Annotated in this window: 54 protein-coding genes (2 of these 54 cut by a window edge); 34 read left to right on the forward strand and 20 right to left on the reverse strand. The window is 63.0% G+C overall.

All coding sequences use genetic code 11. The features are described from left to right. On the reverse strand, positions 1–7 hold the 5' end (the start) of the coding sequence (locus tag V5735_RS03040) for a MaoC/PaaZ C-terminal domain-containing protein (protein WP_007978987.1). The gene continues 455 nt to the left of window position 1, outside the view; the window shows 7 of its 462 coding nt (coding positions 1–7); it begins with the start codon at positions 5–7; its stop codon lies off the left edge, out of view. Between the two features lie 51 nt (positions 8–58). On the opposite strand from V5735_RS03040, the gene V5735_RS03045 reads away from it, so the two are divergent. Next, positions 59–553 (forward strand): hotdog fold thioesterase, encoded by a 495-nt coding sequence (locus tag V5735_RS03045; RefSeq protein ID WP_423745022.1) that lies wholly within the window; start codon positions 59–61, stop codon positions 551–553. 275 nt (positions 554–828) lie between these two features. Then, positions 829–1,734, forward strand: a complete 906-nt coding sequence (locus V5735_RS03050) for a universal stress protein (RefSeq protein ID WP_423745023.1) — start codon at positions 829–831, stop codon at positions 1,732–1,734. Between the two features lie 24 nt (positions 1,735–1,758). Here V5735_RS03050 and paaK read toward each other — a convergent pair whose 3' ends face one another. Continuing rightward, positions 1,759–3,045, reverse strand: a complete 1,287-nt coding sequence (gene paaK, locus V5735_RS03055; RefSeq protein ID WP_423745024.1) for a phenylacetate--CoA ligase PaaK — start codon at positions 3,043–3,045, stop codon at positions 1,759–1,761. A gap of 106 nt (positions 3,046–3,151) precedes the next feature. On the opposite strand from paaK, the gene V5735_RS03060 reads away from it, so the two are divergent. Together V5735_RS03060 and V5735_RS03065 are read left to right on the forward strand one after the other, a co-directional pair. Then, positions 3,152–3,565, forward strand: coding sequence for a hypothetical protein (locus V5735_RS03060; protein ID WP_423745025.1), 414 nt, complete (start codon positions 3,152–3,154; stop codon positions 3,563–3,565). 127 nt (positions 3,566–3,692) lie between these two features. Further along, on the forward strand, positions 3,693–5,321 hold the full coding sequence (locus tag V5735_RS03065) for an acyl-CoA synthetase (protein ID WP_423746050.1): 1,629 nt from the start codon (positions 3,693–3,695) through the stop codon (positions 5,319–5,321). 12 nt (positions 5,322–5,333) lie between these two features. Here the strand turns inward: V5735_RS03065 and yciH are convergent, their stop codons facing one another. Together yciH and V5735_RS03075 are read right to left on the reverse strand one after the other, a co-directional pair. After that, positions 5,334–5,639, reverse strand: coding sequence for a stress response translation initiation inhibitor YciH (gene yciH, locus V5735_RS03070; RefSeq protein ID WP_423745026.1), 306 nt, complete (start codon positions 5,637–5,639; stop codon positions 5,334–5,336). Positions 5,640–5,720: 81 nt separating this feature from the next. After that, on the reverse strand, positions 5,721–6,107 hold the full coding sequence (locus V5735_RS03075; RefSeq protein WP_423745027.1) for a hypothetical protein: 387 nt from the start codon (positions 6,105–6,107) through the stop codon (positions 5,721–5,723). Positions 6,108–6,191: 84 nt separating this feature from the next. On the opposite strand from V5735_RS03075, the gene V5735_RS03080 reads away from it, so the two are divergent. Together V5735_RS03080 and V5735_RS03085 are read left to right on the forward strand one after the other, a co-directional pair. Next, entirely contained in the window at positions 6,192–7,343 is a 1,152-nt protein-coding gene (locus tag V5735_RS03080; RefSeq protein WP_423745028.1) for a thiolase C-terminal domain-containing protein, read from the forward strand. Then, positions 7,340–7,717, forward strand: a complete 378-nt coding sequence (locus tag V5735_RS03085; protein WP_423745029.1) for a Zn-ribbon domain-containing OB-fold protein — start codon at positions 7,340–7,342, stop codon at positions 7,715–7,717. The genes V5735_RS03080 and V5735_RS03085 overlap by 4 nt, the downstream gene beginning before the upstream one ends. Before the next feature lie 235 nt (positions 7,718–7,952). Here the strand turns inward: V5735_RS03085 and V5735_RS03090 are convergent, their stop codons facing one another. Continuing rightward, positions 7,953–8,675, reverse strand: a complete 723-nt coding sequence (locus tag V5735_RS03090; RefSeq protein ID WP_423745030.1) for a DUF7547 family protein — start codon at positions 8,673–8,675, stop codon at positions 7,953–7,955. Positions 8,676–8,781: 106 nt separating this feature from the next. After that, positions 8,782–9,960 carry a GNAT family N-acetyltransferase gene (locus V5735_RS03095; protein ID WP_423745031.1) on the reverse strand — a complete coding sequence of 393 codons (1,179 nt, stop codon included), beginning with the start codon at positions 9,958–9,960 and terminating at the stop codon, positions 8,782–8,784. A 161-nt stretch (positions 9,961–10,121) separates the two neighbouring features. Here V5735_RS03095 and V5735_RS03100 point away from each other — a divergent pair, with 161 nt between their 5' ends. Next, positions 10,122–10,889, forward strand: a complete 768-nt coding sequence (locus tag V5735_RS03100) for an MOSC domain-containing protein (protein ID WP_423745032.1) — start codon at positions 10,122–10,124, stop codon at positions 10,887–10,889. Positions 10,890–11,009: 120 nt separating this feature from the next. Here the strand turns inward: V5735_RS03100 and V5735_RS03105 are convergent, their stop codons facing one another. The 6 genes from V5735_RS03105 to V5735_RS03130 all read right to left on the reverse strand — a co-directional run bounded on the left by V5735_RS03105 (position 11,010) and on the right by V5735_RS03130 (position 17,288). Next, positions 11,010–13,649, reverse strand: coding sequence for an efflux RND transporter permease subunit (locus V5735_RS03105; RefSeq protein WP_423745033.1), 2,640 nt, complete (start codon positions 13,647–13,649; stop codon positions 11,010–11,012). A gap of 185 nt (positions 13,650–13,834) precedes the next feature. Beyond that, positions 13,835–14,113 (reverse strand): DUF7521 family protein, encoded by a 279-nt coding sequence (locus V5735_RS03110; RefSeq protein ID WP_069450431.1) that lies wholly within the window; start codon positions 14,111–14,113, stop codon positions 13,835–13,837. Beyond that, on the reverse strand, positions 14,110–14,565 hold the full coding sequence (locus V5735_RS03115; protein WP_423745034.1) for a helix-turn-helix domain-containing protein: 456 nt from the start codon (positions 14,563–14,565) through the stop codon (positions 14,110–14,112). Before V5735_RS03115 ends, V5735_RS03110 begins: the two co-directional genes overlap by 4 nt. 249 nt (positions 14,566–14,814) lie before the next feature. Continuing rightward, complete coding sequence (locus tag V5735_RS03120; protein ID WP_423745035.1) at positions 14,815–15,549, reverse strand: amino acid ABC transporter ATP-binding protein; 735 nt, start codon at positions 15,547–15,549, stop codon at positions 14,815–14,817. Continuing rightward, positions 15,546–16,364, reverse strand: coding sequence for an amino acid ABC transporter permease (locus V5735_RS03125; protein WP_007979025.1), 819 nt, complete (start codon positions 16,362–16,364; stop codon positions 15,546–15,548). Before V5735_RS03125 ends, V5735_RS03120 begins: the two co-directional genes overlap by 4 nt. A gap of 45 nt (positions 16,365–16,409) precedes the next feature. Next, positions 16,410–17,288: a transporter substrate-binding domain-containing protein gene (locus V5735_RS03130; protein WP_423745036.1), complete on the reverse strand. Its 879-nt coding sequence runs from the start codon at positions 17,286–17,288 to the stop codon at positions 16,410–16,412. Positions 17,289–17,582: 294 nt separating this feature from the next. Between V5735_RS03130 and V5735_RS03135 the strand changes: the two genes are divergently transcribed. Next, positions 17,583–18,809, forward strand: coding sequence for a cytochrome P450 (locus V5735_RS03135; protein WP_423745037.1), 1,227 nt, complete (start codon positions 17,583–17,585; stop codon positions 18,807–18,809). A gap of 45 nt (positions 18,810–18,854) precedes the next feature. Then, a complete protein-coding gene (locus tag V5735_RS03140; protein ID WP_423745038.1) occupies positions 18,855–19,358 on the forward strand; it encodes a hypothetical protein in 504 nt (167 codons plus the stop codon). 100 nt (positions 19,359–19,458) lie between these two features. Here V5735_RS03140 and V5735_RS03145 read toward each other — a convergent pair whose 3' ends face one another. Beyond that, on the reverse strand, positions 19,459–20,058 hold the full coding sequence (locus V5735_RS03145) for a nitroreductase/quinone reductase family protein (RefSeq protein ID WP_423745039.1): 600 nt from the start codon (positions 20,056–20,058) through the stop codon (positions 19,459–19,461). A gap of 191 nt (positions 20,059–20,249) precedes the next feature. After that, complete coding sequence (locus V5735_RS03150) at positions 20,250–21,341, reverse strand: NADH:flavin oxidoreductase/NADH oxidase (RefSeq protein ID WP_423745040.1); 1,092 nt, start codon at positions 21,339–21,341, stop codon at positions 20,250–20,252. A gap of 113 nt (positions 21,342–21,454) precedes the next feature. Here V5735_RS03150 and V5735_RS03155 point away from each other — a divergent pair, with 113 nt between their 5' ends. From V5735_RS03155 to V5735_RS03165, 3 genes are all read left to right on the forward strand, one after another. Then, positions 21,455–22,153 (forward strand): DUF7504 family protein, encoded by a 699-nt coding sequence (locus V5735_RS03155; protein WP_423745041.1) that lies wholly within the window; start codon positions 21,455–21,457, stop codon positions 22,151–22,153. A 234-nt stretch (positions 22,154–22,387) separates the two neighbouring features. After that, positions 22,388–23,818 (forward strand): aldehyde dehydrogenase family protein, encoded by a 1,431-nt coding sequence (locus tag V5735_RS03160; RefSeq protein ID WP_423745042.1) that lies wholly within the window; start codon positions 22,388–22,390, stop codon positions 23,816–23,818. A gap of 1,881 nt (positions 23,819–25,699) precedes the next feature. Next, positions 25,700–26,914, forward strand: coding sequence for a Cdc6/Cdc18 family protein (locus tag V5735_RS03165; RefSeq protein WP_007979040.1), 1,215 nt, complete (start codon positions 25,700–25,702; stop codon positions 26,912–26,914). Between the two features lie 87 nt (positions 26,915–27,001). Here V5735_RS03165 and V5735_RS03170 read toward each other — a convergent pair whose 3' ends face one another. Further along, entirely contained in the window at positions 27,002–28,330 is a 1,329-nt protein-coding gene (locus V5735_RS03170) for an APC family permease (protein WP_423745043.1), read from the reverse strand. A 216-nt stretch (positions 28,331–28,546) separates the two neighbouring features. Between V5735_RS03170 and V5735_RS03175 the strand changes: the two genes are divergently transcribed. From V5735_RS03175 to V5735_RS03195, 5 genes are all read left to right on the forward strand, one after another. Continuing rightward, on the forward strand, positions 28,547–29,302 hold the full coding sequence (locus V5735_RS03175; protein WP_423745044.1) for a hypothetical protein: 756 nt from the start codon (positions 28,547–28,549) through the stop codon (positions 29,300–29,302). An 86-nt stretch (positions 29,303–29,388) separates the two neighbouring features. Next, entirely contained in the window at positions 29,389–30,159 is a 771-nt protein-coding gene (locus tag V5735_RS03180) for a sugar phosphate isomerase/epimerase family protein (RefSeq protein ID WP_423745045.1), read from the forward strand. Positions 30,160–30,380: 221 nt separating this feature from the next. Then, the gene (locus V5735_RS03185) at positions 30,381–31,346 is read left to right on the forward strand and encodes a carbohydrate kinase family protein (RefSeq protein ID WP_423745046.1); all 966 of its coding nucleotides are present in this window, start codon (positions 30,381–30,383) and stop codon (positions 31,344–31,346) included. A 66-nt stretch (positions 31,347–31,412) separates the two neighbouring features. After that, complete coding sequence (locus tag V5735_RS03190; protein WP_423745047.1) at positions 31,413–32,972, forward strand: uracil-xanthine permease family protein; 1,560 nt, start codon at positions 31,413–31,415, stop codon at positions 32,970–32,972. Between the two features lie 86 nt (positions 32,973–33,058). Next, entirely contained in the window at positions 33,059–33,334 is a 276-nt protein-coding gene (locus V5735_RS03195) for a hypothetical protein (RefSeq protein WP_423745048.1), read from the forward strand. Here the strand turns inward: V5735_RS03195 and V5735_RS03200 are convergent. Then, positions 33,327–33,701, reverse strand: coding sequence for a secondary thiamine-phosphate synthase enzyme YjbQ (locus tag V5735_RS03200; protein WP_423745049.1), 375 nt, complete (start codon positions 33,699–33,701; stop codon positions 33,327–33,329). The two genes, V5735_RS03195 and V5735_RS03200, sit on opposite strands and share 8 nt — an antisense overlap. Positions 33,702–33,992: 291 nt before the next feature. Between V5735_RS03200 and V5735_RS03205 the strand changes: the two genes are divergently transcribed. From V5735_RS03205 to V5735_RS03250, 10 genes are all read left to right on the forward strand, one after another. Next, positions 33,993–35,120 (forward strand): ABC transporter substrate-binding protein, encoded by a 1,128-nt coding sequence (locus tag V5735_RS03205; RefSeq protein WP_423745050.1) that lies wholly within the window; start codon positions 33,993–33,995, stop codon positions 35,118–35,120. Beyond that, complete coding sequence (locus V5735_RS03210) at positions 35,120–37,552, forward strand: methyl-accepting chemotaxis protein (protein ID WP_423745051.1); 2,433 nt, start codon at positions 35,120–35,122, stop codon at positions 37,550–37,552. The genes V5735_RS03205 and V5735_RS03210 overlap by 1 nt, the downstream gene beginning before the upstream one ends. A 69-nt stretch (positions 37,553–37,621) precedes the next feature. Further along, positions 37,622–38,098, forward strand: a complete 477-nt coding sequence (locus V5735_RS03215; protein WP_423745052.1) for a YbaK/EbsC family protein — start codon at positions 37,622–37,624, stop codon at positions 38,096–38,098. 110 nt (positions 38,099–38,208) lie between these two features. Next, the gene (locus tag V5735_RS03220; RefSeq protein WP_423745053.1) at positions 38,209–38,637 is read left to right on the forward strand and encodes a DUF4149 domain-containing protein; all 429 of its coding nucleotides are present in this window, start codon (positions 38,209–38,211) and stop codon (positions 38,635–38,637) included. Positions 38,638–38,713: 76 nt separating this feature from the next. Further along, positions 38,714–38,977: a bacteriophage holin gene (locus V5735_RS03225; RefSeq protein ID WP_423745054.1), complete on the forward strand. Its 264-nt coding sequence runs from the start codon at positions 38,714–38,716 to the stop codon at positions 38,975–38,977. Between the two features lie 26 nt (positions 38,978–39,003). Beyond that, the gene (locus V5735_RS03230; protein WP_423745055.1) at positions 39,004–39,423 is read left to right on the forward strand and encodes a DUF4149 domain-containing protein; all 420 of its coding nucleotides are present in this window, start codon (positions 39,004–39,006) and stop codon (positions 39,421–39,423) included. A 3-nt stretch (positions 39,424–39,426) separates the two neighbouring features. Next, entirely contained in the window at positions 39,427–39,867 is a 441-nt protein-coding gene (locus V5735_RS03235; RefSeq protein WP_423745056.1) for a GIY-YIG nuclease family protein, read from the forward strand. A 33-nt stretch (positions 39,868–39,900) separates the two neighbouring features. After that, positions 39,901–42,003 carry an acetate--CoA ligase family protein gene (locus tag V5735_RS03240; RefSeq protein ID WP_423745057.1) on the forward strand — a complete coding sequence of 701 codons (2,103 nt, stop codon included), beginning with the start codon at positions 39,901–39,903 and terminating at the stop codon, positions 42,001–42,003. After that, entirely contained in the window at positions 42,000–43,112 is a 1,113-nt protein-coding gene (locus V5735_RS03245; protein WP_423745058.1) for a phosphotransacetylase family protein, read from the forward strand. The genes V5735_RS03240 and V5735_RS03245 overlap by 4 nt, the downstream gene beginning before the upstream one ends. A gap of 12 nt (positions 43,113–43,124) precedes the next feature. Continuing rightward, positions 43,125–44,396: an FAD-dependent monooxygenase gene (locus tag V5735_RS03250; protein ID WP_423745059.1), complete on the forward strand. Its 1,272-nt coding sequence runs from the start codon at positions 43,125–43,127 to the stop codon at positions 44,394–44,396. A gap of 108 nt (positions 44,397–44,504) precedes the next feature. On the opposite strand, the gene V5735_RS03255 is transcribed toward V5735_RS03250, so the two are convergent. Together V5735_RS03255 and V5735_RS03260 are read right to left on the reverse strand one after the other, a co-directional pair. Next, entirely contained in the window at positions 44,505–44,810 is a 306-nt protein-coding gene (locus tag V5735_RS03255) for a hypothetical protein (protein WP_423745060.1), read from the reverse strand. A 229-nt stretch (positions 44,811–45,039) separates the two neighbouring features. Beyond that, on the reverse strand, positions 45,040–46,074 hold the full coding sequence (locus V5735_RS03260; protein ID WP_423745061.1) for an NAD(P)-dependent alcohol dehydrogenase: 1,035 nt from the start codon (positions 46,072–46,074) through the stop codon (positions 45,040–45,042). A gap of 87 nt (positions 46,075–46,161) precedes the next feature. On the opposite strand from V5735_RS03260, the gene thiC reads away from it, so the two are divergent. Next, positions 46,162–47,601, forward strand: coding sequence for a phosphomethylpyrimidine synthase ThiC (gene thiC / locus V5735_RS03265; protein ID WP_423745062.1), 1,440 nt, complete (start codon positions 46,162–46,164; stop codon positions 47,599–47,601). Between the two features lie 23 nt (positions 47,602–47,624). Here thiC and V5735_RS03270 read toward each other — a convergent pair whose 3' ends face one another. Next, on the reverse strand, positions 47,625–48,575 hold the full coding sequence (locus tag V5735_RS03270) for a phytoene/squalene synthase family protein (RefSeq protein WP_423745063.1): 951 nt from the start codon (positions 48,573–48,575) through the stop codon (positions 47,625–47,627). Between the two features lie 272 nt (positions 48,576–48,847). Here V5735_RS03270 and V5735_RS03275 point away from each other — a divergent pair, with 272 nt between their 5' ends. After that, positions 48,848–49,540, forward strand: coding sequence for a rhodanese-like domain-containing protein (locus tag V5735_RS03275; RefSeq protein ID WP_423745064.1), 693 nt, complete (start codon positions 48,848–48,850; stop codon positions 49,538–49,540). Positions 49,541–49,612: 72 nt separating this feature from the next. Continuing rightward, complete coding sequence (locus V5735_RS03280) at positions 49,613–49,822, forward strand: hypothetical protein (protein WP_423745065.1); 210 nt, start codon at positions 49,613–49,615, stop codon at positions 49,820–49,822. A gap of 12 nt (positions 49,823–49,834) precedes the next feature. Here the strand turns inward: V5735_RS03280 and V5735_RS03285 are convergent, their stop codons facing one another. Continuing rightward, a complete protein-coding gene (locus V5735_RS03285) occupies positions 49,835–50,923 on the reverse strand; it encodes a CNNM domain-containing protein (protein WP_423745066.1) in 1,089 nt (362 codons plus the stop codon). A 344-nt stretch (positions 50,924–51,267) separates the two neighbouring features. Between V5735_RS03285 and V5735_RS03290 the strand changes: the two genes are divergently transcribed. The 4 genes in view from V5735_RS03290 to V5735_RS03305 are tightly spaced (at most 38 nt apart) and all read left to right on the forward strand, a layout consistent with a single transcriptional unit that may run on beyond the window. Next, the gene (locus V5735_RS03290) at positions 51,268–54,312 is read left to right on the forward strand and encodes an MMPL family transporter (protein WP_423745067.1); all 3,045 of its coding nucleotides are present in this window, start codon (positions 51,268–51,270) and stop codon (positions 54,310–54,312) included. A gap of 1 nt (position 54,313) precedes the next feature. Next, entirely contained in the window at positions 54,314–55,051 is a 738-nt protein-coding gene (locus V5735_RS03295) for a TrmB family transcriptional regulator (RefSeq protein WP_423745068.1), read from the forward strand. A 38-nt stretch (positions 55,052–55,089) separates the two neighbouring features. After that, positions 55,090–55,500 (forward strand): hypothetical protein, encoded by a 411-nt coding sequence (locus V5735_RS03300; protein ID WP_423745069.1) that lies wholly within the window; start codon positions 55,090–55,092, stop codon positions 55,498–55,500. A gap of 30 nt (positions 55,501–55,530) precedes the next feature. Continuing rightward, positions 55,531–56,540 carry the 5' portion of a DUF7544 domain-containing protein gene (locus V5735_RS03305; protein ID WP_423745070.1) on the forward strand. 16 nt of this gene lie beyond the right edge of the window, so 1,010 of the gene's 1,026 nt are visible here — the first part of the coding sequence; its start codon is at positions 55,531–55,533; its stop codon lies off the right edge, out of view.

Raw genomic sequence — 56,540 nt, forward strand, 5'->3', positions numbered from 1 at the left:
AAGCCATGTCGAATCCCACTCGGGAAGAATATAAGTAACTACTGTGCGGAACCGACCCATGGTGACTATCCCGGACGAGCGATACGACGAAATCGCAAACGACCCCTTCTGTGCGACCCTCGGAATCGAACTCACGGCCCTCGAATCGGGCGGGGCGCGGACGGAACTCACGGTCCGAGAGGAGTTGCTGAACTTCCACGGGACGCCCCACGGCGGCGTCGTCTACTCGCTCGCGGACGCGGCGTTCGCGGCGGCGTCGAACGCCGACGGCGACACCGCGCTCGCGCTGGAGACGAACATCTCCTACCTCTCGGCCGCGGACGTGGGCGACAGGCTCGTCGCGGTCGCCGAGCGCGAGGACGAGACGCGACGCACCGGCACCTATCGGGTTGACGTGGCCGTCGAGGCGGTGGGTGAGGAAGACGAGGAGGAAACTGAAACGGGAGACGGGAGCGAGAGGACTGAAACCGCGAGAGAAGGTAGCGAAGGAACGGAAGAAGTAATCGACCGCGAGGAAATCGCCATCTTCCGCGGTCGGGTGTATAAACCCTGATAGCCGGACCGAGACCGACCGCCGAAGCACTCGACGGCACACCCCAAACACCCCCGACCACCCGTCGAACTCGGCCTCGATTCCTTCCCACTTCGGTCGTGATATCCCGAATCAATTTTAATCCCCGTGATAATTGCCTCGAGAACTGCACGCGGTAACCACGTTCGAAACGCTCGCCGAAAAGAAATGAGAATTTTATCGGCACGAGGGGCTTAAATTCCAAATTTGATTGGATAATGGTGTGATTTATACCGTTTCAGTAAATGTCGTGAGGTATGAACACGAGTCCCATGCCGTTGCCTCCCTCGCTGCTGTACGCAACGGCCGGTGGGCGATCACCGCGGCAGAACGTCGTCGTCCTGTCCGACGGGGGTGACGCCGAACGGACGGTTTCGTTCGCGGCGACGCTCGCCGACGCACGGGGTGGCGAGTTGATACTCGTCAATGCGGCCGTCAGGTCGTCGGGAACGCCGCTCAATCTCGCCGGAAACGTGCTAAACGAACGGCAAGCGGCAGCCCGACGGACTCTTCGGACCACCGTCGATTCCGCGTTCGACGTTCGAACCCGCGCGGCGGCCCGAGTCGGACGGAACTATCTCACCATCGCGCGGACCGCGAGCGAGGAGTTCTCGGCCGGTGTAGTCGTGGTGGACGAATCGGAGTCGATGACGTCGACGGCGTTCGGTCGAAGCGTCTCGACGCGCGTCGGTGGCCACGTCGATTGTGACGTGATCTCCGTGGGCGGAAATCACCTCTCGACCGACGTGACCTCGATTCTCGTTCCGGTAGCCGGTGGCCCGCACTCCGGGCTGGCCGTCGATATGGCACGATACCTCGCCGAGAAACACGGCGCGTGGCTCGAACTCCTCCACGTCGTCTCGAGTTCCGCGGACGAACGCGCCCACACCGACGCGGAGCAGTACATCGCCGCGGCCAACGAGCGCCTCGGCGACTTCAGCGCCGTCGACGAGTGGATTCTCGAAGCGGACGACGCCACCGACGCCATCGTCGAACAGTCTCAGTACTACGACGTGACGGTGCTCGGCGCGCCGCAAAAGAACAGGCTTCGGGAGTTCGTCTTCGGGTCTACGACGGCGGATGTTCGTTCCTCGGCGTACAGCACCGTCGTCAGCGTCGAACGCCCGGACGGGCGCGACTCGCTGCTCGGTCCGTGGCTCTGAGTCGAGGGACGCGAAGCGCCGCCCTCAGCGGTGGTCGTACACCCGCTTTACCTTCCCGACCTCGGTTCGTTCGAGGGCACCGGGTTCGACCACTTCCAGCGTGTCCGGTTTGACTTCCAGAATCTCGCGCAAACGCTCCTGGATTCGCTCGCGGAGTTCGTGCGGCGAATCCTCGAAGTCCTCGTGGTATTCGACGGTTATCTCCATCCTGTCGAGTTGGCCGTCCCGCCGCAAGTCGATGCGGTAGTGCGGGGCAACGGCGTCCAGGTCGACCATAACTTCCTCGATTTGGCTCGGGTAGACGTTCACGCCGCGAACGATGAGCAGGTCGTCGGCGCGGCCCGTGACGTTGCCCATTCGAACCATCGTCCGGCCACAGTCACACCGCCCGTAGTTCAGCGTCGTCATGTCGCCGGTTCGGTAGCGCAGGACGGGCAGGGCTTCCTTGGTCAGACTCGTGATGACGAGTTCCCCCTCCTCGCCCTCGGGGAGCGGTTCGCCCGTCTCCGGGTCCACGACTTCGGGGTAGAAGTGGTCCTCCCAAACGTGGAGGCCGTCCTGTGCGTCCGCACACTCGATGGAGACGCCCGGCCCGATGATTTCCGAGAGGCCGTACACGTCTACCGCGGTCACGTCGAGCGCCTCCTCTATCTCCTCGCGCATCGGGTCTGTGAACGGTTCCGCGCCGATGATGACCGTCGAGAGCGGGAGGTCTTTCGGGTCAAGGCCGCGCTCTTCCATCGCTTCCGCGAGGTACAGACAGTAGGAGGGCGTACAGGAGAGCACATCGCTCTCCAAGTCTTGGAGCATGTCTATCTGCCGGGCGGTGTTGCCGCCGCCGACCGGGATGACGCACGCGCCGAGTTCCTCGACGCCGTCGTGGAACCCGAGACCGCCGGTGAACAATCCGTAGCCGTAGGCGTTCTGGACGACGTGTTCGGGTTCGACGCCCGCGGCGGAGAGCGACCGGGCCATCACCTCGCGCCAGACGCCGAGGTCGGACCCGGTGTAGCCGACGATTTTCGGCTTTCCGGTCGTCCCCGACGAGGCGTGAATCCGCTGTAGTTCCGCGCGCGGGACGGCGAACATTCCGTCCGGGTAGTTGTCGCGGAAGTTCTCTTTCGTCGTGAAGGGGAGTTTCGAGACGTCCTCGACGCTCTCGATGTCGTCCGGCGAGACGCCAGCCTCGTCGAGTGCGTCTCGGTAGAAGGGGACGTTTTCGTAGGCGTGTGCGACCGTTTCGGCGAGTCGGTCGTCCTGAAGCGCACGCAGTTCCTCCCGAGATGCACTCTCGGTGTCACTGTATGTCATGCTTATTCATGATTCGAAGGCGGACGGGAAAACTGTTTCTCGATTCCGGCCGAAATATCGCAGCTCGACTGAACGTTTATTTTCCTCGCCGTTGCACGCGGAGTGGATGGCAACTGTCTCGGAACTGTGGGGGCGGTCGAGCGCGAGCAAACGACACTGGCGAGTCTTCGTCGGCGGATACGCCGCGGTCGTCTTCGCGCTCCTCGTCGTTGTGACGCTCGCCGGGGGGTCGGTTTTCGCCGACTCGTTTCTACTTTCCGCGGCGCTGTTTTACGCGCCGCCGTTCGTCTCCGCGGCGAGCGCCTTTCGCGGCGGTGGCGCGCCCGCCAGCCTCGCCGTCGGTCTCGCACCCGGCGTTTTGTTCGCGCTCGTCGTCGGGAGCCGCGCTCTCGTCGGCCACCCCGTTCAGGGTGAAGCCCCGCTCTGGGCGCTGACCGTTGGGTTCTCACTCCTCGGCGTGGTCGGGGCGCTGCTCGGATACGGACTCGGAAGGGGGGTGCTCCGATTCGTGGAACGGTAGCTGATTCGGATGGCGCGAAAGGGGGGACGGGAAGTGGCATCGGGCGCTGAGCTCCGGCGGACGCTTCTGTCCGATGCGTGATACCAGACGACACAATCAAATAATCGACCACCGCAGTTCGGGACAGATGCAAATCGACTACCAGCGCGAACTCGCGGAATTCGAGTGGGACATCCCGGAGGGGTACAATCTTCCGGCGGTCATCGAGTCCCACGCGGAGGCGTTCGGCGACCGACTCGCCGTGCGGTTCCGGGACGACGATGGGAACGAGGCACGGCGGCGGTTCGCCGACCTGCGCGACGACATGAATCGGTTCGCCAACGCGCTCGAATCGCTCGGCGTGGGCGAGGGCGACCGGGTGATGCACCTCCTGCCGCGCCATCCCGACGTGTTCGCCATTCAACTCGGGGCGCTGAAGCGCGGGGCGATTCTGGTGCCCTGCTCGGCCATGCTGAAGCCCAAGGACATCCAGTTCCGGGCGAACGACTGCGAGGCGACGACGATAGTGTGCCACGACGAACTGACCGATATGGTGGAAGCCGTCGCCGACGAGACGCCGCTCGACACGATGGTCGTGCTGGGCGGGTCGCGGATGGGCGAGTGGAAGTCTTTCGGCGCGCTCATCGACGGGGAATCGACCGAACACGACGGGCCGGACATCGGTCCACAGTCGCCGATGTCTATCAACTACACGAGCGGGACGACGGGACAGCCGAAACCCGTGCTCCACCGTCACCGCTGGATGCACTGTTTCGAACGCGTCAACGGGCGCTACTGGTGGGGCGTCGAGGAGGGGATGGACTTCGAGGACGAACTGCTCTGGGCGACGACGGGAACCGGGTGGGCCAAGTGGTTCTGGAGTCCGGTCGGGGTGGCGCTGACGACGGGCGCACCGCAGTTCGTCTACCGGGGGGACTTCGACCCGGAGACGTTCCTCTCGCTGCTCGAATCGGAGGGCGTCACGCGCCTCTGTGCGGTGCCGACGCAGTACCGGATGTTCACCCAAGTGGACGACATGGCCGACTACGACCTCTCGCTGAAGCAAACGCTGTCGGCGGGCGAACCGCTGAACCGCGAACCGATTCAGGCGTTCGAGGAGGCCTTCGACGTGACGCCCCGCGACGGCTACGGGCAGACCGAAACCGTCGCCTTGGTGACGAACTACCCCGGTATCGACGTGAAGCCCGGAAGCATGGGCAAGCCGACGCCCGGCCTCGGAACCACCATCATCGACACGGTGGACGAGGAAGAAGTCGAGCGGGGAGAAATCGGCGAAGTCGCGGTTCCCGTCGATAGTCCCGCCATCTTCGACGGCTACTTCGAAAAGCCGGAATTGGACGAGCAGACCTTCTCGGGGTCGTACTACCGAACCGGCGACTTGGCGAGCGAGGATGAAGACGGCTACTTCTTCTTCGAGGGCCGCGCCGACGACATCATCATCTCCTCGGGCTACCGCATCGGACCGTTCGAGGTGGAGGATGCGCTCGTCGGCCATCCGGCGGTCGCGGAGGCCGCCGCCGTCGGCAGTCCGCACGACGAGCGCGGAAACGTGGTCAAAGCGTACGTCATCCTCGCGCAGGGCTACGACGGGGGCGACGAACTCGTCGAGGAGCTACAGGAGTATATGAAAGAGGAGACGGCACCGTACAAGTACCCCCGACGTATCGAGTTCGTGGACGAACTGCCGAAGACGTCGAGCGGAAAAATCCGACGTATCGAACTCCGAGACAGGGAAGTGTCGAAGTTCGGAGACTGACCCTCGCCGCTTTTAGTCGACCGCGAAACCCTTGTCCTGTAGTACCTCCGTGACCCGCTCACGGTGGTCGCCCTGTAGTTCGATAGCCCCCTCGTGAACCGTCCCCCCGGTCGCCATCTTTCGCTTGAGTTCGGACGCGAGGTCCTTTACGTCCACCTCGCCGGTGTCGAACCCCTCGACGATGGTGACCGGCTTGTCGTAGCGCCGTTTCTCGGTTCGGATGACGAGGCGCGTCTCGGTTCGCCCCAGGTCTTCGTCGATGCCGAGTTCTTCCGGCAGTCCCGTGATGGAACTGAAGTCGTCTTTGTCGTTTGCCACGGCACACGAACTATGCCACCCAGTACCTTGGTTCTGTCTCATCTCAGAGATTAGACATCCGGGCACGGGTCCCACGACCGTTCATCGGCACCGCGGACCGTCGTTGTGAGAGAAGATACCCACGTTGCCGGACCGATAGTCGAGTATCACGTCGTGACAACCGCGTTTCGTAAAGGTGGCGTGAGTGTGAGCCGACCCGACGCTCAGGCTGAGCGTGTACCGACCCGGTGTCGTTCCCCACGTTCGGTCGGCGGCGCGGATAGCGATGGGGTCATCGTGCTCCACCCGCCGAGAGAATCGATGGACGGTACTTCCGTCGCGTTCGATTCGAACGCGAAAGACGTGCGGTTCGTCGTCGTAGTTCATCACGTCGAAGTGACCGAGCGTCGCCTCGAGGGCGTCGAAAATCCCGACGCACCCGGCGGTTACACCCGTAGAGAGGGAGACGAGGAGGGCTCTCCGTTGCATGTCTGACACGAGACCGAATCGTGGCAAGTGTTTTTCGTTGTCGAAATCTCAAGCTTCTAAACCCGTCCCCCCGTCGTGGTGACCATGGAACGAGTCGCAATCATCGGCGCGTCGATGACCCAGTTCGGGCAGCGCGACGCATGGATACGCGAACTGTTGGCGGAGGCCGGGGAGGCCTGCCTCGACGACGCAGGCGTCTCGCCGTTGGACCTCGACCACCTCTACGTCTCGAACATGGCGAGCGGCGAGTTCGAGGGTCAGACCGGCGTGCCGAACGCGCTGGCACACGACCTCGGCGCGCTCCCGGCGTACACGCAACGCATCGACCAGACGAGTTCGAGTGGCGGCGCGGGAATCTACGCCGCGTGGCAGTCGGTCGCCTCGGGAGCGAGCGACCTGACCCTCCTCGTCGGCGGGGAGAAGATGACCCACGAGACGACCGCCGAGGCGACGGACGTCATCGCCTCGCTGACCCACCCAGTCGAGTACAAACACGGACTCACCCTGCCGAGTTTCGCGGGACTCACCGCTCGGCGCTATCTCCACGAGTACGACGCGCCGCGCGAGAGTCTGGCGAAGGTGGCCGTCAAGAACCACGAGAACGGTGTTGACAACCCGCACGCGCAGTTCCGCAAGGAGGTGGATGTGGAGACGGTGATGGAGTCGCCCATCGTCGCCGACCCGCTCCGCCTCTACGACTTCTGTCCCATCACGGACGGGAGCGCCGCGCTGTTGTTCTGCCCGGAATCGGAGGCCAAGCAGTACACCGACGAGTACACCGTCGTCTCCGGAATCGGCGGCGCGACCGACACCCACGTCGTCCACGAGCGCGACGACCCGACGGTGATGGGTGCGGCCGTGGAGAGCAGCGAACTCGCCTACAACATGGCCGAGCGAGGACCGGAGGACATCGACGTGGCCGAACTCCACGACATGTTCACCATCCTCGAATTCCTCCAGAGCGAGGCCGTCGGCTTCTTCGAGCAGGGTGAGGGCTGGAAAGCCGTCGAGGAGGGTGTCACCGACCGCGACGGCGACCTCCCTATCAACACCTCCGGCGGCCTGAAATCCAAGGGCCACCCGCTCGGCGCGAGCGGCGTCGCACAGGCGTACGAACTCCACCAGCAGTTGCTCGGCAACGCCGGAAAACGGCAGGTCGATGCGGAGGTCGCACTGGCCTGCAACGTCGGCGGGTTCGGTAACTGCGTCATCACCACAATCATGGAGGAAGCATGAGCGAAAATTCGAAATTCGAAGCGCACCGCTGTCCCAACGGCCACCTCTCGTATCCGGGGCACCCGCGGTGCCCGGAGTGCGCCGAACCGCAAGACGAAACCGTCGATTTGACAGATAGGACCGCCGAGGTCGTCACGTGGACGACCAGCACCGCGACCCCGCCCGGCGTCCGGCAACCGAACTCCATCGCCATCGTCGAGTTCGACGTGGACGGCGACTCGGTGCGGGCCATCGGACAGTTGACGACGGACGGCGTGGAAATCGGCGACGAAGTGCGGCCCGTCTACGCCGACGAACTCCGCGACCCGGACGCCGGAATCCGAGAGAAGGCGAGTCAGGAGTGGGACGGCTACCGGTTCGAACCCGTCGAGTGAGCGCACGAAGGGTCGTCGTTTTTCCATCCGGTTCGAAACCCCGTCGATAGTTCGAGTGGGGACGCCGAAACAGAACGAAGAACGAGAGAAGAGGGGGAGAACAGAGAGAGAAGAACGGGGAAGAGAGGGAGAAGAACAGAGAGAGAAGAACGGGGAAGAGAGGGAGAAGAACAGAGAGAGAAGAACGGGGAAGAGAGGGAGAAGAACAGAGAGAGAAGAGAGGAGGAGAGACGGCTCACGCGTCGGGCTCGTCGTCGGGACCGGATTCGTCATCGTCGGGACCGGATTCGTCATCGTCGGAATCGGATTCGTTATCGTCGTCCTCGTCGTCGCCGCTGCCGTTACCGCGAACGCCCAGTTCATCGCGGATGGAGCGGAGTTCGGCGTCCACGTCGACTTCGGGTTGGTCGACCCCCTCTTCCAGTTCCGCTTCTTCGGCGTCGGCGTTGTCCGCGAGTTCGCGCCCCGCGTCGGCCTGTTCACTCCCGGTCGAAACTTCCTCGCGGATGTCGTCGCTGAGTCGGCGGGCGTCTTCGAGGATGCGTCGGGCGCGCGGTTCCTCCGGGAGACCGCCCTCCGAGAGGGCGGTTTCGACGTCGTTCAGCGTGTCCTGCAGGCGGTCAAGGGTGGCGCGACTCGCCCGTCCGGCGCGGGCGCTGAGGTCGGAGCGCGCTCGTTCCGTCGGGTCGTACTCGGGATCCACGAGGCGGATGATCTGCTGGAGCGCCTTCAGCGCGCGGACGTTCGCTTCCAGCATGGTGATGAGCGTCGGAATGGCGTACTCGCCGGTGAACGAGAGGACTTCGCGGGGCGTTGGCGGGCGCGGCAGTCCCATCGGGCCGCGCGGCGGTTGCCGAAGTTCGGTCTGGAGGCCGCGCAAGGTGGTTTCCAACTCCTCGATTCGCTCTTCGAGGTCCTCTCGGTCGTCCCGGTCGGGGTCGTCCCGGTCGTTCGACATAGGTGACCGTTGGCACCGCAGAACAAAAGTATTGGTCGGTCGAAATGTGCGAGTCGGTCGAATGAGCGGGTGGGTTGGAATACTAGGATCGGTCGGCGGTCGGGACTCAGAACCCTTCCGTGAGGAATACGTCCCGCTCGGGGAACAGTTCGGCGAGGGTCGCACGCGCGTCGCCGGTTTCGACGGTGAGGTTTCCGAACCGTTCGGCGTCTTCGACGGCGTGATAGCCCACGACCAACTGCGAGAGCGTGTTCACGTCGATCGTCACGTCGGGGTCGGCGTCGGTGCGCTCACAGCGAACGACGTCGTCGGTGTCGAGTTCGAACGTCCCCTCGTTCCACGCCGCCAGCGGGTCGGTGACGCGGAGGACGACGGTAGCGTCCGCATCGTACGCGATGCTTTCGAGGGCGCGCGGGACGTCCACGAGGCGGAACATCGGACCGGCGTTGATTTCACAGTCCACGTCACGGGGATTCGCCACGATGTCGAGGAGGTCGGTGGATTCGGGGACGTAGGTCAGTTCGACGGTTTCGACTTGCGAGTCGTGATACTGCACGAACCGCAGGAGATGGCGGTATGCCTCGTCGTCCATGGCCGTCAGTTCCCACACTTTGAACCGTTTACCGTCGCCCTCGTCGTGGACGGTGTAGACGATGAATCCGCGCGCCTCGTCCTCCCGCATCCACGCGTACACGTAGGGGTCCCGCTTCCAGCTCTTGAAGATGCGCTCTCGCCACCAGTCTTCGGTTCGGTCGGTGCTGAGGGCGTATCCCTCGGTCATCGCGTCGAACGCGGGAACGAGCAGTTCCCAGTCGTCGGCGTCGAGCGGCCGAAACTCGCCCGCGGGTTCGATGTCCAAATCGAGCGCGTCCGGGGTCGTCTCGTACTTCGTGTGCTTGTTCGCCGTCGCCCAGCCGTACTTCCGATAGAACTCGTAGGAGAAGGGCCAGAGGGCCGAGAAGTACACCTCGTTCTCGCGGTACTCGGCGAGCGATTCGGCGAGCATGTCTCGGACCAGTCCGCGGCGGCGGCTCTCGGGCGGCGACGCGACGGCGGACAGCCCCGCCATCTCGTGCCAGTCGCCGCGGATTCGCGCGGTGAACCAGTAGTGTTTGCACACGCAGCGCAGGTCGTCGCCGTCGAACACCCCGCGGCGGTCGCCGAGTTCCGATTCGTCGTCGTCATCCTCGTCGGCTTGGAGGCCGTTTTCCGGTTCGAACGCGTATCGCAAAAACCGCCGATACTCGTCTTCGTATATGGCCGGTATCGGCCGATAGTCGGGCATGATTGGGGATTGATGGGAAGCGAGAAATATGTTCGTGTCGGCCACATGTATCGTATATCGATATATGAAATCAAGGGTTCGAACAGGGGTATCGTTCGTCAGAAAATCGGCGAGCCGACCTGAAAGTCAACTATATGGTCGTCGCGGAGCCATAGCCAACGATGAAACTCGGACGGATACGGGTGTATCCAATAAAAGGGCTCGACGGCATCGAAGTCGATGCGACCGACATCGTACCGGGAGGTACGGTGGCCTACGATAGGGAATTTGCGCTCTTCGACGCCGCGGGCAACGCCGTCAACGGGAAGCAAACGGATATGTTTCAACGGCTGTCGACGGATTTCGACCCCGCTTCGGGTGAACTGACGATAGAAACGCCGGACGGAGGGACACGTCTCTTCGACCTTCCCGAGCAACGCGAACGGGCCGAACGGTGGTTCAGCGAAATCTTCGAGATGGACCTGACGCTGCGTCGGGACACGGAGAACGGGTTCGTCGACCGGCGAAAGCGGGGACCGTCGGTTATCAGCACGGCCTCGTTACGTGCCATCGCGTCGTGGTTCGACGGGATGACGGTCGAAAGCGCGCGGAGACGACTCCGCGCCAACGTCGAAATCGAAGGCGTTCCCCCGTTTTGGGAGGACCGATTCATCGGTGACGGGTCTCCCGCCTTCGAAGTCGGCGGTGTCCGATTCGAGGGCGTCGAGGCGTGCAATCGGTGCGTCATCCCACAGCGCGACCCGGACACGGGCGAAGCCCTCCCAGAATTCCGCACGCGATTCATCCGAAAACGACGGGAGACGCTCCCGGAATGGGTTGACGAGAGCGCGCTCGACCACCACTACGCGGCGATGCTCATCGCCCAGATACCCGAGTCGGACCGCAATCAAACCCTCCGCGTCGGCGATACCGTCGAAGTAGTCGAATAGGCCCGGAAGGATTCGACGGCACGGAGCCACCGATTTTCGAACCACGACGGCACGGGAAACGATGTATGGTTGGAGTAGAAGGGTTGTCCAACGTGGAATACCGTGAAGGGAGCGGCGTTTTCAGTTCGCCGCTTCCCCGGATTCGACGTTCGTCCGCCGTCCCAGAAGTCGCTCGCGGAGTACGAGGAGGCACGGAAGCACCGTGACGCACGCGACGAGGGCGTACACGATGCTCAATCCCGTCACCGTCCCGAATCGCCGGAGCGGGGGCGAGAGAGCCAAGGCGAGCACGCCGAACCCGGCGGCCGTCGTCACCGCACTCCCGAGGAGTGCGCCGCCGGTCCCGACGACGGCGGCCGAGAGCGCCTCTCCGAGCGTGTCGTGGCGAGCGCGTTCGTCCACGACGCGTTCGCCGAGGTGGATGCTGTAGTCCACGCCGAGTCCGATGGCCAGACTGGTGATGATGACGGTTTCGCTGTTGAACGGAATGTCGAGCAACGCCATCGTTCCGAGCAGCCACGCGAGCGCGATGAGGACGGGAACGAGGAGCACCACGCCGAGTTCGGGTGCACGGTATCGCCACCAGTACAATCCGACGAGGAACACGAGGATGACGCCGAGCGTGATGGAGAATCCCTCGACGAGCGTCTCGAACAGCGCGCTCTGGACGACGGCGGTAACGACCGGCTGGCCGGTCGCAATCGCCGTGACGGGGGCACCTCGTTCGACCGCGGTGGCGACGGCGCGGGCATCGCTCGCGCTCGACTGCGCCGAGGCGTCGCCCGCGATTCCGACGATAACGCGTGCGGACGCGTACGACCCGTTCGCGTCCCGGTAGAGGACCGTCGTTGCACGTTCGGGGGCCGCGTCGTACAACCGGTCGTAGACCGCCGCGACGTCTTCGTCCGGGAGTCCGTCGCCGTCACGGTCGCGGTCGTCGATTGCCGCGGCCACCGTCTCGTTCGTGGCGGCCACGTCGCGCAGGACCGACGCGGGGCTTTCGACGGCGGCCGACCCGTCCGGCCGCAAGACGACGGTGCCGTTCTGCCCGCCGCGTTCCGCCGCGGTCGTCGTCGCCGCATCGAGCGCCGCGAGCGATTTCGGGTCGGTGACGTTCCCACGGACGAGTATCTGCGCCTCCGACCCTTCACCGCGCTGCCGGAAGTTATCGCTCAGGTACGCGAGGTTCGCGCTGACATCGTACTGGTCGGGCGCGAACGGTTCGGGGAGCGAGTGCATCCACGCGGGGGCGTCCTGCGGGATGAAATCGGCTTGATTGAACTCCGTATCGATGCCCGTCGCGCCGTAGACGCCGGACGACGCGAGGAGGACGGCGACGACGAGGACGACGACGGGTGCCCGTCGGGCGAGATTCGCGGTACCCGAGAGCGCGCGCCGAATCGGCCCGTCGCCGACGCCGAACGCCGAACGCAAGCGGGGACGACCGCGGCGGTCGAAGAAGCGTTCGACTTCGAGTTTGACCGCCGGGACGAGCGCGGCGAAAACGACCAGCATAGCGATGATGCCAGTGCCGCTCAGGAGCGCGAAGTCGCGGATGGACGCCAGCGGACTGACGTAGTTCGAGAAGAATCCGATGGCGGTCGTAAACGCCGCGATGGCCAGCGCGAGGATGACCCCGGAGAGTCCCGACCGCATCGCCATCGCCGGAGACCGCCGGTCGGTATCCGAATCGTCAGTATCGAGGGCACCGGTCCGCGCCTCGCGGTACCGCATGACGACGTGCAGCGAGTAGTCGAGGCTCAACCCGATGAGGAGGAACGGAACCGCGATGAGGAGCGAACTCGACGGAATCCCGAGCCACGCCTGCGCGCCGCTGAGCCACACCATCACGACGCCGACGCCGAAGACGCTGATGAGCACGTCCACGAGGTCGCGGTAGGCGAGGGTGAGCGCGATGAGCAACAGGACGAGGGCGACCGGCGTGATGATGATGAAACTGTCGCCGATGGCCCGCGACGAGGCGTCATCGACGATTCCCTGCCCGAAGACGAACGCGTCGTCGAAGCGCGAATCGACCAGCGACTCGATGGCCACCTGCGCGTCGTACGCGGCTTGAGTCGCGGCTTCCGAGTCGTCCGTTCCTCGCTGGAAGACGAACGTAATCCGTGCGTCGACGCTCGTCGTCCCCGGTTCGTAGTTCGAGGAGAGGAACTCCGTCGGGTCGGTTCCCGGAGCGGCCGCGTCGGAATCGAGCACCGTTCCGACGAGGGACCGGACGTCGGCGGGAGAGCGCGTTTCGAGCGCGCGTATCTGCTGGTCCAACGTCGGCGACGGTGGACGGGTCGGCGGAGCACCGGCGTTCGTCCCGGACCCGTTCTTCGACAAGTTGGCCCGTTGCCGTCGCACGTCCTCGGCGTACGCGGCGGTCGCGACGACGTTCTCGATGCCGACGAGTCCGCGGTCGGCGCGGAGCGTCCCGTTGATGGAGTCGTCGTTACGCACCTCGCGTTGGAGACGGAGACTTCGTAGCAAGGACTCGCGGGAGAGGACGTTTCCGTCCTCGTTTCTCACGACGACTTGGCTTACTATCGCGTCGTTCGTCCCGTACGTCGCCCCGATTTCGTCGAGAGCTTTCTGTTCCTGCGACGTGGTTCCGGCTTGGCCGATGGGCGCGTCGCCCGTTTCACCGATGATCGCGCCCGCACCCACGACCACCGAGACGAGGAGCAAGAGCGCGATGACGAGCCGACTCCGCTCGACGATGGTGTCCGCGAACCGTTCCGCTACCGTCCGCTTCATCGGTCACCACGCGGTCCCGAAGCGGGTCGTCGGTGCGGCACGTCGAACGTGAGGGTACCTTCAGTCGTGACTCTCATTACGATAGTCTCCACAGGCATCGAACAAGAACCGATGGTGGGGTCCCACAACGTGGGACAACCTCGAAACGAGGAGGGAAACCGGCGTGTGAGCGGACGAAAACGCCGCTATTGTCCGTACAGTCCGACGACCATGACGCCGAATCCGACGCAGATGATGGAGCTTTCGAGGAGCATCCCCATCGTGAGTTGGACGTGGAGGAAGTGGTGGAAGACGCCGACTAGTACCGTCCCGACGGTGATGATGAACAACCCGATGGCGAAGTAGCGAAGCCCAGCGAACTGCGTGCGCTCGTAGGCGCGGTAGGCGAGTAGAGTGACGACCCCGCCGAGTCCGAGCGCGGCGAACTTCACGATGACGAGGAGCCACGTTATCGCGTCCATCATGATTCTTTTTTCATCTCCGTCCAGAAAGTCGCCATCCGGTCCGTGGCGTCCCGGTCCGGCCGTTCGATTGAAACCGTAAACTCGTCGTTCTCGTCGATACTGATGGAGATATCCGTGAAATCGCGCTCGTAGAGGGTGGCGTTCGGTCCGTCGCGTCGAACCTCGGTGTACTCCCGCACGAGTCCGGCCTCGCCAAGTCGTTCGAGTTTCCGATACACGGTCGATCGGGGCATGTCGCACTCGGTGCGGAGCGCGGTCGCGGACGTGGGTTCGCGTAACGCCGTGAGGAGCGTTCGACACTTGTCGTCTTCGAGCGAGCGCAGGACCACCGACGGCGGCGGGGACGTCCGGTCGTCCGACGATTCTCGGTTCATGTCTGTAGACGGCTCGGTCGTCTCCGTCTGCTCGGGAACCAGTAACAACCGGCTCCAATCGACGTTGTGTTCGCTCATTCGGGTCGCCGGGACCGCTCGATGCGACGTGCGGAATCGGTCCCGTATCTACCCGTCATTTCCGGGCAGGTGTAAAAGAGACATCGACTCGTCCCAGAAGCTTGGAATTGGGTTCCGTCTCACGGAAACGAGGGGGAGTACAGGATAGTCGGGAGAAATGCAGGTCGGTCGAGAGAAATTCGACGGGGCAGTCTGAAAGAATTCGACGGGACAGTCGAGACGGGCGTTACGGGAGCGTTGCCAAAACCGCTACAGCACCATCGAGAGGAACTGCTTCGCACGGTCCGTCCGCGGGTTCTCGAAGAACTCCTCGGGCGGCGCGGTCTCGATGACGCGCCCGTCGGCCATGAGGACGATTCGGTCGCCGACTTCGCGGGCGAAGCCCATCTCGTGGGTAACGACCATCATCGTCATGCCGCCCTCGGCGAGTTCGCGCATGACGCCCAGCACTTCGCCGACGAGTTCGGGGTCGAGCGCGCTCGTCACCTCGTCGAACAGCATGACGTGCGGGTCCATCGCCAACGCGCGGGCGATGGCCACGCGCTGTTGTTGCCCGCCCGAAAGCTGGTTCGGGTAGGAGTCGGCTTGGTCCTCAAGGCCCACGTCGGTGAGGAGTTGCTGGCTCCGTTCGTCCGCCTCCGCACGCGACAGTCCTTTTACGTCTATCGGCGCGATAGAGACGTTCTCCAGCGCGGTCTTGTGCGGGAAGAGGTTGAAGCTCTGGAACACCATCCCGATACGCTGGCGGAGGAAGTTGATGTCCACCGTCGGGTTGGTGATGGACTGGCCCTCGATGCGGATATCCCCGCCCTGAATCTCCTCCAAGCGGTTCGTACACCGCAAGAGCGTCGATTTCCCGCTGCCACTCGGACCGACGACGACGACCACTTCGCCGTCGTCGATTTCGAGGTCGACATCCTTCAGGACGTGTGCTTCGCCGAAGTACTTGTCAACGCCGTCGAACTCGATTTTCGGGGTACTCATCGCTGTTCACCCCATGCAGCGCGCTCTTCCAGCATACGCACGAGTTTGCCAAGTGGGAGCGTGATGGCGAGGTACGCTATCGCCACGAGGACGAGCGGCGTCCACGCGTCGAATTGGTTGCTGTTGACGTTCCGGAAGAGGCTGATGAGTTCGCTGACGGCGATAACCGACAGCAACGACGTGTCCTTGACCAGGATGATCTGGTCGTTCCCGACCGCGGCGAGGGAGTTTCGGAACGCCTGCGGGAGAATGATTTTCCGCATCGCACTGATGTAGGACATGCCGAGCGACCGCGCGGCCTCCATCTGACCGTCCGGAATGGAGTTGATACCGCCCTTGATCGCCTCGCCGGAGTACGCCGCGTGATTCAGCGAGAGGCCGATGATACCGGCGTACCAACCCCACCGGGAGAAGTTTCCGATGCCGAACCTCGGGAGTCCGATGTACAGGACGAACAGTTGGAAGAGGAGCGGCGTTCCGCGGAAGAACTCGACGTAACACGTGGCGACTGCGCGAGTGAACTTCGTTTTCGACACGCGACCCAAGCCGATGAAGACACCGCCGATGAGCGAGAGGACGCTCGAAACGACGACGATTACGAGAACGTCGATGTACGTGCTGATGAATCGCGGGAAAATGGTCACCAACAGATCGTAATCGACGAAGTCCGTGAGGATACGGAAGATGACGTACGCGATGAGAAGCGAGAATCCTCCAGCGACGGCGATTCCGAACCATTTGAGTCGGGTGTCGGTCAGTAGGCCGTCGCCTGCGCGGTGTTCGGCGGCAGCGTCTTCGTGATATGTCTCTGCCATAATGTATCAAGTTATAGTTGTTTGGTGAAGGCGACGTCCGTGGAATCAGCCCTCGAAATACTTGCCGTATATCTCGTCGTACGTGCCGTCGTCTTTGATGGCCTTGATGGCCTCGTTCACCTGCTTCCGGAGGTCATCGTCGTCCTTGCGGAACGCGATACCGTACTCCTCGATTGTCAGCGTGAGATAGTCGGGTGCGTTCTTCCCCTGCTTCGCGGCTTCTCCTTCGCCCTCGAGGAAGACGACGCCGTCCATCTTGTTCACGAACTCCGCGTTGACGGTGTTGTCGTTGATGACCGCGACCGCCTGCTGGTTCCGCAGCGCGTTGAACGCACCCGCAATCTGGTCGTAGCTGTGAATCGTGAGGCTGCCACCGAAGTCCTCCTTCACTTTCTCCGCCGCACTTTCGCCGGTCGTCCCCTTCTGGACGGCGACGGTCTTGCCTTTCAAGTCGTCGAGCTTCTCGATGCCACCACCCTTGCGAATCGCAACGGTCTGGTACGCCGTGAAGTACGGGTCGGAGAAATCGACCTTCTCGGCGCGCTTGTCGGTGATGGTCATCGCGCTCATGATCAGGCGGAAGTTCTTGTTTTTCAGACTGTCGATGATGGTGTCGAAACCGGCCTTCTTGAACTCGTACTCCCGGTCGAGCTGTCCCTTGAAGATGGCTTCCGCGATACCGGGGTCGAACCCCTCGAGCGACCCGTCCGCCGTCCGGTACTCGAACGGCTTGTACGGAATGTCGGAGCCGATGAGTATCTTGCCGGTGTCGGAATCGTCCTTGCCGTCCGAACTGGTCTTCTCGCCGTCACCGTTGTCGCCGTTGTCGCCGCTACCGCTGCCACCAGAATCGCCCAAACAACCCGCGAGCGCCAGCGTAGCAACCGCTCCGGAACTCGCCTTGAGGTAGGTTCGTCTATCCATGCTATGAAAACATATACCACAATTATATTAGCCTTCCGTCTCGGTTCCGTTCGAATTGAAAGTTAGGCAAAGTAACGGGCATTCGCCGTGAATACTGTTCATCATCGTTCGCAATATTATCCTATTATTCGCTAATTAGTCGTTATCGGGACAGAATTGTCATAAAAGAATTCTGGAAATAGCATCGAGGAGGACCCTACTTCACTCGAAGTCGATTTCGGCGTTATCTCAAAGCGTTCGAACGTCGATACGAGAAGGGAAATCCTGATACGCCGCGCCCCTGTATTATCGGGGATGAGTTCCTCCGACCCACAGGGTTTGCAGGCGTTCCCCGACGAACTATCCGAGCGAGAAGCGTGGCTCGAACCGTTCGACTGGTATCGGGAGATGCGCGAGCGGGCGCCGGTTCGGTACGACCCGACGCGGAAGGTGTGGGACGTGTTCCGATACGACGACGTAAAGGAGATGCTCGACGACGACGAGCGATTCTCCGTGAGCCCGCGGAACGCGAGCGGATTTCAGGAACCGGAGGGCGAGGAGGCGGGCGTCATGCTCGATACGATGCTCCTACAGGACCCGCCGCGACACGACGAACTCCGCGGCGTCGTGGACGAGGAGTTCAGTCCCCGGACGATTCGGGAACTGGAGCCGCGTATCCGCGAGTTGACGACGGAGTTGCTGGACGATATCCTCGATAACGGGAACGAAATCGACCTCGTGGAGGAGTTCGCCTACCCGCTTCCCGTCATCGTTATCGCCGAACTGTTGGGCGTTCCGCCGGAGGACCGCGAGCAGTTCAAAACGTGGTCGGACGCCATCGTCTCGGCCGCGAGCGAGGACGAGAGCGGCGCGGAGTTCGTCGAACGCCAAGAGGAGATGCGCCAAGAGATGGCGTTCTACTTCATCCAACTCATGGAAGACCGGCGCGAGAATCCGCGAGACGACCTCATCTCGACGCTCGTCACCGCCGAAATCGACGGCGAACCGCTCACGCATCGGGAAATCCTCGGGACGTGTATTCTGTTGCTCGTCGCCGGGAACATCACGACGACGAACCTCATCACGAACGCGATGCGGTGTTTCGACGAGGTGGACGCCGTGGACGAACTGGCGGGCGACGACCGCGCGCTCACCACGGCCATCGAGGAGGTGCTTCGATACCGGTCGCCCGTGCAGGCGATGACACGCGTGGCGATGGAGGACGTGACGATGCACGACGAAACCATCGAGGAAGGCGACCAACTCGTCGTCTGGCTCGGTTCCGGAAACCGCGACGAGCGGCAGTTCGACGACGCGGACGAGTTTCGGCCCGACCGCACACCGAACCAACACTTCGGGTTCGGCTACGGTACCCACTACTGTCTGGGTGCGCCGCTCGCCCGGCTCGAAGCGAAGGTTGCGCTCTCGGAACTGCTGTCTCGCGTGTCGAACGTCACGATACCCGAGACGACGCTCGAACCGACGCGGAGTTCGTTCATCTACGGCGTCGAGTCGCTCCCGATTCGCTTCGACCGCGAGTGAGGCGGGGCGGCAGAGCTTATCGACGTGGGAAGCGTCTCTACCGACATGAGTCTCGACGTCACGACACCCGCCGCGCCGACCATCTACGAGCTAACGCGGGACGACCAGTACGAGTCCGACGTCCACAAACGAGCCGACCTCCAGACGTATCTGGACGGCGAGGAGAACGCGTGGCACGAGGGATTCTCCGCGTGGGCGGCGGAGACGGCGCTCTCGGTAGACGCGTATCACATCGCGCTCGACCTCGGGTGTATCGCGGCGTTCGACTTCTACTGGGACCCGGAACTGGACGAAGTGGCGTACGAAGCGCCCGAAATCCCGGACGATTGGGAGAACCGGAGTCGCTACGCGGACATCGATTCGTGGTCCACCGTCTCGGCCATCAACGAGGAGATGGACGCCCTCGGCGAGACGGTGGCGGGCGTGCTCACCGAGTACTACGTCGATTGGGAGTCCGAACGGGACATCGTGGAGACCTTCGGCGACCAGTACAACGGTCGGGACGACGCGATGCCGGAGCACATCCGGGAGGACAGTCGCTACGAGTGAGAGAAGGGTGCGTAGTGAAGTTCAGGGAAAATCACGTGAGGAAGTGAGGAGAAGGGTAGGTGAGGAAGTGCGACGGAATTACGGCGGAAGTGTGACGGCATTATGACGGCACTTCGGTCCCGAATCTGTTCGAGAACTCCTCTTCCCGGATGTGAAGCGTCTGGAAGACCGGTTCGAGGTCGTCGATGGAGAAGCGAACGACGACGAGTTCCGGCGCGACCGCTTCGAGCTCCTCGACCGTGGGCAGTTCGTCGCCCTCGATTTTTAGCCCGAGCCAGCGCGCTCGTTCGATGCCGTAGCGAACGAGCGCGCTCCGGACGAACTCCGCGATTTCCCGCGTGTCGGTCGTGGCGAGTCCCGTCGTTTTCCGGCGGGTGCCGCGGAGCCAGACGGTCGCCGGGTGCTCCTCGCGAAAGTTCTTCCACCAGTTGCTGTGGTGGCGGAGGGTGGTGGCGACGAGGGTATCCTCGCGCCGGTCGTAGGCGACGGGCGTGGTGTATCGCGTGCCCGACCGTCGTCCGACATAGGAGAGGAGCATGAGTCGGTTGCTCACGAGCCAGTGGGCCTTCGAGCGGAGGAGCCGCCGGAGGACGGGATTGGCGACGTACCGCTCGAGGAGAAAAAACGGTGTCGGTGGAGCCCTGATTTCGACCGTCCGTCCACCGCCGCCGTCCCCGCGGGTCGCGTCGTCAGTCGGCATGGACGTTCCTCCGTCCTCTTCGGACGTGGTTTCCACGACTGAGCGCCAGCACCATACCGATAGATGGAGAAGAAACGGCTTAAATGGACCGTCAGACGGAGGAGGGACCGTCAGACAGGGGTGTGGCGTGTCGTCGCCCCGTCACCGTTCGGTTTCGTTTTCTCGCCACCGTTCGGGGGCGTTCCCTCGCGTCACTGCACGGCGCGTCGATACTGTATCGGCCACTCGACGCTATCTTCGGCGTCGAGTTCCTCGGCGGCGTGCAACGTGAAGTAGGGGTCGCGGAGGTGTTCACGCCCGATAATCGCGAGGTCGGCGCGCCCGTTCCGGATGAGGGCGTCGGCCTGTGCGGGTTCCGTGATGCCGCCGACCGCGCCGACGTGAACGTCCGTGTCCTCGCGGATTCGCTCCGCGAACGGGACTTGGTAGTTCGGTCCCGGATTCGGAATCCGCTGGTCGGGATGGAGTCCACCGGCGCTCACGTCGATGAGGTCGGCACCGATGTTGTCGAGTCGGTCGGCGAGGTGGACGGAATCCTCTATCGTCCACGACTCGCGCTCGGGGAGCCAGTCGGTCGCCGAGATGCGGACGAAGACGGGTTTGTCGTCGGGCCACACGTCGCGGACCGCTTCCGTCACCTCTCGAACGATGCGGGTTCGGTTCTCCAGACTGCCGCCGTACTCGTCCTCGCGGTCGTTCGTAACGGGAGAGAGGAACTCGTGGAGGAGATAGCCGTGTGCGGCGTGGACTTCCGCGATTTCGAACCCGGCGTCGAGCGAGCGCTCGGCCGCCGCCGCGAAATCGTCCACCAGCGTGGCGATGTCGTCCGTCGTCATCTCGCGGAGTTGCGGCGGCGTATCCTCGTAGGGCCACGGGTCCGCACTCGGGGCGATGGCTTCCCAGCCGCGTTCGTCGGGTTGGAGCGGTCGGTTTCCGTCCCACGGACTGGTCTTGCTAGCCTTCCGACCCGCGTGGGCGAGTTGAATCGCCGGGAGCGCACCGCGCTCCCGGATGAACTCGGTTATCGGGGCGAGCGCCTCGGCGTGGTCGTCGCTCCAGATGCCGAGGTCGTCCGGCGAGATTCGACCGCGCGGTTCGACGGCCGTCGCTTCGGTCATCACGATACCGGCGCTGCCGGTGGCGCGGCTTCCGAGGTGGACGCGATGCCAGTCGGTTGCCAGTCCATCGCCGTCACAGGAGTACTGGCACATCGGCGAGACCATCACGCGGTTTCGCGCCGTGGACTCTCGAAACGAGATACTACTGAACAGGTCGTCGGTCATCGTTCCCCGTACGGATTCGACGCTTAAGATAGCTACAAACACAGTCGGATTTGCCGACTTTCGTCGGTGACGACCCGAAGACTTATACTACATTGACATGCACGTCGGAAACAATGGAGAAATGTGGCGAAAACAGTTCCGAGGCCCGAGAAACGGCCGAGATTTTCACCCGGGAACTGGCGGAACTCAAGCGCCGAGGAAGTGGCCTCTTGGTGGTGGGAGCGGAACCACCCATGCAACGAGCGTGCGAGCGGTTCCTCGGCGACGCCACGGCAACGCCGCGCCGTCGGGTTTTCGTTCGAACCGACGGTAATTTCGTTCGGCCCGACGGTGAGTGCCACCACACGCACGCGGGGACGCACGAGGATGCGAAAGTCATCAAGCAGGCGGCGGATACTCGGAGCACAGCGGCCGCTTCGAACGTCAGCAATCGAGCAAACACGACCGTCCTCCGGACTCAAAACCTCGCTCCGCTCGGCATCGAGATTTCCGGCGCGATAGACGAGTTCGAACGGGAGTGCGGTCCGTTAGCACCCGGAGAACTTCGGGTCTGTTTCGACTCGCTGACTCCCATCATCGAGGAACACGACCGCGAATCGGTGTTCCGGTTTCTACACGTCCTGATCGGTCGTATCAAGACCGTCAATGGCATGGGCCACTTCCACCTTCCGGCGGAGATGGATTCCACTATCGTCCGAACGCTGTTGCCCGTCTTCGACGCCGCGGTCGAGATTCGGATGAACGGCGGTAACGCGGAACAGCGGTGGCATCTGGTCGAACGGGACGTGACGACCGAGTGGCTATCGCTTTGAATTGACGAATCGACGTTTTCGGGAAGACGGTATGTGAATCGGCACTACCGTTGCGAACCGGCCAGTACCCACCGCTGCCAGTCATCAGTACCGACGGCGCGAATCTGCGCGTTTCGGCGCACGAATAACTGCAGTCCAGCGGTAGTGTTCGACACATTGCGAGATAAAAGCAATCATGTGTCATTAATCCGGTTGTGAGTAAATAATTTACCTACCGAGTCCTAAGGTGTAACCATGTCACAGAAACCGATCCATCGACGGGAGCAACTCTACATCGATGGCGAGTGGCTAGACGCCGACGGCACGCTCGACGTAACCGACCTCGCGGACGGGGGCGTCTTCGCCGAAGTCGCCGCCGCCGATGCCGAACAAGCCGACAACGCGCTCGCTGCAGCGGAGCGGGCGGAAGCGGTCATGCGCGAAACGACGATTCCGCAACGGGCGGGATGGATGGAGGACATCGCGGACGGTCTCCTCGAACGGAAGGAGGAACTGGCCGAAGTCATCGTCCGAGAGGCAGGGAAACCGATTTCGAGCGCGAGCGGCGAGGTCGAAAGCGCGGCCGAACGGTTCCGCCGCGCGGCGGAGGAGGCCCACGACCTGCAAGGCGAGTTCCGCCAGGGAACCACGAGCGGCCACGAAGGGTGGGAAGCAATCCTCAAGCCGGAACCCATCGGCACGATTCTGGCGATTACGCCGTACAACTACCCCCTCGCCACGACCGCGCTGGAGGTCGCCCCGGCGCTCGCGGCGGGTAACTGCGTCATCCTCAAGCCCGCCAGCAAGACGCCGGTGAGCGCGGCGATTCTCGCCGACGTAATCGCGGACGTCGGACTACCGAAGGGCGCGTTCAACTTCACGCCGGGCCGTGGAAGCGATATCGGCGACCTGCTCGTCGGTGACAACCGCATCAACATGATCACGATGACCGGCAGCAGCGCGGCCGGGAAGCACGTCGCGCGCAAGAGCGGGATGGTCAATTTGCACATGGAACTGGGCGGCAACGCGCCCGCCGTCATCTTCCCCGACGCCGACCTCTCCGAGGTTGCCGGTGCCTGCACGAAAGGGTCGTTCAAGTACGCCGGACAGCGTTGTTCCGCCGTCAGCAGGGTGCTCGCCCACGAAAGCGTCCACGACGAAGTGGTCGACCGGATAGACGCGGCGATGGACGAGTGGGTCGTCGGCGACCTCTTCGACGAGGACACCCAGATGGGACCGCTCATCAGCGAGAGCCAAGCCGAGTGGGTCGAGGAACTCGTCGAGGACGCGGCGGAGAAAGGCGCCGACCTGGTTCGCGGCGGCGACCGCGACGGGCAGTTCTTCGAACCGACGCTGCTGGCGAACGTGCCGCACGACGCGCGAATTATCCACGAGGAACAGTTCGGTCCCGTCGCGGCCGTCACGACCTTCGAAACCGAGGAGGAAGCCCTCGAAATCTCGAACGGTGGCGACCTCGCGCTCGACGCCGCCGTGTTCACGGACGATTACGACCGCGCACGCCGGATGGCCGATAAACTCGACGCCGGAGCCGTGCGCATCAACGGGGCACCGAGCCACGGACTCGGCGACATCCCGTTCGGCGGGAACAAAGGATCTGGTATCGGTCGGCAGGGACTCCACCTGACCATCGAGGAGATGGTCCGACAGAAGAGCATCATCCTCTGAAGCGAGTCGTTCGTTTTCGTTTCGGTGACGGAACAGCACGTGGAGTGTGATTACCGTCGGTGGGGCGTCTTTATACCGCGGCGAGGTTCACGGTCGGATTCACGTCGTGCCGTGTACCGCTTGGAGTTACATCGTTCCGTGTACTCTCTCGATTCTCGGTACACCCAGTTCTCCTGTCACACGTGAACACACCAACGAACCCCGTCGTTCCGCTGTGTCTGACGGGTAGAACGGACGGAGCGGTTTCATCGTTTCTCTATCGTTGTATAAACGAGATCTGGTTTTTTACGGCTCGATTCGCCACTTTGTACGACTTTCGATGTTCCGGTCGGTCGAAGCTCCCACGGGACGAACCCCGTCGTTCCGCTGTTTTTTGGCCCGTCGAACCCACGTCGTGACCCCCCCACCGCCGTTCCGTTGTTTGTTCTACTTTTTTAGAAATAATCGACATTTGTGATGGGACGTTAAGTTATGGGGTCGTGTGCAGTCGAACGCGGGTGACGGCCCGTAGTCGAGTCTATCGCCGTAGTCGGCGTGCTGCCGGATATCTCGAAGGTCGGACCCTTGAACCCTCGTCGCTCGACGTTCGCCTACCGGAACGGCATAGAAGTGATGTTTCGAACGCCGTCGGTCCGTCGAACCCCATCGTTCCGCTGTTTTCGCTTCTATCGTCCCACCGTTCTCGCCTTCCGCCGTTCCACCGTTCTCCGCGATCCGTCACTCTCGGCTACTCGTCCTCCCAATTGAGAGTCGTCCACCCGCCCCTCACGACCCGCGAGGAGAGGTCGCCGCCGGAGGGATAGGGGGTAATCACGAGGGTTGGACACCACCAAGAACAGATTATCACCGAGAGCTGAGAATCACCGAAGGCTGGACACCACCGAACGTCGTCGTTGGATACCCCACCGTTCCGCTGTTTTTTCGTGAATTCGGTCGGCAAACGAGCAAGAAGGCAACTTTGCACCCGCATCAGATTTGTTTCACCACCCCATCGTTCCGCTGTAATTATGCTCGCCGTCGATACGTCCGGCCGGACGAACCGCGGCAAAACGAATCGTCATCTGCAGTCGATAGTTCCCACCCCACCGGTCCGTCCAATCGATTAGCACTATCACGATTCGCTGGTGGTCACGGTCACTGGTGATCGCGGTCGCTGTCTCGGTTGGTTCTCTCTGCTTCGACTCACCGTCGCTACCCCTGACCGAGATGGTCGGTTGGTTCATATCTACGGGACTGTTTGACACAGGCCATACACCGTCGTTCCGCTGTCTTTGGACCGGGGCTGTTTGCTAGTTCCGGTCGTTACCCACTCGAACAGTGGTTCTTATCCACCCCATCGTTCCGTTGTTCTCTATAGTCGTGCAGAGTTCGTGGTAGGACCGTGGCGACCGTTGTTTCCGGTGTCATGTTTGATTTATAATGACCCCCACCCCTCTGTTCCGCTGAATTCGCGCTCGAAGGTGGGGCGGGGGAATCGCGGAGCGTTTGAAAGAGAACAGAGGGGAACGAAGAGAGAATAATTCAACGACTATTTCGTCGAAATAGTCTTTTTCGTCTAGTTTACGGATACTGTTGTGATGGTCATGACTTGAACGTTTCCGTTCTAGAAAGACTTCCCTCATCCCCTCCCACTCTTCCCGACCAACTCAGCGGAATCGAGGGGTGGGGGTGGTTTTTAAACAAACAGGACAGAAGAAACAACGGAATCATAGGAACGGCCGGTTCGGCGGTCGGTTAGTATCGGTCGAATCCACGGCTACGGCGTGAAATCCACTGCTTCGAGCACTCTCCCCCGAAGTCGGGTGATACAGATGAAACTCAGGAATCACAGGAACGGGTGGTTCGGAAGCGTTATAGTACTCCTCCGTTTGCGAAAATACAATGGGTTCATTCGAGTTCGTTCGCGAACATTCTCCGTACAAAAATCGTGAAGCATTACTGGACGATTATACGCCCGACACGCTGGTGGGCCGTGATTCCGAATTGGAGGAGTACCACGGGGCGCTACAACCCGCAATCTATGGCGAACAGCCGGACAACATCTTTCTCTACGGTAAGGCCGGTGTGGGAAAAACCGCTGCGACGCGATTTCTGCTCGACAAGCTCGAAAACAACGCGGACGACTACGACGACCTCGATATCTTCACCGAACTGGTCAACTGCGACGGGCTCAACTCCAGTTATCGCGTGGCGAGCCATCTGGTGAACACGCTTCGTGACCCCGCGAACCGAATCAGCGAAACCGGCTACTCCCGGTCGCAGGTGTACGAGTTGATGTGGGACGAACTCGACACTCACGGCGGCATCATCCTGCTCGTACTGGACGAAATCGACCATCTCAAGGACGACAGCATTCTCTATCAGCTTTCTCGCGCACGCGAAAACGGGAACCTGACCGAGGCCCGAATCGGCCTCATCGGTATCAGCAACGACCTCACGTTCCGCGACGGCCTCTCGCCGAAGGTTCGCTCCTCGCTGTGTGAACGCTCCATCTCCTTTTCGACCTACGACGCCAACGAACTTCGGGCCGTTCTCGACCAACGTCGGGAGGTCGCGTTCAAGGACGACGTGCTGACCGAGGACGTGATTCCGCTGTGCGCGGCGTTCGGCGCACAGGAGTCGGGCGACGCGCGAAAAGCGCTCGACTTGCTGCTCAAGGCGGGCGACCTCGCGCGCGAGGAGAACGCGGAACGGGTGTCCGAGGAACACGTCCGGCGGGGCCGCGACCTGCTCGAACGCGAGCAGGTCGCTCGCGGCATCGCCGATCTGAACGACCACGAGCGACTGGTCGTCTACGCCCTCGCAACGTTGGAGGCGGAAGGCGAAACGCCCGCCCGGTCGCGCGAAATCTACTCCCGGTACAAGGCGCTCTCGGTGACGGCCCAGCGCGAGGCCCTCACCGCCCGCTGGCTTCGAGAACATCTGGACGACCTCGCCATGCTCGGCATTCTTTCTGTGTCCGAAATCAACGAAGGGTCGGCCGGTGGAAAGTATCGAGAATACGCGCTCCAGCAGGACCTCGCCGTCGTGCTGGACGCGCTCGAAGAAACCCTCGAAGCGATGGGGGTTCACACGAGCGTCAAAGGGTACGTCTGACTCATCCGCCGGACCCATCGGACTCATCCGCCGAACCCATTGGATACAGCAGACCCCCGATATCAGACGCTCGCGATTTTACACCGGTCACACGATATCTTCGAGTTCCGACTCCACCGATGAGACGCCGTTCTCTATCGATTTTCGTTCGAAGTAGAGCAACTCGATGGCGACGACGACGACCGCGATGGTCGCGACCGTCCAGAACACCGAGTTCTCGCTCGTGTAGAGGTGCCAAAGCAGTGCGGCGATGGTCGCGACCGCTCCGGCGGCACCGATTGCGGGCACGACGCTCGTTTTCAGGTCTCCGCCGCTCCGATTTCTGAACGCGAGATAGCTCGCGGCCCCGAAGATGGTGATGAACGCGAGCGACGCAAAGGACGAAATCCCGTCCAAACTTCCGAGGGCGGTGAACGCCATCGTCAGCGTTCCCAGAATCACCAGCGCCCGAACCGGTTCCCCGTCGCCGTTGCCGCCGACTTGTGCGGGGAGGTAGTCTTGGGACACCATCTTGTTGAGAAGTCGGGAGGAACTGAACAGCGTCGCGTTGATGGCGCTTCCCGTGGAAAACAGCGCCGCAATCGAGATGAGGACGAATCCGGCTTGACCGAGGAACGGCCTCGCGGCCACCGCCAGCGCTGTCTCGGCGTTCTGTTTGATGACGCGCGGCGGAACGAGGTTCGTCGTCACGACGGCGACGATGATGTACAGGGCGGTCACGCCGACGATGGAGATGTATATCGCCTTTCGTATCGTCTCCGCCGGATTCCTGATACTGTCGCGGTCGAACAACAGGAGTTCCCAGCCTTCGAACGCGACGAACGAGAGCGCGGCCGCGATGACTGGGCCGACGCCGAACTGTGACAGGCCGGAGCTGAGCTTTCCGTTTTTGAATCCGTAGTAGACGCCGCCCAACCCGAAGAGGAGCAGTATCGTCACCTTCAATCCGACCAGCACGTCCTCGGTCCGTCCCGACGCGTGCGCGCCGAGGACGTTGAGGCCGACGAACAGGACGATGACGGCCGCGGAGACGAACGGCCGCGCCGGTAGCCCGGCGATCGTCCTGATACCCACGAGTTCGGTGAAGTAGCCGCCGAACGCGTAGGCGTACATCGCCATCGTGCCGATGTAGCCGACGACGAACGTCCACCCGGTCATTCCGGCCAGTTTCGTACTCCCGGTGAACCGCTCGATGTAGGTCAGCGGACCGTCGTCGTCTTCCTTCGAGAGTTTCCCGAGTCGAACGAACGAGTAGCCCGCGGCCAGCGCGATAACCCCCGCGACGATGAACGCGAGCCACGCGAGCGTGCCCGCGGCTGACGCCACGACGCCGAGAACGGCGAAAATACCGCCGCCAACCATCCCACCGACCGCCATCGAAACCGACGCGGGTAACCCGATCTTTTCGGACGCCATATATGACCAACCGTGTTCCAGTATATCAATAGTATCGACCATCTATCAGCATAAGGTCAGAAACGGTGCCGGACGAGGGAAACCGACGACGAGGGTGGAGAGGGTGTCATTGAAGGGAAACACCGGCGGGGAACTGCGAGTCACCGCGACGTTCGTTCCCTTCTCGCGCGAACGATGACCATCGTTTATTGAGTTCCTCGGCGTATCTCTCGCGGCATGAGAAACGACCGACTGACACACGGCTATTCACGACGACGATTTCTCGCCGTCACCGGTGGGACGCTGGTCGGGGTGACCGCCATCGGAAGTGCCCAGCGGACTGACGATTCACACGCCGAAGCGTTCCGATTCGGCGGTCGCGTCCAAGGATGGCGAGGGAGGGAACCGAACGCCATCGAGGGGCAAGCGAACCCCACACTTCGATTGCACACCGGGGAGGTGTATCGGGTAACGTGGACGAATCTGGACGGGCAACCGCACAATTTCGCCCTCCGGAACTCGGACGGACGGAACCTGAAAGTCATCTTCCCGAACGTGCGGACGAACACGAACGGCGGGAACATGGGCGACGGAACGATGGATGAGGGGAACATGGGCGGCGGAAACGGTGGCAACGTGACGCCACCGAACGACGCCATCAGACAGACGGAAATCGTCCGAACGAAGGGGTCGACGCAGACGTTCCGGTTCGTCGCCACGGCGGACATCGACCGGTACACCTGCACCGTCCACCCGACGACGATGCAGGGGAGCGTGGAGACGAGCAGCGATGGAGAGTCGAACCACGGCGGCGAAAGCGGTGACCACGGTAGAAACGGCGGGCACGAAGGCGGGAAGGGTGACCACATGGATGGAGACGGCACTCACGATGGGGATGGCGACCACATGGGAGAGAATGGCGGTCACATGAACGGGGATGACCACGGAGGCGACCACGTGGGTTCGAACACCGAGCACGGTCGTGACGATTGAAACGGCGCCAACGGCGCGTAACGGACCTCCGTTTTCGACTCGTGGCTGGCAACTAGAACTAACCGACCGGCGGTCGATTTCGACGTATGAACCCCGAAACCGGATTCGTCACGCAGGTCGGCATGGAGTACGAGGAGGCGTTCGAGGTCGCGGGCAATCTCGGCTTCGACTACGTGGAAGTGATGATGGACGGCGCGAACGAGCGCACCCGCATCGACCCCGAGTCGGTGCGGTCGCGGGCGGACGACTGCGACGTCGGCCTCGCGGTACACCTGCCGTTCTCGTTGGACATCGGGTCCCCGTTCGAGCACGTCCGCGAGGGAGCGGTTCGGGAACTGCAAGCCGCAATCGAGACGGCGCGAGAGTTCGGAGCGACGAAGGGAGTCGTTCACGCGAGTTCGAGCGCGTGGAAACCGGCGTGGGACGCGGAGGAAATCGGGTCGAACGTCGTCGAATCGGTGAACACGCTCGACGAGTTCGCCCGCGAACGCGACTTCGAACTGTGCGTCGAGAACATCCCGTGCGGGTGGTTCTCCGTTCACGATTTCGACGGACTGTTCGCGGAGACGGACGCGTCGATGACGCTGGATACGGGCCACGCGAGAATGGACGGTTTGGATTCCGGCGACATCGCCGCCTTCGTCGGACGCCACGGCGGCCGAATCTCGCACTTTCACTTGAACGACACGCGCCGCGCGAGGGACGAACACCTCCCGTTCGGCGCGGGGACGCTCGATTTTCGCGCCATCTTCGACGCCCTGCCCGACGACTGGGAGGGGACGCTCTCGCTCGAAGTGTTCACCCTCGATTACGGCTACATCGAGACCAGCAAAGCGTATCTGGACGAACTGCTGTGAATCCTGAATCCTGAATCTTGAATCCTAAATCGACGGCGAAACCGCCGAAAACGGGGCTACTGGTTCCCCGGTTTTTCCTACTGCATAGTCACTCTTTGTACTGAATGTCACTTATTTATCCTATTATTAACTAAATTATACTGATTCCTACTAAAGCAACGGGTGCAGCACCCGAAATCGCGGAGGCAAATCCTTTCTCCTTCGCCCTCTCACGGAACAGCATGACGCTATCGACGCCGCGAATCCTCGTCTCGGGCGAGACGCTGATCGATTTCCTGCCGGAACGTCCCGGACCGCTTTCGGAGGTGCCGACGTTCGAACGGCGTCCCGGCGGCGCGCCCGCGAACGTCGCCGTGGCGCTCTCCCGGTTGGACGAGACGCCGTGGTTCTGGACGCGAATCGCCCGCGACCCGTTCGGCGACTTCCTCTCCGAGACGCTCGACGCCGAGTTGCCCGACCGGTTCGTCGAACGCGACCCGGACGCGAAGACCACGCTGGCGTTCGTGACCCACGACGAGGCGAACGACCGGGCGTTCACGTTCTACCGGGACGGGACGGCGGACACGCGACTGCAACCCGGCGGGGTCCCGGACGACGCGCTCGCCGAACTCGATTGGGTGTACGTCGGCGGCGTGATGCTGGCGAGCGACCCGGCGCGAACCGCGACGCTCGACCTCGCGGAGCGCGCTCGCGCGGCGGACTGTTCCGTCGTCTTCGACCCGAACGCGCGGCCGGAACTCTGGCCCGAGGGCGGATTCGCCGAAGCGGTGGACGAGATGCTGTCGCTCGCCGACGTGGTGAAGGCGACGCCCGAGGACCTCGCCATGGCCGGGTTCGAGGCGGACGACGCGGACCGACTCGCCGCGAGCGTCTGCGAGGCCGGGCCGCACACCTGCCTGCTGACGCTCGGTGGGGAGGGCGCGTACGCGCACGCGACCGACGACGCGCCGTGGGAGTCGGGGGCGGCGACGCACGCGGGCTACGACGTGTCCGTCGTGGACACCACCGGTGCGGGTGACGCCTTCACCGCGGGAGCGTTGGCGGCGCTGGCCGACGGAAAGTCCCTCGACTCGGTTCTCGGCTTCGCCAACGCGGTGGCCGCGCTGACGACGACCGAACCGGGCGCGATGACGGCCCTCCCCGACCGCGATGCCGTCGGCCGATTACGAGAATCGCAATCGAACTAGCGGAATTCGTAACGTCACTTTTAAGTCTCTCATCGGAAATCGAAGAACGAGTACCACTGAGAACGCATGAGTGACAGCACAGGTGACACGGACGGGGACGCGGCGCTCGAGGAGGCGTCGTTCGTGGAGTACGGTATCGAAGACAAACCACCGCTGGGGGAGTCGGTTCTGTTGGGCTTCCAGCACTACCTGACGATGATCGGCGCGAACATCGCGGTGCCGCTGGCGCTGGCCGGTGCGATGAAGATGCCACCGGCCCAGACGGCCGAGTTCATCGGGACGTTCTTCGTCGTTTCGGGAATCGCGACGCTGGCCCAGACGACGTTCGGAAACCGGTACCCCATCGTGCAGGGCGCGACGTTTTCGATGCTCGCACCGGCGCTGGCCATCATCGGCGTCATCGGCGCGGGGTGGCGCGTGACCCTGCTCGAACTGCAAGGCGCGGTCATCGCGGCCAGCGCCGTCGAAGTGCTGGTCGGCTATCTGGGATTGATGGGTCGGCTGAAAAAACACCTCTCGCCGGTCGTCATCGCGCCGACCATCGCACTCATCGGGCTTTCGCTGTTCAGCGTTCCACAGATTACGGCCGCGAACCAGAACTGGTGGCTCGTCGGACTCACGCTCGGCCTCATCGTTCTCTTCTCGCAGTATCTCGATAATCACCGCGCGTTCCGCCTCTTTCCGGTCCTCCTCGGCGTCGTCACGGCGTGGGCCATCGCGTTCGTGCTCTCCTACACGGGATTCTACACGCCAGCGAATCCCGGCTACGTGGATTACATGAGCGTCGTCAACGCGAACCTCTTCCAACCGGTCATGCCCCTCCAGTGGGGAATGCCCCGGTTCACGCTCCCGTACGTCATCGGCATGTTCGCGGGCGTCGTCGCCTCGATGATAGAGAGCTTCGGCGACTATCACGCCGTTGCGCGCCTCTCGGGCGTGGGCGCACCGAGCAAGAAACGCATCGACCACGGCATCGGGATGGAGGGCATCGCCAGCGTCTTCGCCGGACTCATGGGCACCGGCAACGGCTCAACCTCCTACTCCGAGAACATCGGTGCCATCGGCTTGACGGGCGTCGCCTCGCGCTACGTCGTTCAAATCGGCGCGGTGGTCATGCTCGTCGTCGGGTTCGTCGGCTACTTCGGTCAGCTCGTGGCGACGATTCCGAGCCCCATCGTCGGCGGCCTGTTCATCGCCATGTTCGGACAGATATCCGCCGTCGGGCTGTCGAACCTGAAGTACGTTGACTTGGACTCCTCGCGCAACCTGTTCATCGTCGGCCTCGCCACCTTCGCGGGGCTCGCCATTCCGGCGTACATCGGAAACCTCGGTACCGGTGTGGAGCAGAGCGGTGCCGAACTGTTCCAGCAGGGGATGCACAGCGTGGCCGTCATCGGTCCCGTCCTCGGCACCGACATCGTTTCGAACACGCTGTACGTCGTCCTCGGCACCGGGATGGCGGTCGGCGGTCTCGTCGCGTTCGTTCTCGACAACACCATCGAGGGAACCCGCGAGGAACGCGGCCTCGAAGCGTGGGAGACGATCACGGAGGACGAGAGCGACTTCCAGAGCGCCTTCGAACGCTTCGGGTCGGAGAGCCGTCCGGACCCGACGAAAGCGGACTGACGAGAACCCACACGAAAAACCGCCCACAACCTTTTGTTCCCCGCCGTCGTGTAGAACGATAGCACATCGCATGTGTTGATTCCCCCATGACGACGAATGAATCGGAGCCCACGACGGAATCGTCCCCTCACGAAGCGGTCCCTCGTTCGGAAGTCGAAGCGCTCCGTGAGGAACTCGAAGCGACGAAGGAACGACTACGCATCGCCGAGAAGAACCTCAAGTGGATGGCCCAGCATCAGGCCGTCGAGACCGGAAAGAGCGTCTGTCCCACCTGCAACTCGAACGGGTCGTTAGGCGTCGAACGGACCGCGACCGGGAAGAAGAAGGTCGAGTGTACCAACTGTGGTGAGCGCCTCATTTGACGACGATTCGGCGGGTTCGCGGCCCGTCACAGTCCACGAACAGGATGGACTGCCACGTCCCGAGCGCTAGTTCGCCGTCCTCGACGGGGACGGTAACGTGTTCCCCGAGTAACACCGAACGGAGGTGCGCGTCGGCGTTGCCGTCCAGTTGGTCGTGTGCGTAGTCGTCACCGCGGGGAACGAGCCGCGACAGAAGGGTTTTGAAATCCGAACGTAACCGCCGTTCGTCCTCGTTGACGATGACACCGGCGGTCGTGTGCGGGACGAAGACGGTACACGTGTCGGCGGCCTCGGGGGCGTGCTCGGCCACTCGGTCGGTGATGTCCACGATGTCTACGCGCTTCGACGTTGTGACTTCGAACTCCATATCGTCGCTTCGACGGTCATCGACAAAACCTCTTGTAAAATCGGGGAGACACTATCAGAACGACAAGAATATTTCACCGTTAAATTTTACTATTAATTAGCAATATTTTCCGTTGGTTCTCAGATTTGGTATCTGGACCGAAAATCCTTTGCGTCTTTTGACTATCCTCAACTATATATGAATGATTACCTATCTAGGAGAGGATATTTACGTCTAACCGGCGGTTCCCTCTCCGTTAGCAGTGCCCTCGCTGGGTGTCTCGGTGGGAAACTCGATACGAAACCGGTCCAGGTGGGTGCCCTCCTTCCGCTCTCGGCATCGGGGTTTCTCGAAACGGTTGCGAAACACCACCGACGCGCCATCGAACAAGCCGTCGCGGACATCAACGACGCCGGGGGTCCGCTCGGGCGCGAACTGGAACTCACGGTCGAAGATACCGAACTCGACCCGGAAACGGCGAAAACGGCGTTCGCCTCGCTCGTCGATTCGGGCGTCGTCGGACTCGTCGGACCCGTCGTCACCGATATCTCGATGGCGCTGGCCGACAGTTTCGCCGAGGAGGAAGTCATCGCGGTGAGTCCGTCGAGCACGCATCCGGCGCTCGCGTCGGCGGCGGTCACGGACGCGACCAAGTATTTCGCCCGCACCGCCGCCAACGACATTCAGCAGGCGCTCGTGATGGCGAAAATACTCAACAGCGACCGATTCGTCGGCGCCGATACCGCCGCTATCGTCCACGTGGACAACAGTTTCGGGGAGGGGTTGGCGTCGGTCATCGACGAGAAAATAACGGGGAAAACGGTCGAAACGGTGGCGTTTCCGCCCGGTCGAGAGACGTACTCCGGTCGCGTGAGTCGGGTGGTGCGGTCCGGCGCGGATGCGGTCGCGTTCGTGGCCGAACCGGGGAACGTCACGATTCTTCAGCGGCTCGCGCGGAGTTCCTTCGACGGCGAGTTCGTGCTGAGCGAGGGCGTCATCCCGGGCGACGTTCCGTCGTACATGGACGGAATGTACAGCGCGTCGGTGGCGGCCGAGCAGACGACGGGTTCCATCAAACTTCGGCAGGAACTCGATGATATCACGCCGCTCGCGCCCTACACGCAACACGCCTACGACGCCACGTTCCTGTTGGGGACCGCGATACAGCAGGCCGGAACCGCGACGGGGACCGCCATCAGCAACAACCTCGTCTCCGTTTCGGGCGGCACGGGGCAGACGGTTTCCGTCGATGAGTTCGGGCGGGCGGTGACGCTCATCGACGCGGACCGCACGGTGAACTATCAAGGGGCGTCGAGTTCGGTCGACTTGAACGAGAACCTCGAACCCCTCAACGCGTACATCATCGAGCGCGTCGATGATGACGGGATGGACGAACTGGAACTGCTTCGAGCGTCCTTCTTCCAAGGGAGGACGGCGTGATGTCCGACTCATCGCTCTCGTTGCGACGACGGGCCAGTGCGCGCCTCGCTCGGTACATCCCGAGCAGGATACGGCGGAGCTACGCCGCGAAGTTCGGCGCGGTACTGTTCGCCATCCTCATCCTCATCGCCGCAATCGGCTTTTTCATCCATCTCGACACGAAGCAACTCGTGACGGGGACGACGAACGACGAACTACAGAGCGCCGCGAAGATGGAGGCCGAATCCCTCCACGAATGGGTGGGCCAGAAGCGCTCCACGACGCGGTACCTCTCCTCGTCGCTCGACGGAAACGAATCGAACGCCGAGCGCCAGACGTACCTCGAAGGGCAGTTGATAAACATGCCGAACGACGTGCAGGCAATCCACTACGTCGACCGGCAGAGCGGCATCGTGCTCGCCAGCACGACCGACGAGATGGTCGGGACGACGGCGGACGGCGCGGCGTGGCAGAACGACTCTTTGTCGTTCGCGGCCGACTCCGTTACCATTTCGTCGCCGTACGAAGTGAACGGCGAACCCGTCGCCGCGTTCGTCACCCCGACCGAGGACGCGAACCATCTGGTCGTCGTTACGGCGTCCCTCGCGGAGCACTCCCACGTGTTGTCGTCGCCGACGGCGACCGGTGATGTGACCGTTATCGACAAGCAGGGAACCGTCGTCCTCGACAACCGCAACGTCGGGTTGCTACGCACCTACTCGAACGGAGTGGATTCGACCATCCGACGGGCACTGACCGGCGAGAGCGACGTGACCCAGGTGTCCGGGACGGACGGGTCGTCGGTGATGGCCTACACCCCAATCGTCGGAACGGACTGGGTGTTGCTGTACAACGTCCCCCGCAAGACCGCGTTCGCCCTGCAGACGAACGTCACGAAGAACATCGGCATTCTCGTGCTGATGGCGGTGCTCTCGCTCGCGGTCGTCGGTCTGACCATCGGTCGCGGCACCGCGAAGTCCCTCTCGTCGGTCTCCGGGACGGCCGACCAGATAGCGGCCGGGCAACTCGACACCGAACTGCCCGAGACGACCCGAGAGGACGAGATGGGCGAACTGTACGGTTCGTTCGAATCCATGCACGGCTACCTGAACACGGTCGCCGACCAAGCGGACGCCCTCGCACAGCAGAACTTCGACGCGCCGGTCTTCGACGAGACGGTTCCGGGCACGTTCGGCGAGACGCTGGAGCAGATGCGCGACGACCTTCGCGCGATGGTTGCTGATATAGAGCAGGCCCGCGCCGAAGCGGAGGTCGCGCAAGCGGACGCCGAGGCGGCGCAAGCCGAGGCGGAAGCGGCACAGGCCGAAGCGGAGGAACTCAACGCGGCGCTGGAGCGGAAGGCCGCGGAGTTCAGCGTCGTGATGGAGGAAGCGGCGGACGGCGACCTCACCCAGCGGATGGCGACCGACAGTCCGACCGAATCCATGACGGAAATCGCACACGGGTTCAACGAGATGATCGCCGAACTCGAAGCCACGATACGCGACGTGAGCGAGTTCGCCGAAGACGTCGCCGCCGCGAGTCAGGAGGTCACCGCGAGCACCGCCGAAATCGAGCGGGCGAGCGAGCAGGTGACGGAATCGACGCAAGTGATGTCGTCGGGGACGGTCGAACAGTCCGAACGGCTCGAAGAGACCGCAGGGGAGATGAGCGAACTCTCGGCGACCATCGAGGAAGTCGCCGCCTCCGCGGACCAAGTGGCACAGACGGCCCAGAGTACCGAGGCGCTCGGGCAGGACGGACGGGAAGCGGCCTCGAACGCCATCGACAAGATGGACGCCATCGAGACGGGGACGGACGAGACGGTCGAGCAGATGGAGGACTTGGCCGACGAAATCGGCCGCATCGGCGATGTCGTCGAACTCATCCGCTCCATCGCGGACCAGACGAACATGCTCGCGCTGAACGCCAACATCGAGGCGGCGAGCGCGGACGGCGACACGGAAGGGTTCGAGGTGGTCGCAAACGAGGTGAAGGAACTGGCGAACGAGACGAAGGAAGCGGTCGTGGACATCGAACAGCGCATCGACACCGTGAAAGAGCAGGCGGACGTGACCGTCACCGACGTCCGGGAGACGCACAAAGCGGTCACCGAAGGGGCGGAGACGGTGCGCGACGCACAGGAATCGCTCCAAGCCATCATCTCGAACGTCGAGGAGACCACCGGCGGCATCGAGGAGATAAACGACGTGACTGCCGAACAGGCATCGACGACCGAGGAGGTCGTCGCCGCGGTGGACGAGGTGACTCGCATCAGCGACGAAACGGCCGACGAAGCCGAAGACGTGGCCGCGGCGGCGGAAGAACAGACCGCTTCGGTCAGCGAAGTCGCCCGGAGCGCGGATTCGCTCGCCAAACAGGCCGAATCGCTCGCCGCCACCGTGGACGACTTCACGGTTACCCATCGGAGCGATTCGTCGGACGGACAGTAATTCCGGTTCTTTTTCCGTATCGTTACCACCACCATCACCGATTTATTCCGTCGAAGAGAGATGGGGGACATGCACGAACGAGCAGCGGAGTTCGAAACGCGCGCCGCGGAGCGGTACGGCTTCGACGCGGACGTGCACGAGTTTCCCGAAGGGACGAAAACCGCCGCGGATGCCGCGGACGCCATCGGCTGTGACGTGGCCCAAATCGCCAGCAGTCTTGTCTTCCGCGCGGACGACGAACTCGTCGTCGTCGTGACCAGCGGGGCGAACCGCGTGAGCGAGGGCCGACTGGCGGAACTGCGTGACGCCCCCGCGTCGGCGGTCGGCATGGCCGACGCCGACGCGATTCGGGAGTCGGTCGGCTGGTCCATCGGCGGCGTCCCGCCCTTCTGCCACGACACCGACCTGCCCGTCTATCTTGACGAGACGCTGACCGAGTTCGATACGGTCTGGGCCGCCGCCGGGACGCCGAAAGCCGTCTTTCCGATCTCACCCGACGACCTGGCGGAGTACGCCGACGCGGCGGTCGCACGCGTGAACGAGTGAGCGAAAGAGCGGAAATCGATGGGGGAGGGGAAGGCTGAGGGAGGAAGTCAGAGCGAGAGCGGAAATCGGTCGGGGAAAGACCGATTACGGGATGGGTCTTTTGTTCCGCCATGACCCTCCTCGGAACGGCGCTGTTGGTGATTCTGGACGCGAGTCTCGGGATGTGGCTCGGCGGTATGGTGTTCTTCTCGTTCGTCGGTGCGCCGACGACGTTCGACGTGTTGGGCGACGACGCGGGGCAGGTCGTCAACGCCATCTTCCCGAAGTACTACGAGTTCGGTTCGATACTCGGATTCACCGCGGTCGGCGTGGCCGTCGTCGCGTGGAACCGGGGCGTCCTCGACCCGACGGCCACGCTGTTTATCCAACCGCTCATCCTGATTGCGCTGGCGGCGACCATCTTCGCGCAGGCTCGGCTCCTCCCGAAGATGGAGTCGGCGGGCGACGACGGCTTCGCGCGGTATCACAAGCAGTCGGTCGTCTTGAACGGCGTGGCGATGTTCACGGTCGCCGGTGCGCTCGTGCTTTCGCACTTCTGACCCGCCATCGGTCCGCCGGTTGCTTCCGGTGGCCACCCAACGCTAAGACCGTTCGCGTCGAACCATTCGAGGGCTCATGACGGACAAACTCGACGTTCGCGCGTTCGCGCTCGGCGGCGGCGTGATGTGGTCGGTGTACGTGATGCTGGACGCGTGGATAGCACGGTTCGGTTGGGGCGACGAAACGGTCGAAACGCTCTCCTCTCTGTACATCGGCTACCGGCCGACGCTCCGGGGGAGCCTCATCGGCGCGCTCTGGGGATTCATGGACGGCGCGCTCGGCGGTGCCATCGTCGCCACGGTGTACAACGCCGTCGCGCGCGACGAAGAACAATCTTGATTGGCTAGTCGTTCCAACCGTTCGATATGACCCTTCTCGGAACGGGACTCCTCGTCGTCGCGGACGGGGCACTCGGCATTTGGCTCGGCAGCATCGTGTTCTTCTCGTTCGTCGGCGCGCCGACGACGTTCGACGTGTTGGGTGACGACGCGGGGCAGGTCGTCAACGCCGTCTTCCCGAAGTACTACGAGTTCGGACTCGGATTGGGTGTCGTGGCCTTCGGTGCCGCGGTCGTCGCCACCGCGATGGACGCGTTCGACGGCATCGTCGTCGCCGCCCTCGCGCTGGTCGGCGTCGCCTTCACGGGGTACGCCCGCTGGGTGCTCATCCCGAAGATGGAGGCGGCGGGCGACGACGGCTTCGCGCGGTATCACAAGCAGTCGGTCGTCCTGAACGGCGTGACGATGCTCGCGGTGGCGGGCGGCATCGTGGCCTCGCACCTCTAAGAGATGAAAGGGACGTACACCCTCCTCGTCTCGCTCGCTGCACCCGCGGAAATCGAGTTCGGCGCGACGGGACCCAGACCGCTCGATTTCGGGTGGTACGCCTACACCGGCAGCGCGTTCGGACGGGGTGGCTTCTCGCGCATCGACCGTCACGCGCGGGTCGCCTCGGGCGAGAACGGTGCCCGCCACTGGCACGTCGATTACCTGCTCGGCCATCCCGAAACGGACCTCGTGGCCGACGTGCGAACCGAGGCGGCGGACGTGGAGTGCGCCGTCGCCGACCGACTCGCCGAGGAAATCGAGCCGGTTCTCGGCATCGGCGCGTCGGATTGCGACTGCGGGACGCACCTCCATTTCGCGCCCGAGAGGGACTCCCTCGAAGCGGCGGTTCGGCGGGCGCACGAATCGTCGGGTAATTCCCCGCCGGTGGAAACGGGGCACTAGTTTTAATCCCGCGCTCGTCCAATCTTCGAAACGATGGGTGACACCGTACTCACAGACCTTTTCGCGCCGTCTCGTGTCGCCGTCGTGGGAGCCACGGAAAACGAAGGCTCCATCGGTCGCGCCATCGTGACCAACCTCCGCGACGAGTTCGACGGCGAGACGGTGCCCGTCAATCCGAACTACGACGAGGTGTTCGGACTGGACTGCTATCCCGACCTCGCGTCCGCGCCGGACATCGACCTCGCGGTCGTCGTCGTTCCGCCGCACATCGCGGTGGACGTGGTTCGCGGGGCTGGCGAAGCCGGAATCAAAAACGTCGTCGTTATCACCGCCGGATTCGGCGAGACGGGGAGCGAAGGTGCAGAACGGGAGCGAGAGTTGCAGGACATCGCGGCGGAGTACGACCTGAACCTCGTCGGCCCCAACAGCCTCGGGGTGATGAGCACGCCGGTCGGCATGAACGCGACCTTCGGACCGGAGAACGCCCTGCCGGGGTCCATGTCGTTCATGAGCCAATCGGGGGCGTTCATCACGGCCGTCCTCGACTGGGCGAACGACGAGGGACTCGGCTTCAAGGACGTGGTGTCGCTCGGGAACAAGGCCGTGTTGGACGAGACGGATTTCGTCCGCGCGTGGGGCGAGGACCCCGACACGGACGTCATCCTGGGCTACCTCGAAGGCGTCGAGGACGGCGGGACGTTCATCGACGCGGCCCGCGAGGTGACCGACGATACGCCTATCGTGATGGTGAAATCGGGGCGTACCGACGCCGGGGCGCAGGCCGTCTCCTCGCACACCGGAACCCTCGCGGGAAGCGACCGGGCGTACGAGGCCGGACTCGAACAGGCGGGCGTGTTGCGCGTCGATTCCGTCCAAGAGTTGTTCGATTTCGCCCAGATTCTGGCGGGGCAACCCCTGCCCGAGCGGGACGACGTGGCCATCGTCACGAACGCGGGTGGACCGGGCGTGATGACCACCGACGCGGTGGGCGATTCGACCCTCTCGCTGGCGTCGTTTTCCGACGACACGCTCGCGGAACTGGGTGAAGCCCTGCCCGAAGAGGCCAACATCTACAACCCGATAGACGCCATCGGCGACGCCGACATCGGCCGGTTCCGGGACGCCATCGACATCGCGCTCGGGGACGAAAACGTCGGAACCGCGGTCGTGCTGGCCGCGCCGACGGCCGTCATCGACTACCACGACCTCGCCGACGTCATCGTCGAACTCCAGGCGAAACACGGGAAACCGGTCGCAGCGGCGTTGATGGGCGGCGAACGAACCGAGGAGGCGGCGGAACTCCTCCGCGAGGGCGGGATTCCGAACTACTTCGACCCGGCCCGCGCGGTGCGGAGTCTGGACGCCCTCACCACGTACCGCGACATCAGCCAGCGCGAGTACGGGCAACCGACCGAATTCGACGTGGACAGGGAACGCGCTGCGGACATCCTCTCCCGCGCGAAGGAGCGCGGCGACAACCGTCTCGGCGTGGAGGCGATGGGACTGCTCGACGCGTACGGCATTCCGACGCCCGACGGTACCATTGCGGATTCACCGGAAGACGCGGTGAGCGCCGCACAGGACATCGAGGGGAACGTCGTCATGAAGATAGTCAGTCCCGACATCCTGCACAAGTCCGACATCGGCGGCGTGAAAGTCGGCGTCGCAAACGAGGACGTGTACGACGCCTACGAGGACCTCGTGACGCGGGCGCGGAACTACCAACCCGACGCGACGATTCTCGGCGTACAGGTTCAAGCGATGGTGGACCTCGATTCGGGAACGGAAACTATCATCGGCATGAACCGCGACCCGCAGTTCGGTCCGCTCCTCCTGTTCGGACTGGGCGGCATCTTCGTCGAAATCATCGAGGACACCACGTTCCGCGTCGCGCCGATAAGCGAGCGCGAGGCGAGCGAGATGGTGAACGACATCGAGGCGGCACCCCTGCTCCGCGGGGCGAGGGGCCGAGAACCCGCCGACATCGACGGTGTTGTCGAGAGCCTGCAACGCCTCTCGCAACTCGTGACCGACTTCCCCGCGATTCTCGAACTGGACGTGAACCCACTCGTCGCCACCCCGGACGGCGTGCGAGCGATAGACATCCGACTGACCGTGGACACGGACGAACTATGAACACGATACTCGTCACCGCAACCGAAGAAAGCACAGGCAAGACCGCCGTCGCCCTCGCGCTGGCGCGACTCGCACAGCAGCGCGGGCTGTCGGTGGGCTACATGAAACCGAAGGGCACCCGACTCCAGAGCAACGTCGGCAAGACGCTGGACGAGGACCCGATGCTGGCCCGCGAACTGCTCGGCCTCGACGCCGAAATGCACGAACTCGAACCCGTCGTCTACTCGCCGACGTTCATCGAGCAAGCCATCCGGGGCCGCGAGGACCCCGACGAACTCCGCGAGCAGATTCGAACGAGCTTCGAATCGCTGTCGTCGGGCCACGACCTGATGATAATCGAGGGCGGCGGCAGTCTCACGACCGGCGGTATCGTCGACCTCACCGACCCGAAAGTCGCCGAACTGCTCGACGCGGAAGTGCTCCTCCTCTCCGGGTACGAGAAAGGGAGCGACGTGGACGACCTGCTCGCCGCCGTGGACGACATCGGCGACCGACTGTCCGGCGTGCTGTTCAACGCCGTCTCGAACACGAACTTCGACCCGCTCGATACGGACGTGGTTCCCTTCCTCGAAGGGCGGAAAATCCCCGTTCTCGGCGTCGTTCCGCGCCAGCAGGACCTCGCGGGCGTTACGGTCGGAGACCTCGCGGCGGAACTCAACGCGGAACTGCTCACGAAGGCGGACACGGGCGAGTTCGTCGAGCGGTTCCTCGTCGGCGCGATGAGCGGCGACAAGGCGCTCCGCCACCTCCGTCGGACGCGGGACGCCGCCCTCGTCACCGGCGGCGACCGTCCCGACCTGCACACCGTCGCGCTGGAAGCTCCCGGCGTGAAGTGTCTGATTCTGACGGGCGGGTTCCGTCCGCCGGGTGCCGTCATCGGCAAGGCGGAGGAGAAGGGCGTCCCCGTCCTGCTCGTGCAGGCGGACACGCTGACGACAATCGAACGCGCCGAGGACGTGATTCGAAGCGGTCGAACCCGCGACGAGGAGACGGTCGAGCGGATGGGCGAACTCCTCCACGACCACGCCGACGTGGACGCGCTCCTCGGTGAAGGGACAGTGGAATCGGACGCGGACGTCGATTCCGACGCCGACGCGGACGGGGAGTAGCGGGGACCGAACATGGTCGACCATCCGGAGTCCGCGACGACCCGCGAGACGACCGTCGTGGTCGTCGGTGCCGGGCCGGGCGGCTGTGTGATGGGCTACCTCCTCGCCAGAAGCGACGTCGATACCGTCCTGGTGGAGCGCCACGCCGATTTGGACCGGGAGTTTCGCGGCTACTTCTTCCAACCGCTCGCGGTCAAACTGTTCGCGGAGATGGACGTGCTGGACGACGTTCTGGCTCTCGACCACGACGAGGTTCGACGGCCGGAGGTGACGGCGTTCGGGCGGTCCTATCACGCCGTCGATTTCTCCGGACTGCCGAAACCGTACGATTACGGTCTGTTGATGGAACAGCCGCCGTTGCTCCGCCTGCTCATCGACCGCGCCGACGAGTTTTCGAACTTCGAATTTCGCCCGGCGACGGGCGTCACCGACCTCGTTCGTGAGGGGGGACGGGTCGTCGGCGTGCGCGCGAACGACCGCGAGCGGGACGAGGACCTCGAACTTCGAAGCCGACTCGTCGTCGGTGCTGACGGTCGCTTTTCGACGGTTCGGACGGCGGCCGACCTCGACCCCGGCCTGTTCGACTCCGACATCGAACTGCTGTGGTTCAAACTCCCGGCGGATGCCGTTCGGTCGGCCGCACAGGGGCGCATCGAGCGCGACGGCATCCTGCTCTACTTCGGTCTCGGGGAGGAGGACGCACAGGCCGGGTGGTTCATCGAGAAGGGAACCTACCCAGACATCAGAAAGCGCGGTATCGAGCGATTTCGGCGGGAAATCGCCGCGGTGGACCCCGCCATCGCCCGGCATCTGGAATCGTTCGACCAGTGCTCGCTCCTGCACATCGAACCCGGATTGACAGAGCGATGGGTGGACGACGGTCTCCTCCTGCTCGGCGACGCGGCGCACGTCGCCTCGCCGGTCGGCGGACAGGGAAACGGCCTCGCTATTCAGGACGCCGTGGTCGCCCATGCGACCACCACGAGTGCGCTCGAAATGGGGAACACGGGAGACGAGCCGCTTCCTGCGGAACGCCTTCGGCGGTTCGAGTCGGTTCGCCGACCCGCCGTCGAAGACGTGCTCCGCCTCCAACGGCGCGGCGAGCGGGTCGTCACGTGGTACGTACAAAACGGCGAGTCGGTCCCCGAGTGGGCCGTTGCTCCGGTCGTTCGAGGTCTGTTTACCGTCGCCCCGAAGCTGCCGCCCGTCCGGCGGACGTGGCGGACCTTCGCCCTCGGACCGACACCGGTGTCGGTGGAAACGGCGGTGTTCGAGGAGTCGTAGCGCACGCCGAAAAATCGGTGCGTCAAAAAATCGATTCCGTATTTCCGTTCGATTCTCCCCCGGCTTCGCCGAAGCCGTAGGGTCGCGTTTCGTTCGAGAAGCGGCCGATTAATCCGCGTGTTGCGGCGCGCCGTGCCCGTTGGTCCGCGTTTCAGTTTCGGAGTCCGCGGGCGTAGCGAGCGGGTTCGGCGACCGAAGTGCCGCGATGAGGCTCCACATGATTCCCGTGAGCAGGGAACCGGTGGCAGAGAGACTCATCCCGAGCGTGAAGAAGGCGGTTCCGTAGACGATGCCGATAACGGCCGATGGAAGAGAGGTCCCGAGGGGGACGTTCGCCATCGAGTCGCGGAGGGTCGGAACGAGAACGAGGAGGGAAAAGACGCTCCCGCAGAGAAATACGATGTCTTGCCACATTATCGCTCACCCTCCCCAGTTGTCGTTTCGTTACTCGTGTCAATCATCACTTCCCGGTAGTTGGTTGGCGTTGATAAGGTTTACTCATTGCCGAGTAAATATTTCGACAGAGACTAGCACGCCAATCTCTGACTAGACATCTGTGGTGACTGCTCATACGACAAAATGTCCCACACACGGGGCGTTTCCATCACGAAACGGGTCGCCGTCGTTCGAATTCCGAACGCGCTCACCGCGAAATCGAAAGCATCCCTTTCACCGTCTCGGAATCCTTCGCCCGCTCGAACGCCGCGCCGACATTCGACAGTTCCATTTCGAAATCCACGATACCCGCTACGTCCACCGCGCCGTCGGCCAGCAACTGGACGGCGGCGGGGTACGTGTTCCGGTAGCGAAACGACCCTCGGAGGTCGAGTTCGTTATCGATGATTTCGCCCGTGTCGAGCGGGATTTCCGCGTCCCGTGCGAGTCCGATGAGGACGACGGTCCCGCCCCGCCGAACCGCGTCGATGGTGGTTCGAATCGCGGGGTCCGCCCCGGACGCTTCGACGACCACATCCACGCCCTCGCCGTCAGTGAGGTCGGAGACCGCTTCCGCGAGGTCGTTTTTACGTACGTCGATGGTCGCGTCCGCGCCGCGCTTCTCGGCCAGCGCGAGTTTTTCGGGAACGACGTCGGAAACGAACACCGCCGTCGCTCCGGCGGCGTACGCGGCCTCCATCGCCAGCAGACCGATGGGACCGCATCCCGTCACGAGGACGGAATCGCCGACGCCGACCTCCCCCCGTCGAGCGGCGTGAATGCCGACGCTCAAGGGTTCACAGAGCGCGCCTTCGCGGGTCGAGACGGAATCCGGTAGCCGATAGGTGAAGTCGGCGGGCCACGCGACGAACTCCGCGAACGCGCCGTCGTCCGGCGGGGTCGCCATGAACGTCACGTCGGGACAGAGGTTGTACTCGCCGCGCTTGCAGTACGGACAGCGCCGACAGGGGACGCCGGGTTCGAGCGTCACGCGGTCGCCGATGTCGAAATCGTCGTCGGCGTTCTCTCCGACCGCGGCGACTTCGCCCGCGCTCTCGTGCCCGAGGACGAGCGGCGATTCGACCACGTAATCGCCGATGCGGCCGTGTTCGTAGTAGTGAACGTCGGACCCGCAGATGCCGACCTCGCCGATTTCGACGACCACCTCGTCCGGGTCGGGGGCTGGTTTGTCTCGCTCTTCGACGACGAAGGAACCGGGTTCTTCGAGGACTGCGACTCGCATACGCCACGTTCGTGCCGGGCGATGGTGAACGTTGGTGCCGGTTTCGCTCGGCAAGAATTATTACCTAGTAATATAACTCAGTAATCGATGTCGGAAACACAACTCCAACGCGCTCGTTCCGGCGAACTGACCGCGGCGATGAAACGGGTGGCGGAGCGGGAGAGCAGGGACCCAGAGACGATTCGGCGCGCGGTCGCCGAGGGACGGGCGGTCATCCCGAACAACCACGAACACGACGTGCTCGACCCGATGATAATCGGGCGAGAGTTCGCCACGAAGGTCAACGCGAACATCGGCAACAGCGAGACGACGAGCAACCCCGAGGAAGAACTCCGAAAGCTTCACGCGGCGGTTCACTACGGCGCGGACACCGTGATGGACTTGAGCACCGGTGCGAACCTCGATTCGATTCGTGAGACGAACGTCGAACACTCTCCGGTTCCGGTCGGAACCGTTCCGATTTACGAGGCGGTCACGCGCGTCGACGACGTCGCCGACCTCACGCCCGAGTTACTGCTCGACGTCATCGAGAAACAGGCCCGGCAGGGCGTCGATTACATGACCGTCCACGCGGGCGTGTTGCTGGAACACGTCCCGCTCACCAACGGTCGGAAGACCGGCATCGTCTCGCGCGGCGGGTCGATTCTCGCCAAGTGGATGGAGGAGAACGAGGCCCAAAACCCGCTGTACACGCACTTCGAGCGAATTTGTGCGATTTTCGCCGAGTACGACGTGACGTTCAGCCTCGGCGACGGCCTTCGGCCCGGTTGCCTCGCCGACGCGTGCGACGACGCGCAGTTCGCCGAACTGGAGACGCTGGGCGAACTGACCCGAACGGCACGGGACCACGGCGTACAGGTGATGGTCGAAGGGCCGGGCCACGTCCCGATGGACGACATCGAAATGAACGTCGAACGCCAGCAGGAGGTCTGTGACGGCGCTCCCTTCTACGTCCTCGGCCCGTTGGTGACCGACATCGCGCCCGGGTACGACCACATCACGAGCGCCATCGGTGCCACCGAGGCCGCTCGGGCCGGAGCGGCCATGCTGTGCTACGTGACGCCGAAAGAGCACCTCGGACTCCCCGAGGAGGAGGACGTCCGGGACGGCCTCGCGGCGTACCGAATCGCGGCCCACGCGGCCGACGTCGCAACCGGCCAACCGGGTGCCCGCGATTGGGACGACGCGCTCTCGGAGGCCCGCTACGAGTTCGACTGGTCACGACAGTTCGAACTCGCCCTCGACCCGGAACGGGCACGCGCGTACCACGACCAGTCCCTCCCCGGCGACAACTACAAGAAAGCCCGCTACTGCTCGATGTGCGGCGCGGAGTTCTGTTCGATGCGCATCGACCAGGACGCGCGGGCCGTCGACGGCGACATGGAATCGATAGACGGAGAGACGGACCTGACGGACTCGTCCGCGGCGGCGGCGAACCTGCCGCCGACGGGGACACACGACATGCGTTCGGTTCCGGACCTGCCGTCGTTCGCGGAGCACGCCAGCGAAGGCCACGGCGACGATTGAAACGGGGCGAGGAGCGTGGAGAGCTAGCGAGTCGGAAGCGTATCCCGACGCTCCACGTCCGACCCGCGGTGGTCCGGCGTTCCGACCGGACTCACGGCCCGGAAGACGGCTTCGGGGTCGCGCGTCTTCCGCCAGTGCCACCGCGTCTTGGCGAGGAGCGCGAGTTTTCGGACGGTCCCCAGCGACGGTTCCTTGGAGAGCACGTCGTACCCTTGCGCTCGAATCACGCGGTGGTACTCCGCGTACAGCACCGCCGCGAGCAAGACCGCGAACTGGCAGTCCTCGGGGAGGTACCGGATTCCGGCGACGCCCTCGCGGTACAGGGCTTCCGCGCGGCGAAGTTCGTCCTGCATGACCTCGGCGAATCCGGCCGTGAATTCGAGGCGTTCTATCTGTTCGTCGGTCACGCCGTGCCGCGAGAGCGTCGTTCGAGGGAGGTAGATTCGGTTCCGGTCTTCGATGTCCTCGCGCACGTCCCGGAGGAAGTTGGTGAGTTGGAACGCCTCGCCGAGCGACGTCGCGTGCGGTCGCGCTCGCTCGGCGTCGTCCGGGTTCATCACCGACGTCATCATCTGCCCGACGGCGGCGGCCGACCCGCGCATGTACGCCTCCAGTTCGTCGTAGGTTTCGTAGCGCGATTTGTCGATGTCCGTCGCCATCGCGTCGATGAAGACGCCGACCTCATCGTCCGCGATACCGCGTGACTCACAGAGGTCGTGGAACGCCTCCAAAATCGGGTCATCGGGGGGTTCTTTTCCGAGGGCTTGCTTTCGGAGCGACTCCAACCGTTCGGCTTGCTCCTCGGCCGGAACGTCGGCGGCGTCGTCCACCACCTCGTCGCAAATCCGGAAAAACCCGTACAACACGTACGTCGGGTGGCGCACTCGCTCGGGCAACAGCCGAGTGGCGAGGTGGAACGTTTTCCCGGTCTGCTGCTGTATCGCCTTCCCCGCCTCTACGTGTGTGTCTTTCATTGGGTGTGCCCCGAGAATAGCAGTTGGTACGCTGTCATTCTGAAAAAAGACGGTGCCAAACCTGTTAGGTATGGTTTCCGTACCGACCGTCGCTTCGATTACGCAGCCTATAATTAACAGCGTTCTGTTAATAATAAAATTGATAAAGGGGTAGTTGCTACGGGGGCATAGTAATGAACCGACGTACCTTTCTCGCGGCTAGTTCGGTTGCGGTCGCGGGATTGAGCGGGTGTCTCAATCGAGGCAGTGGCTCGGGGTCTTCGAGTTATCCCATGCCTGAGGACGGCAACGTCGACGGGTATCCGCCGGAGTTCGACGAGAAGCCGAAGAAAAAGAGCTTCGACCCGTCCTCGTTCGACACGAAAACCGAGGGTGGCGAGGATGTCCCCCTCGTCCCGACGGATATCGTCTACAATTGGTACAAGCGCGGGGAAGCCCGGTTCGCCGACGCTCGCGGCACGAAACAGTACAAGACCTCGCACATTTACGGGGCCGTATTGAGTCCCGCACCGGGCGTCCGTGGTGCCCCGGAGCGTGACCCCGTGCTGAACTGGCCGAAATCCGACCGCATCGTCTGTTACTGTGGCTGTCCGCATCACCTCTCTTCGATTCGTGCATCCGCACTCATGCAGAAGGGCTACGAGGACGTCTTCGTCATCGACGAGGGGTTCTGGGAGTGGCACGACAGGGACTACCCGATTCGCGGCTCCAACACGTCGTACAATCCGGTGGCGTACATCATCTCGGGCGTCACCGACGCCTCCTTCGCCGGAAAGACGGCGTGGGCGCGACAGCTCGAAACCGGACAGAACGAAGCGACGGACATCCTGACGGACGGATCGTACACCCTCGAACTCAAGTTCGAGGACGTAACGGCGGACTCGATGATCCACATCGAGACGCCGGAGTACACCGTGAAGGGAACCATCGGCGACCTCTCCTCGCGGGTCGTGAGCGGCGAATAGACCCCACCGACGGCACCGGTCGCACCGACGTTTCTCAAGGCTTATATCCCTCGTAGCGAGTGACGACATTCAATGATTCGGTGCAGTCAAGACGAGTGCGGTTGGGTCGCCATCGCGCCGTCAGAGCGAGCCGCGTTGAAGCAGTACGAATCGCATCTCCTCGAAACGCACGTTGAAACGGTCGAAACGGAGATTCCCGACGGACACGTGCAGGTTCGAACCGACGACGGCGAGTGGGAGACGATGACGCGCGAGCAAGCGCGAAAATTCCACGACCGGTAGGCGAACGATTCCTCAGGCGGTCATCTCCCTGTCCATCGGATCCTCTAACTCCCCGAGGACGGCTTCGAACGCGTCCGTCGCCGTCACCAACCCGATGACGTCCCGCCCGTCCAACACCAGCGCGAGTTCCTGATTTTGCGCCTGGAACAGGTCGATGGCGTCCGCGACGCTCGTATCGCCCGCGACCGTCATCGGGTCGTGTGCGATGTCGGTCAGCGAGACCTCCCCTGAGGTAAGTTCGTCGTACCGTTCGATGACGGTCGGCGCGTAGACGATTCCCCGAAACTCGTCCAGCGACCCGTCGATGAGCGGAAAGCGGACGAGTGGGTTCTTCTCCATGCGTTCGACGTTCTCCTCGACGGTGTCGTCGGTCGAGAGGGCCACGATGTCCTCCCGCGGAATCGCGATGTCACGAACCGGGACGCGCTCGATTTGAAGCGCGGCCAGAATCTCCTCTTCGCGTTCCTCCGGCAGACCCTCGACCGCGCTGAGAACGTCGCCCATCTCGCGGTGGAGGTCGGCGCGGCTGACGATTTTCCGCTCGTCGCCGTCCGATTCCTCGGCTTCCGTCCACGAGCGTTCGATTTCGACGCCGAACAGGGAGAGGAGGCTCTTGGCGGTCTTGTCAGCGAGGATGATGACCGGCGACATCAGTTTCGTCCACCAGTAGAGGATGCCCGACCCGTATCGGGCCGCGAACTTCGTTCGCTCGATGCCTAGGTACGTCGGCGCTTGTTCTCCGACGATGACGTGCAGGAGGTTGATGAGGGCGAGTGCGAGAATCGCCGAGAGCGCTTCGGTGGAGCCGCCCCCGAGACCGACGGCTTCGATGACCGGATGGAACACCGCCACCACCGCTGGTTCGGCGACCACACCCAATCCGACGCTGGCGATGGTGATGCCGACTTGGCACCCGGAGAGATAGATTTCGAGGCGGTCGGTCATGTCCCACGCGCGTTGCAATCCCTTCGAATCCTCGAACTCGGACTCGTCGAACTGCCGTACCCGCGTCATGGCGAACTCGGTGACGACGAAGTAGGAGTTCATCAGCAGGAGGAATACGCCACCGAGGAGATGGAGTGCGGTGAGCAAATCTACCATTATCTATCCCTGTATCGGGAACGGTGGTAACGTTGATGGGCAACTCGGCAAAAATTCCACTTGCTGTTGGACGGTACGCAACACACAGCACCACACGTCTCCGAGAAACCGTCCCATCCTTCGTTCTGAACGTATCGCCGTCTCTCGGATTCGATTTCCATTCGGCACAAACGGCCGATAGGGTACAGTACGCGTCCCATTCGGCTCGTTTCTCCTTGTATCGGGAACGTGGTTGTGAATTTATGTCATACTAGAAACCGAAACCTCCATCTTTTTGGTGAGGCTGTCAGTAGTATTCTAACAACAGCTATGGAATTACAGCTACATAGCCGAGGAGGGCGTCCGTGACGCTTCTCGACCGGCTTTTCGAAAACGTTACCAAGCACAGTCGGGCCATCATCGCCGTGCTTCTCGTCATGACAGTTCTCGTCGGGGCGGGCGCGCCGATGATAGAGCAGTCCTCGTCGCTTGACCAGTTCCAGAGCGACAGCCCGGCCGCGAAGAAACTGAACTACATCAACTCGAACTTCACGACGGGGAACGAGAATACGACCACCGTACAGGTCATCCTCAAGGGCGATAACGTCCTGTCGAAGGAGGCGATGGTGAACTCGTTACAGTTCCAACAGCGCCTTCGGGACAATCAAACCATCAACGAGACGCTGGCGGAGGGAACCGCCTCCACCGGCGTCGCGAACGTCATCGCCATCTCCGCGATTCAACAGCAAAAGGTCGCGGAGCTCAAAGCGTCTGGTGCGAAACTCCAACAGCGCGGCCAGCAACTCAACCGGACGGCCGCCGGACTGAGCGACGCACTGAATCAGACGCGCGCGCTGCAGGGGAAATACGACCAGTTGAACGCGTCCCATCAGTCGGGCGACGTGGACAACGAATCGTATCGCCAGCAGTCGGCGAAAATCGAAGCCCAGCTCTCACAGGTGCGGGCGACAGCCACCGCGAACCTCTCGGCCGAACAGTCGGCGACGTTCAACAAATCCGCACAGCAGGCGCGCGGCTTGCAGGCCAAACTCGACGGGTTGAACGCCTCCTACCAGTCGGGGGACATCGACGAATCGAACTACAAGCAGCAGGCAGGCGAAATCCAGTCGCAGTTCGGTAAGGTGTACAAACTCGGCACGCAAGGCGTGCTGGCGGACGAGTATACAAAACTCGGCGAGCAGAGCGAGAAACTGCAGCAAAAGCGGAGCGCGCTCGAAAACGGCTCGATGCCGACGCTCGCCGAGCAACTCGACCAGTTGCAGTCGATGAACCAGTCGCGGATCGATTCGCTGACGAAGGCCGTGCTCTCCGACGACGGCGGCGGTTCGGGCGGCATGGCGAGCCAAGCGTTGGCGTTCATGCCGACGTCCTACGACACCGGGTCGACGGAGGCGAACGCGACGATGTTGGTCATCTTCCAGAAACAGGAGGGCCAGTCGTCGATGGAGGGACAGGCCTCCGACATGCTCGTCTCCACCCAGCAGGGGATGAAGACCATCGCGGACGAGGAGTTCGACCACGAGGCGCTCGTCTTCGGGAGCGGCATCATCAGCGAGGAGATCAATCAGTCGATGGCAGATAGTCTCGCCATCGTCGGGCCGCTGGCGCTGTTGTTCGTCATCCTGACGCTCATCATCGCCTACCGCGACGTCCTCGACATCCTGCTCGGCATTCTCGGAATCGCCTTCGTCCTCGTCTGGACGTTCGGCTTCATGGGCTGGGCAGGCATCACGTTCAACCAGATGTTCATCGCGGTGCCCGTCCTCCTTATCGGACTGGCAATCGACTACGCGATTCACGTCTTCATGCGCCACCGCGAGGAGCGGGAGACGAACCCCGACGAGGACGTTCGCGGGTCGATGCGCGTCGCGCTCGTCAGCGTCGGCGCGGCCCTGACGTGGGTGACCGCGACGACGGTCATCGGCTTCCTCTCGAACCTGGTCAGCCCGCTGCCGCCGATTCAGGACTTCGGTATCGTGAGTTCGGTCGGTATCGTCGCGGCGCTGATCATCTTCGGCGGCTTGATTCCCGCCCTCAAACTGGAACTCGACGGGTTCCTCGAATCGCGCGGCTTCAACCGCAAAAAGCGCGCGTTCGGTACCGGCGGCGGCCCGCTCGGAAGCATCCTGACCGTGGGCGCGACCGCGGCGCGGAAAGCGCCGCTCGTGGTCATCGTCCTCACGCTGCTCGTCAGCGCGGCGGGCGGCTACGGGGCGACGAAAGTGGACACGAGCTTCTCGCAGGAGGACTTCCTCGCGAGCAGTCCGCCACACTGGACGAAACAGCTCCCGGAACCGTTCAAGCCCGGGAACTACTCCGCCAAGCAGAACCTGGACTTCGTGAACGACAACTTCGTCAGGGAGGATTCACAGGCCCAACTACTCGTCGAGGGCGATATCACCCGTGACGACGCGCTCGAACAAGTCAAGCGCGCGGAAGAGCAGGCGGCGAAGAAAGACGTTACGCTCACCCTCTCGAACGGTGAGCCACAGGTTCAGAGCCCGCTGTCGGTGATGAAGCAGGTCGCCGCACAGAACGAAACGTTCAATCAGACGTTCACCGCGGCGGATACGGACGGTGACGGCGTACCCGACAAGAACCTGGAGACGGTTTACGACGGGCTGTTCGCCGCCGCGCCCGACGACGCCGCTGGCGTCATCTACCGCGAGGACGGCAACTACGAGGCGCTTCGCGTCACCATCTCGCTGAAGGGTGGCGCGTCGAGTTCGGCGGTCACGACCCAGATGCGCGAGGTCGCCGACAACTTCGACGGCCTCACCGCGACCGCGACGGGCCAGTCCATCGTCTTCGAAATCGTGCAGGACGACCTGCTCAACACGGTCATCGAGAGCCTCGTCATCACGATGGTCGCCGTGTTCGCGTTCCTGATGCTCATCTACCGCATCACGGAAGGTAGCGCGACCCTCGGAGCGGTCACCCTGCTCCCCGTCGTGTTCAGCGTCGCGTGGATTCTGGGGACGATGTACCTCCTCGGAATGCCGTTCAACGTCCTGACGGGCATGATCACGAGCCTCACCGTCGGGTTGGGTGTCGCCTACAGCATCCACCTCTCCGAGCGCTACAACGTCGAACTCGAACGACAGGGCTCGGTGTGGGAGGCGATGCACGTCAGCCTTACCGGAACCGGCGGCGCGCTGTTGGGGAGCGCGGCGACGACCGTGGGTGGCTTCGGTGTGCTCGCCTTCGCCATCCTGCCCGCGCTCCAGCAGTTCGGCATCATCACGGGACTGACCATCATCTACGCGTTCATCGCCAGCGTGTTGGTCCTCCCGAGTCTGCTCGTCGTCTGGACGCGCTACTTCGGACCGGGCGCTCGCGGCAGCATCGAACTGAAGTCCGAAGGTGCTCCAACCCCAAGTGAGGACTGACATGGACGAAGTTGACGCCATCGACGCGCTGACCGACCTCGGCCTCTCGAACTACGAGGCCAAGGTGTTCGTCGCGCTACAGAAGTTGGGTACCGGGACCGCGCGGGACATCCACGGCGTCACCGACGTACCGCGGTCACAGGTGTACGGCGCGGCCGAAGACCTCCAGGAGCACGGCTTGGTGGAGGTAAAACAGTCCAAACCGATTCAGTATCGACCGGTGAGTTTGGAGGCGGCGAAGTCGCTCCTCCGCGACCAGTTCGAGCGGACGCAAGAACGTGCGTTCGATTACCTCGAATCGGCGAAAAACGAGTTCGTCGATAACGACGAGGAGCGCGAAGACGTGTGGTCGGTCGATGGCAGGGATGCCGTCAGCAGCCGAATCTGTCAGTTGGTGGCGGAAGCCGAATCGAGAATCGTCTTCGGCCTTCACGACGAATCGCTGGTTACGGAGAAACTCACGGAGATACTCCGGGAACGGGCGAACGCGGGCGTCGACATTCTCGTCGTCTCGCAGGACCCGTCACTGCGGGACCGATTCGATGAGTTACGGTTCGTCGTCCGTCACGACAAGCCGGAGGGGGCCCCTGCAGGGCGCATCCTCATCGTAGACGACGATACCGTGCTCATCAGCATCCTCGGCGAGCACGAAAGCGCCATCTGGAGTTCCCAAACCGGGTTCGCGGAACTCCTCTGCCAGACGGTCAGTTCGCATATCGACGATATAATCGTCGAATAGTCCACTACGCATTTCTTTCACCCGGTACAATATCGGGTATGAACCCGAGACGCCGACTCGCCAGAAACCTGCTCTCGGAAGTACGAGCGTACGGCTACACGCTTTCTATCTGGGGCGGCGGTGAACTCCTTCTGACTCGCTTCGGCACGCCGACCGCATTGGAAGTGTTCGCCTACGTCGGCGGTGCCGTCGTGGCGTTCGCCTTCCTCGCGTTCCTCACGTTCGGCGAGTTCACGGTCGAACCCAACGTGACGACGGAGATACGGGCGACCTCGTTCGTCCACGTCGTCGCCACCGTCGGCAACCTCCTCGTCAGCTATCTTCTGACGTTCGTGCTTCACGGACTCGTCGCGTTTCTGGTTGTGGGGGTACAGACCACGTTCACGTACAACGTCCTCCTGCTTCCCGAGGAGTACGTCGCTCACGTTATGAGTCGGTCTGTCCGGTAGCTTAACTATCATAACGCACAACAGCTACGTATGTCATGGTACGCCGTCGAGGCGCTGGACGACGCCATCGAGGGAACGCGGGAGTTCCTCCTCCCGTTCGACGCGGGAACGTGGCTTCGACTCGCCATCGTGGTGTTCTTCCTCGGAGGTGCCAGTTCGTCCTCCCCGTTTCAGGGGGGCATGCAGTTCTCCTCCGGGTCGAACGACCCGGTTCCGACGCCCCCGAGTCCGCCGGGTGGGGGCGACGTCTCGATACCCACCGACACGATTCTGCTAGTGGCTGCGGCGGTCATCATCGTCGCCGTCCTTCTTGGGCTGTTGTTCACCCTCATCGGGTCGATGATGGAGTTCGCGTTCGTGGAGTCGCTTCGCTCACGGGAGGTTCACGTTCGGCGATACATGGGTCGATACTTCGGACAGGGGCTTCGCCTGTTCGGGTTTCGTCTCGTCCTCTTTCTCGTCGTCGTGCTGCCCATCGGCGTCCTCATCCTCGTCACCGTCCCGGCGTTTTCGGCCGGTTCGCCGTCCATCGCGGCCGGGACGGTGCTGGTGTTCATCCCCGTGTTCATACTGCTCGCCCTGTTCGTCGCGCTCGTGGATGGACTGACGACGAACTTCGTCGTTCCCGTGATGATAGTTCGGGAGCGAGGCGTGATAGCGGGCTGGCAGGCCTTCTGGCCGACGCTTCGCTGCGAGTGGAAACAGTACGGGGTCTACCTCGTGCTCAAGTTCTTCCTCGCCATCGCGGTGGGCTTTCTCGTCTCCATCGCGGGCGGCATCATCGCGGTACTCCTGTTGATTCCGTTCGCCATCTTCGCCGTCCTATTGGTCGTCGCGTTCGGCGGATTCGCCGCCATCAGTGCGACGCTCTCGAACCCGGTGGCGCTGGTCCTGTTCGGCGCGCTCGTTCTCGGATACGTCGTCTGCCTCCTCTTTGCGCTCGCGCTGGTTCGCGTGCCGATTCAGACGTATCTCGGCTACTTCTCGCTACTTGTGCTGGGCGATACGAACCGGGAGTTCGACCTCATCCCGGAACTTCG

The organism is Haladaptatus sp. SPP-AMP-3 (genome assembly GCF_049568665.1).
Lineage (GTDB): Archaea > Halobacteriota > Halobacteria > Halobacteriales > Haladaptataceae > Haladaptatus > Haladaptatus paucihalophilus.

What these genes read in the sequence shown, in the direction of transcription:
- V5735_RS03130 (WP_423745036.1), bottom strand. Translation starts at nt 17,288, where the DNA reads ATGGATAGACGAACCTACCTCAAGGCGAGTTCCGGAGCGGTTGCTACG.
- V5735_RS03280 (WP_423745065.1), top strand. Translation starts at nt 49,613, where the DNA reads ATGATTCGGTGCAGTCAAGACGAGTGCGGTTGGGTCGCCATCGCGCCG.
- V5735_RS03140 (WP_423745038.1), top strand. Translation starts at nt 18,855, where the DNA reads ATGAGTCTCGACGTCACGACACCCGCCGCGCCGACCATCTACGAGCTA.
- V5735_RS03180 (WP_423745045.1), top strand. Translation starts at nt 29,389, where the DNA reads ATGAACCCCGAAACCGGATTCGTCACGCAGGTCGGCATGGAGTACGAG.
- V5735_RS03295 (WP_423745068.1), top strand. Translation starts at nt 54,314, where the DNA reads ATGGACGAAGTTGACGCCATCGACGCGCTGACCGACCTCGGCCTCTCG.
- V5735_RS03240 (WP_423745057.1), top strand. Translation starts at nt 39,901, where the DNA reads ATGGGTGACACCGTACTCACAGACCTTTTCGCGCCGTCTCGTGTCGCC.
- V5735_RS03085 (WP_423745029.1), top strand. Translation starts at nt 7,340, where the DNA reads ATGAGCGAAAATTCGAAATTCGAAGCGCACCGCTGTCCCAACGGCCAC.
- V5735_RS03190 (WP_423745047.1), top strand. Translation starts at nt 31,413, where the DNA reads ATGAGTGACAGCACAGGTGACACGGACGGGGACGCGGCGCTCGAGGAG.
- V5735_RS03080 (WP_423745028.1), top strand. Translation starts at nt 6,192, where the DNA reads ATGGAACGAGTCGCAATCATCGGCGCGTCGATGACCCAGTTCGGGCAG.
- V5735_RS03245 (WP_423745058.1), top strand. Translation starts at nt 42,000, where the DNA reads ATGAACACGATACTCGTCACCGCAACCGAAGAAAGCACAGGCAAGACC.
- V5735_RS03150 (WP_423745040.1), bottom strand. Translation starts at nt 21,341, where the DNA reads ATGACCGACGACCTGTTCAGTAGTATCTCGTTTCGAGAGTCCACGGCG.
- V5735_RS03250 (WP_423745059.1), top strand. Translation starts at nt 43,125, where the DNA reads ATGGTCGACCATCCGGAGTCCGCGACGACCCGCGAGACGACCGTCGTG.
- V5735_RS03105 (WP_423745033.1), bottom strand. Translation starts at nt 13,649, where the DNA reads ATGAAGCGGACGGTAGCGGAACGGTTCGCGGACACCATCGTCGAGCGG.
- V5735_RS03115 (WP_423745034.1), bottom strand. Translation starts at nt 14,565, where the DNA reads ATGAGCGAACACAACGTCGATTGGAGCCGGTTGTTACTGGTTCCCGAG.
- V5735_RS03215 (WP_423745052.1), top strand. Translation starts at nt 37,622, where the DNA reads ATGCACGAACGAGCAGCGGAGTTCGAAACGCGCGCCGCGGAGCGGTAC.
- V5735_RS03230 (WP_423745055.1), top strand. Translation starts at nt 39,004, where the DNA reads ATGACCCTTCTCGGAACGGGACTCCTCGTCGTCGCGGACGGGGCACTC.
- thiC (WP_423745062.1), top strand. Translation starts at nt 46,162, where the DNA reads ATGTCGGAAACACAACTCCAACGCGCTCGTTCCGGCGAACTGACCGCG.
- V5735_RS03090 (WP_423745030.1), bottom strand. Translation starts at nt 8,675, where the DNA reads ATGTCGAACGACCGGGACGACCCCGACCGGGACGACCGAGAGGACCTC.
- V5735_RS03220 (WP_423745053.1), top strand. Translation starts at nt 38,209, where the DNA reads ATGACCCTCCTCGGAACGGCGCTGTTGGTGATTCTGGACGCGAGTCTC.
- V5735_RS03095 (WP_423745031.1), bottom strand. Translation starts at nt 9,960, where the DNA reads ATGCCCGACTATCGGCCGATACCGGCCATATACGAAGACGAGTATCGG.
- V5735_RS03060 (WP_423745025.1), top strand. Translation starts at nt 3,152, where the DNA reads ATGGCAACTGTCTCGGAACTGTGGGGGCGGTCGAGCGCGAGCAAACGA.
- V5735_RS03160 (WP_423745042.1), top strand. Translation starts at nt 22,388, where the DNA reads ATGTCACAGAAACCGATCCATCGACGGGAGCAACTCTACATCGATGGC.
- V5735_RS03285 (WP_423745066.1), bottom strand. Translation starts at nt 50,923, where the DNA reads ATGGTAGATTTGCTCACCGCACTCCATCTCCTCGGTGGCGTATTCCTC.
- V5735_RS03270 (WP_423745063.1), bottom strand. Translation starts at nt 48,575, where the DNA reads ATGAAAGACACACACGTAGAGGCGGGGAAGGCGATACAGCAGCAGACC.
- V5735_RS03110 (WP_069450431.1), bottom strand. Translation starts at nt 14,113, where the DNA reads ATGATGGACGCGATAACGTGGCTCCTCGTCATCGTGAAGTTCGCCGCG.
- V5735_RS03125 (WP_007979025.1), bottom strand. Translation starts at nt 16,364, where the DNA reads ATGGCAGAGACATATCACGAAGACGCTGCCGCCGAACACCGCGCAGGC.
- V5735_RS03165 (WP_007979040.1), top strand. Translation starts at nt 25,700, where the DNA reads ATGGGTTCATTCGAGTTCGTTCGCGAACATTCTCCGTACAAAAATCGT.
- V5735_RS03185 (WP_423745046.1), top strand. Translation starts at nt 30,381, where the DNA reads ATGACGCTATCGACGCCGCGAATCCTCGTCTCGGGCGAGACGCTGATC.
- V5735_RS03045 (WP_423745022.1), top strand. Translation starts at nt 59, where the DNA reads ATGGTGACTATCCCGGACGAGCGATACGACGAAATCGCAAACGACCCC.
- V5735_RS03260 (WP_423745061.1), bottom strand. Translation starts at nt 46,074, where the DNA reads ATGCGAGTCGCAGTCCTCGAAGAACCCGGTTCCTTCGTCGTCGAAGAG.
- V5735_RS03050 (WP_423745023.1), top strand. Translation starts at nt 829, where the DNA reads ATGAACACGAGTCCCATGCCGTTGCCTCCCTCGCTGCTGTACGCAACG.
- V5735_RS03275 (WP_423745064.1), top strand. Translation starts at nt 48,848, where the DNA reads ATGCCTGAGGACGGCAACGTCGACGGGTATCCGCCGGAGTTCGACGAG.
- V5735_RS03235 (WP_423745056.1), top strand. Translation starts at nt 39,427, where the DNA reads ATGAAAGGGACGTACACCCTCCTCGTCTCGCTCGCTGCACCCGCGGAA.
- V5735_RS03155 (WP_423745041.1), top strand. Translation starts at nt 21,455, where the DNA reads ATGGAGAAATGTGGCGAAAACAGTTCCGAGGCCCGAGAAACGGCCGAG.
- V5735_RS03075 (WP_423745027.1), bottom strand. Translation starts at nt 6,107, where the DNA reads ATGCAACGGAGAGCCCTCCTCGTCTCCCTCTCTACGGGTGTAACCGCC.
- paaK (WP_423745024.1), bottom strand. Translation starts at nt 3,045, where the DNA reads ATGACATACAGTGACACCGAGAGTGCATCTCGGGAGGAACTGCGTGCG.
- V5735_RS03100 (WP_423745032.1), top strand. Translation starts at nt 10,122, where the DNA reads ATGAAACTCGGACGGATACGGGTGTATCCAATAAAAGGGCTCGACGGC.
- V5735_RS03195 (WP_423745048.1), top strand. Translation starts at nt 33,059, where the DNA reads ATGACGACGAATGAATCGGAGCCCACGACGGAATCGTCCCCTCACGAA.
- V5735_RS03225 (WP_423745054.1), top strand. Translation starts at nt 38,714, where the DNA reads ATGACGGACAAACTCGACGTTCGCGCGTTCGCGCTCGGCGGCGGCGTG.
- V5735_RS03175 (WP_423745044.1), top strand. Translation starts at nt 28,547, where the DNA reads ATGAGAAACGACCGACTGACACACGGCTATTCACGACGACGATTTCTC.
- V5735_RS03120 (WP_423745035.1), bottom strand. Translation starts at nt 15,549, where the DNA reads ATGAGTACCCCGAAAATCGAGTTCGACGGCGTTGACAAGTACTTCGGC.
- V5735_RS03170 (WP_423745043.1), bottom strand. Translation starts at nt 28,330, where the DNA reads ATGGCGTCCGAAAAGATCGGGTTACCCGCGTCGGTTTCGATGGCGGTC.
- V5735_RS03135 (WP_423745037.1), top strand. Translation starts at nt 17,583, where the DNA reads ATGAGTTCCTCCGACCCACAGGGTTTGCAGGCGTTCCCCGACGAACTA.
- V5735_RS03200 (WP_423745049.1), bottom strand. Translation starts at nt 33,701, where the DNA reads ATGGAGTTCGAAGTCACAACGTCGAAGCGCGTAGACATCGTGGACATC.
- V5735_RS03145 (WP_423745039.1), bottom strand. Translation starts at nt 20,058, where the DNA reads ATGCCGACTGACGACGCGACCCGCGGGGACGGCGGCGGTGGACGGACG.
- V5735_RS03210 (WP_423745051.1), top strand. Translation starts at nt 35,120, where the DNA reads ATGTCCGACTCATCGCTCTCGTTGCGACGACGGGCCAGTGCGCGCCTC.
- V5735_RS03255 (WP_423745060.1), bottom strand. Translation starts at nt 44,810, where the DNA reads ATGTGGCAAGACATCGTATTTCTCTGCGGGAGCGTCTTTTCCCTCCTC.
- V5735_RS03300 (WP_423745069.1), top strand. Translation starts at nt 55,090, where the DNA reads ATGAACCCGAGACGCCGACTCGCCAGAAACCTGCTCTCGGAAGTACGA.
- V5735_RS03065 (WP_423746050.1), top strand. Translation starts at nt 3,693, where the DNA reads ATGCAAATCGACTACCAGCGCGAACTCGCGGAATTCGAGTGGGACATC.